Annotated in this window: 57 protein-coding genes, 2 tRNA genes and 1 pseudogene (2 of these 60 cut by a window edge); 25 read left to right on the plus strand and 35 right to left on the minus strand. The window is 56.5% G+C overall.

Annotated elements, in window-relative coordinates:
* Together SynROS8604_RS02260 and SynROS8604_RS02265 are read left to right on the plus strand one after the other, a co-directional pair.
* Positions 1-29, plus strand: the 3' end of a protein-coding gene (locus tag SynROS8604_RS02260) for a DUF3177 family protein (protein ID WP_186544997.1). It extends 583 nt beyond the left edge of the window; 29 of the gene's 612 nt are visible here — the last part of the coding sequence; its start codon lies beyond the left edge, outside the window; it ends in the stop codon at positions 27-29.
* On the plus strand, positions 19-336 hold the full coding sequence (locus SynROS8604_RS02265) for a hypothetical protein (protein WP_186524506.1): 318 nt from the start codon (positions 19-21) through the stop codon (positions 334-336). Before SynROS8604_RS02260 ends, SynROS8604_RS02265 begins: the two co-directional genes overlap by 11 nt.
* A gap of 3 nt (positions 337-339) precedes the next feature.
* Here the strand turns inward: SynROS8604_RS02265 and ileS are convergent, their stop codons facing one another.
* Positions 340-3,246, minus strand: coding sequence for an isoleucine--tRNA ligase (gene ileS / locus SynROS8604_RS02270; RefSeq protein WP_186544998.1), 2,907 nt, complete (start codon positions 3,244-3,246; stop codon positions 340-342).
* A gap of 25 nt (positions 3,247-3,271) precedes the next feature.
* Positions 3,272-4,063 carry a Ycf66 family protein gene (locus tag SynROS8604_RS02275; protein WP_186544999.1) on the minus strand — a complete coding sequence of 264 codons (792 nt, stop codon included), beginning with the start codon at positions 4,061-4,063 and terminating at the stop codon, positions 3,272-3,274.
* 58 nt (positions 4,064-4,121) lie between these two features.
* On the opposite strand from SynROS8604_RS02275, the gene SynROS8604_RS02280 reads away from it, so the two are divergent.
* Positions 4,122-4,203, plus strand: a tRNA-Leu gene (locus SynROS8604_RS02280).
* A 55-nt stretch (positions 4,204-4,258) separates the two neighbouring features.
* Positions 4,259-5,278: a beta-carotene hydroxylase gene (gene crtR, locus SynROS8604_RS02285; protein WP_186545000.1), complete on the plus strand. Its 1,020-nt coding sequence runs from the start codon at positions 4,259-4,261 to the stop codon at positions 5,276-5,278.
* A 45-nt stretch (positions 5,279-5,323) separates the two neighbouring features.
* Here the strand turns inward: crtR and gatC are convergent, their stop codons facing one another.
* From gatC to SynROS8604_RS02315, 6 genes are all read right to left on the minus strand, one after another.
* On the minus strand, positions 5,324-5,617 hold the full coding sequence (gene gatC / locus SynROS8604_RS02290) for an Asp-tRNA(Asn)/Glu-tRNA(Gln) amidotransferase subunit GatC (RefSeq protein ID WP_186545001.1): 294 nt from the start codon (positions 5,615-5,617) through the stop codon (positions 5,324-5,326).
* Positions 5,614-6,402: a creatininase family protein gene (locus SynROS8604_RS02295; protein ID WP_186545002.1), complete on the minus strand. Its 789-nt coding sequence runs from the start codon at positions 6,400-6,402 to the stop codon at positions 5,614-5,616. The genes gatC and SynROS8604_RS02295 overlap by 4 nt, the downstream gene beginning before the upstream one ends.
* Before the next feature lie 41 nt (positions 6,403-6,443).
* Positions 6,444-6,587 carry a hypothetical protein gene (locus SynROS8604_RS02300; protein ID WP_006853653.1) on the minus strand — a complete coding sequence of 48 codons (144 nt, stop codon included), beginning with the start codon at positions 6,585-6,587 and terminating at the stop codon, positions 6,444-6,446.
* Positions 6,588-6,674: 87 nt separating this feature from the next.
* Positions 6,675-7,406, minus strand: a complete 732-nt coding sequence (locus SynROS8604_RS02305; protein WP_186545003.1) for a queuosine precursor transporter — start codon at positions 7,404-7,406, stop codon at positions 6,675-6,677.
* A gap of 10 nt (positions 7,407-7,416) precedes the next feature.
* The gene (locus SynROS8604_RS02310) at positions 7,417-8,082 is read right to left on the minus strand and encodes a VanW family protein (protein WP_186545761.1); all 666 of its coding nucleotides are present in this window, start codon (positions 8,080-8,082) and stop codon (positions 7,417-7,419) included.
* A 37-nt stretch (positions 8,083-8,119) separates the two neighbouring features.
* Positions 8,120-8,380, minus strand: a complete 261-nt coding sequence (locus tag SynROS8604_RS02315; RefSeq protein ID WP_186545004.1) for a Nif11-like leader peptide family natural product precursor — start codon at positions 8,378-8,380, stop codon at positions 8,120-8,122.
* 105 nt (positions 8,381-8,485) lie between these two features.
* On the opposite strand from SynROS8604_RS02315, the gene SynROS8604_RS02320 reads away from it, so the two are divergent.
* Positions 8,486-9,109 carry a DNA-3-methyladenine glycosylase gene (locus tag SynROS8604_RS02320; RefSeq protein WP_370586577.1) on the plus strand — a complete coding sequence of 208 codons (624 nt, stop codon included), beginning with the start codon at positions 8,486-8,488 and terminating at the stop codon, positions 9,107-9,109.
* The gene (locus SynROS8604_RS02325; RefSeq protein WP_186545005.1) at positions 9,106-10,155 is read left to right on the plus strand and encodes an aspartate carbamoyltransferase catalytic subunit; all 1,050 of its coding nucleotides are present in this window, start codon (positions 9,106-9,108) and stop codon (positions 10,153-10,155) included. Before SynROS8604_RS02320 ends, SynROS8604_RS02325 begins: the two co-directional genes overlap by 4 nt.
* Here SynROS8604_RS02325 and SynROS8604_RS02330 read toward each other — a convergent pair.
* From SynROS8604_RS02330 to SynROS8604_RS02355, 6 genes are all read right to left on the minus strand, one after another.
* Positions 10,095-11,609: an NAD(P)/FAD-dependent oxidoreductase gene (locus tag SynROS8604_RS02330; RefSeq protein WP_186545006.1), complete on the minus strand. Its 1,515-nt coding sequence runs from the start codon at positions 11,607-11,609 to the stop codon at positions 10,095-10,097. The two genes, SynROS8604_RS02325 and SynROS8604_RS02330, sit on opposite strands and share 61 nt — an antisense overlap.
* Positions 11,610-11,679: 70 nt before the next feature.
* Entirely contained in the window at positions 11,680-12,021 is a 342-nt protein-coding gene (locus SynROS8604_RS02335; RefSeq protein WP_038013984.1) for a DUF565 domain-containing protein, read from the minus strand.
* Between the two features lie 184 nt (positions 12,022-12,205).
* Entirely contained in the window at positions 12,206-12,406 is a 201-nt protein-coding gene (locus SynROS8604_RS02340; protein ID WP_006853639.1) for a hypothetical protein, read from the minus strand.
* Between the two features lie 53 nt (positions 12,407-12,459).
* Positions 12,460-12,612, minus strand: a complete 153-nt coding sequence (locus SynROS8604_RS02345; RefSeq protein ID WP_222930142.1) for a hypothetical protein — start codon at positions 12,610-12,612, stop codon at positions 12,460-12,462.
* A 149-nt stretch (positions 12,613-12,761) separates the two neighbouring features.
* Positions 12,762-13,457: a putative 2OG-Fe(II) oxygenase gene (locus SynROS8604_RS02350; protein ID WP_186545008.1), complete on the minus strand. Its 696-nt coding sequence runs from the start codon at positions 13,455-13,457 to the stop codon at positions 12,762-12,764.
* Positions 13,458-13,946: 489 nt separating this feature from the next.
* Positions 13,947-14,019: transfer RNA gene (locus tag SynROS8604_RS02355), tRNA-Ala, on the minus strand.
* Between the two features lie 45 nt (positions 14,020-14,064).
* On the opposite strand from SynROS8604_RS02355, the gene SynROS8604_RS02360 reads away from it, so the two are divergent.
* The 7 genes from SynROS8604_RS02360 (at position 14,065) to SynROS8604_RS02390 (ending at position 21,048) form a co-directional block, all read left to right on the plus strand.
* A complete protein-coding gene (locus SynROS8604_RS02360; RefSeq protein ID WP_186545009.1) occupies positions 14,065-14,295 on the plus strand; it encodes a DUF2555 domain-containing protein in 231 nt (76 codons plus the stop codon).
* Positions 14,285-15,595 carry a bifunctional phosphopantothenoylcysteine decarboxylase/phosphopantothenate--cysteine ligase CoaBC gene (gene coaBC / locus SynROS8604_RS02365; RefSeq protein WP_186545010.1) on the plus strand — a complete coding sequence of 437 codons (1,311 nt, stop codon included), beginning with the start codon at positions 14,285-14,287 and terminating at the stop codon, positions 15,593-15,595. Before SynROS8604_RS02360 ends, coaBC begins: the two co-directional genes overlap by 11 nt.
* Positions 15,596-15,781: 186 nt before the next feature.
* Positions 15,782-16,603 carry a photosystem II manganese-stabilizing polypeptide gene (gene psbO, locus SynROS8604_RS02370; protein WP_006853634.1) on the plus strand — a complete coding sequence of 274 codons (822 nt, stop codon included), beginning with the start codon at positions 15,782-15,784 and terminating at the stop codon, positions 16,601-16,603.
* Positions 16,604-16,705: 102 nt separating this feature from the next.
* Positions 16,706-17,875, plus strand: coding sequence for a sulfate adenylyltransferase (gene sat, locus SynROS8604_RS02375; protein WP_186545011.1), 1,170 nt, complete (start codon positions 16,706-16,708; stop codon positions 17,873-17,875).
* Between the two features lie 46 nt (positions 17,876-17,921).
* Positions 17,922-19,775: an ATP-dependent zinc metalloprotease FtsH3 gene (gene ftsH3, locus SynROS8604_RS02380; RefSeq protein WP_186545012.1), complete on the plus strand. Its 1,854-nt coding sequence runs from the start codon at positions 17,922-17,924 to the stop codon at positions 19,773-19,775.
* Positions 19,750-20,400: a bifunctional 4-hydroxy-2-oxoglutarate aldolase/2-dehydro-3-deoxy-phosphogluconate aldolase gene (locus tag SynROS8604_RS02385; protein ID WP_186545013.1), complete on the plus strand. Its 651-nt coding sequence runs from the start codon at positions 19,750-19,752 to the stop codon at positions 20,398-20,400. The genes ftsH3 and SynROS8604_RS02385 overlap by 26 nt, the downstream gene beginning before the upstream one ends.
* 39 nt (positions 20,401-20,439) lie before the next feature.
* A complete protein-coding gene (locus SynROS8604_RS02390; RefSeq protein WP_115070509.1) occupies positions 20,440-21,048 on the plus strand; it encodes a hypothetical protein in 609 nt (202 codons plus the stop codon).
* Positions 21,049-21,062: 14 nt separating this feature from the next.
* On the opposite strand, the gene aroC is transcribed toward SynROS8604_RS02390, so the two are convergent.
* The 4 genes from aroC to SynROS8604_RS02410 all read right to left on the minus strand — a co-directional run bounded on the left by aroC (position 21,063) and on the right by SynROS8604_RS02410 (position 24,421).
* A complete protein-coding gene (aroC, locus tag SynROS8604_RS02395; protein ID WP_186545014.1) occupies positions 21,063-22,151 on the minus strand; it encodes a chorismate synthase in 1,089 nt (362 codons plus the stop codon).
* 81 nt (positions 22,152-22,232) lie between these two features.
* Positions 22,233-22,709 (minus strand): cupin domain-containing protein, encoded by a 477-nt coding sequence (locus tag SynROS8604_RS02400; protein ID WP_255445156.1) that lies wholly within the window; start codon positions 22,707-22,709, stop codon positions 22,233-22,235.
* Entirely contained in the window at positions 22,706-23,575 is an 870-nt protein-coding gene (locus SynROS8604_RS02405; RefSeq protein WP_186545016.1) for a methyltransferase domain-containing protein, read from the minus strand. The genes SynROS8604_RS02400 and SynROS8604_RS02405 overlap by 4 nt, the downstream gene beginning before the upstream one ends.
* Positions 23,576-23,578: 3 nt before the next feature.
* Entirely contained in the window at positions 23,579-24,421 is an 843-nt protein-coding gene (locus tag SynROS8604_RS02410; protein ID WP_006853626.1) for a class I SAM-dependent methyltransferase, read from the minus strand.
* Positions 24,422-24,696: 275 nt separating this feature from the next.
* Between SynROS8604_RS02410 and SynROS8604_RS02415 the strand changes: the two genes are divergently transcribed.
* From SynROS8604_RS02415 to SynROS8604_RS02425, 3 genes are read left to right on the plus strand one after another with little or no spacing between them, the layout of a single operon-like run.
* Positions 24,697-25,836, plus strand: coding sequence for a glycine betaine/L-proline ABC transporter ATP-binding protein (locus tag SynROS8604_RS02415; RefSeq protein WP_186545017.1), 1,140 nt, complete (start codon positions 24,697-24,699; stop codon positions 25,834-25,836).
* A gap of 35 nt (positions 25,837-25,871) precedes the next feature.
* The gene (locus tag SynROS8604_RS02420) at positions 25,872-26,759 is read left to right on the plus strand and encodes an ABC transporter permease (RefSeq protein WP_370586578.1); all 888 of its coding nucleotides are present in this window, start codon (positions 25,872-25,874) and stop codon (positions 26,757-26,759) included.
* A complete protein-coding gene (locus SynROS8604_RS02425) occupies positions 26,756-27,748 on the plus strand; it encodes a glycine betaine ABC transporter substrate-binding protein (RefSeq protein WP_255445157.1) in 993 nt (330 codons plus the stop codon). Before SynROS8604_RS02420 ends, SynROS8604_RS02425 begins: the two co-directional genes overlap by 4 nt.
* 16 nt (positions 27,749-27,764) lie before the next feature.
* On the opposite strand, the gene SynROS8604_RS02430 is transcribed toward SynROS8604_RS02425, so the two are convergent.
* Entirely contained in the window at positions 27,765-29,045 is a 1,281-nt protein-coding gene (locus tag SynROS8604_RS02430; RefSeq protein ID WP_186545020.1) for a glycosyl transferase, read from the minus strand.
* Between the two features lie 64 nt (positions 29,046-29,109).
* Between SynROS8604_RS02430 and SynROS8604_RS02435 the strand changes: the two genes are divergently transcribed.
* The 4 genes from SynROS8604_RS02435 (at position 29,110) to SynROS8604_RS02450 (ending at position 32,716) form a co-directional block, all read left to right on the plus strand.
* Positions 29,110-30,876, plus strand: a complete 1,767-nt coding sequence (locus tag SynROS8604_RS02435) for an alpha-amylase family glycosyl hydrolase (RefSeq protein WP_186545763.1) — start codon at positions 29,110-29,112, stop codon at positions 30,874-30,876.
* Positions 30,873-31,682: an HAD-IIB family hydrolase gene (locus SynROS8604_RS02440; RefSeq protein ID WP_186545021.1), complete on the plus strand. Its 810-nt coding sequence runs from the start codon at positions 30,873-30,875 to the stop codon at positions 31,680-31,682. The genes SynROS8604_RS02435 and SynROS8604_RS02440 overlap by 4 nt, the downstream gene beginning before the upstream one ends.
* A gap of 89 nt (positions 31,683-31,771) precedes the next feature.
* Positions 31,772-32,194 carry an OsmC family protein gene (locus SynROS8604_RS02445; protein WP_186545022.1) on the plus strand — a complete coding sequence of 141 codons (423 nt, stop codon included), beginning with the start codon at positions 31,772-31,774 and terminating at the stop codon, positions 32,192-32,194.
* A 36-nt stretch (positions 32,195-32,230) separates the two neighbouring features.
* Positions 32,231-32,716, plus strand: coding sequence for a hemagglutinin (locus SynROS8604_RS02450; protein WP_186545023.1), 486 nt, complete (start codon positions 32,231-32,233; stop codon positions 32,714-32,716).
* A 130-nt stretch (positions 32,717-32,846) separates the two neighbouring features.
* Here SynROS8604_RS02450 and psbA (SynROS8604_RS02455) read toward each other — a convergent pair whose 3' ends face one another.
* From psbA (SynROS8604_RS02455) to psbA (SynROS8604_RS02485), 7 genes are all read right to left on the minus strand, one after another.
* Positions 32,847-33,926, minus strand: a complete 1,080-nt coding sequence (psbA, locus tag SynROS8604_RS02455) for a photosystem II q(b) protein (RefSeq protein WP_006854385.1) — start codon at positions 33,924-33,926, stop codon at positions 32,847-32,849.
* A gap of 145 nt (positions 33,927-34,071) precedes the next feature.
* Positions 34,072-34,227 (minus strand): hypothetical protein, encoded by a 156-nt coding sequence (locus SynROS8604_RS02460; protein WP_186545024.1) that lies wholly within the window; start codon positions 34,225-34,227, stop codon positions 34,072-34,074.
* A 6-nt stretch (positions 34,228-34,233) separates the two neighbouring features.
* Positions 34,234-34,416, minus strand: coding sequence for a hypothetical protein (locus SynROS8604_RS02465; RefSeq protein ID WP_006855129.1), 183 nt, complete (start codon positions 34,414-34,416; stop codon positions 34,234-34,236).
* A 222-nt stretch (positions 34,417-34,638) separates the two neighbouring features.
* The gene (gene psbA, locus SynROS8604_RS02470) at positions 34,639-35,718 is read right to left on the minus strand and encodes a photosystem II q(b) protein (protein WP_006854385.1); all 1,080 of its coding nucleotides are present in this window, start codon (positions 35,716-35,718) and stop codon (positions 34,639-34,641) included.
* 145 nt (positions 35,719-35,863) lie between these two features.
* Positions 35,864-36,019 (minus strand): hypothetical protein, encoded by a 156-nt coding sequence (locus tag SynROS8604_RS02475; RefSeq protein ID WP_186545024.1) that lies wholly within the window; start codon positions 36,017-36,019, stop codon positions 35,864-35,866.
* Positions 36,020-36,025: 6 nt separating this feature from the next.
* A complete protein-coding gene (locus SynROS8604_RS02480; RefSeq protein WP_006855129.1) occupies positions 36,026-36,208 on the minus strand; it encodes a hypothetical protein in 183 nt (60 codons plus the stop codon).
* 222 nt (positions 36,209-36,430) lie between these two features.
* Entirely contained in the window at positions 36,431-37,510 is a 1,080-nt protein-coding gene (gene psbA, locus SynROS8604_RS02485) for a photosystem II q(b) protein (protein WP_006854385.1), read from the minus strand.
* Between the two features lie 163 nt (positions 37,511-37,673).
* Here psbA (SynROS8604_RS02485) and SynROS8604_RS02490 point away from each other — a divergent pair, with 163 nt between their 5' ends.
* Entirely contained in the window at positions 37,674-39,278 is a 1,605-nt protein-coding gene (locus SynROS8604_RS02490) for a photosystem II high light acclimation radical SAM protein (protein ID WP_186545025.1), read from the plus strand.
* A gap of 1 nt (position 39,279) precedes the next feature.
* Here SynROS8604_RS02490 and SynROS8604_RS02495 read toward each other — a convergent pair whose 3' ends face one another.
* The 3 genes from SynROS8604_RS02495 to SynROS8604_RS02505 are packed head-to-tail and all read right to left on the minus strand — an operon-like array spanning position 39,280 to position 41,674.
* Positions 39,280-40,095, minus strand: coding sequence for a CPBP family intramembrane glutamic endopeptidase (locus tag SynROS8604_RS02495; protein ID WP_186545026.1), 816 nt, complete (start codon positions 40,093-40,095; stop codon positions 39,280-39,282).
* A complete protein-coding gene (clpS, locus tag SynROS8604_RS02500; protein ID WP_006854765.1) occupies positions 40,095-40,406 on the minus strand; it encodes an ATP-dependent Clp protease adapter ClpS in 312 nt (103 codons plus the stop codon). The genes SynROS8604_RS02495 and clpS overlap by 1 nt, the downstream gene beginning before the upstream one ends.
* Before the next feature lie 41 nt (positions 40,407-40,447).
* Complete coding sequence (locus tag SynROS8604_RS02505; protein WP_186545027.1) at positions 40,448-41,674, minus strand: LL-diaminopimelate aminotransferase; 1,227 nt, start codon at positions 41,672-41,674, stop codon at positions 40,448-40,450.
* 165 nt (positions 41,675-41,839) lie between these two features.
* Here SynROS8604_RS02505 and SynROS8604_RS02510 point away from each other — a divergent pair, with 165 nt between their 5' ends.
* The 3 genes from SynROS8604_RS02510 (at position 41,840) to SynROS8604_RS02520 (ending at position 47,308) form a co-directional block, all read left to right on the plus strand.
* The gene (locus tag SynROS8604_RS02510) at positions 41,840-44,425 is read left to right on the plus strand and encodes a TIGR03960 family B12-binding radical SAM protein (RefSeq protein WP_255445271.1); all 2,586 of its coding nucleotides are present in this window, start codon (positions 41,840-41,842) and stop codon (positions 44,423-44,425) included.
* A gap of 261 nt (positions 44,426-44,686) precedes the next feature.
* Positions 44,687-46,696, plus strand: a complete 2,010-nt coding sequence (locus SynROS8604_RS02515) for an Rne/Rng family ribonuclease (RefSeq protein WP_186545028.1) — start codon at positions 44,687-44,689, stop codon at positions 46,694-46,696.
* Between the two features lie 18 nt (positions 46,697-46,714).
* On the plus strand, positions 46,715-47,308 hold the full coding sequence (locus SynROS8604_RS02520) for a ribonuclease HII (RefSeq protein WP_186545765.1): 594 nt from the start codon (positions 46,715-46,717) through the stop codon (positions 47,306-47,308).
* Here the strand turns inward: SynROS8604_RS02520 and SynROS8604_RS02525 are convergent.
* On the minus strand, positions 47,291-47,866 hold the full coding sequence (locus SynROS8604_RS02525; protein WP_186545029.1) for a DUF1997 domain-containing protein: 576 nt from the start codon (positions 47,864-47,866) through the stop codon (positions 47,291-47,293). The two genes, SynROS8604_RS02520 and SynROS8604_RS02525, sit on opposite strands and share 18 nt — an antisense overlap.
* 31 nt (positions 47,867-47,897) lie before the next feature.
* Between SynROS8604_RS02525 and pheA the strand changes: the two genes are divergently transcribed.
* Positions 47,898-48,737, plus strand: coding sequence for a prephenate dehydratase (pheA, locus tag SynROS8604_RS02530; protein ID WP_186545766.1), 840 nt, complete (start codon positions 47,898-47,900; stop codon positions 48,735-48,737).
* Positions 48,738-48,767: 30 nt separating this feature from the next.
* Here the strand turns inward: pheA and SynROS8604_RS02535 are convergent, their stop codons facing one another.
* From SynROS8604_RS02535 to fusA, 5 genes and pseudogenes are all read right to left on the minus strand, one after another.
* Positions 48,768-49,712, minus strand: coding sequence for a methyltransferase domain-containing protein (locus SynROS8604_RS02535; RefSeq protein WP_186545030.1), 945 nt, complete (start codon positions 49,710-49,712; stop codon positions 48,768-48,770).
* Positions 49,712-50,372, minus strand: a pseudogene (locus tag SynROS8604_RS02540) (LON peptidase substrate-binding domain-containing protein). The gene SynROS8604_RS02535 and the pseudogene SynROS8604_RS02540 overlap by 1 nt, the downstream one beginning before the upstream one ends.
* Positions 50,373-50,429: 57 nt before the next feature.
* A complete protein-coding gene (gene rpsJ / locus SynROS8604_RS02545; protein ID WP_006042265.1) occupies positions 50,430-50,750 on the minus strand; it encodes a 30S ribosomal protein S10 in 321 nt (106 codons plus the stop codon).
* Positions 50,751-50,903: 153 nt separating this feature from the next.
* Positions 50,904-52,103, minus strand: a complete 1,200-nt coding sequence (tuf, locus tag SynROS8604_RS02550; RefSeq protein WP_186545031.1) for an elongation factor Tu — start codon at positions 52,101-52,103, stop codon at positions 50,904-50,906.
* 41 nt (positions 52,104-52,144) lie between these two features.
* On the minus strand, positions 52,145-54,059 hold the 3' portion of the coding sequence (gene fusA, locus SynROS8604_RS02555; protein WP_186545032.1) for an elongation factor G. 161 nt of this gene lie beyond the right edge of the window; the window shows 1,915 of its 2,076 coding nt (coding positions 162-2,076); its start codon lies beyond the right edge, outside the window; the stop codon is at positions 52,145-52,147.

Raw genomic sequence — 54,059 nt, forward strand, 5'->3', positions numbered from 1 at the left:
GCCAGGGACGGGTGGCTGGTGAGTTCTGATTCGTTGTCGTTGCTGCCAGCCCTTGAAGCGATCAGTCGCGATCGCCCCGATCGAGTGTTGCGACTGCGAGGAACGGTGCAGTGTGCTGAAGGTGCGGAAGAAGCGCTGGAAGTGTTGATTTTTCGAGGTTTCAGCAGCTGCACCACCCATCCCACAGATTTCGATCCGGATCGAACCGTGCTTCCTGAGGGGGCGGTGATCCAAACCGCTGAATTGCTGCGCGGTCCACTGAACCCTCAGCAGGAGGAGCTGCTAATTGGGCCCCTACCTCCTGCGCAATTAAGCGAACCAGACCGCTGGATCTGATTCCTAGCGCCGTTCCAGCACGGACACGCAGCGACCGCACAAGCTGGGGTGATCGCTGTGCTGACCAATGTCACTTTCGTAGTGCCAGCAGCGCTCACACTTCTCCCCGCGAGACAGAGCTACTTCGATCACGGCGAGCTCGTTGTCATCACTGGCCAGCAATTCTGCCCAGGGCTCGCCTCCAATCTGCAACTGGGAGACGATGAGCCAATCGCGAAGGCCATCCACCTCTTGATCCCCCTTGCTTTGGAGCCAGTGGAGGGCGTCTTGCAGTGCGGGGGTGCGCGCTTCGAGGCGGACGGCCGCTTCCAGCGAGGCTCCCAGCTTGCGTTTGCTTCGGCATTCCTCCAACACCTTGTTCACCGCGGCACGCAGCTCGCGGAGCTCCCGCATCGGCGCTTGAAGGCTGTCATCGCGCCACTCCTCTGGAACGGAGGGCCAGCCACTTAGAAACACCGACTCAGTCCCGGTGGGATAGGGGATGTTCTGCCAGATGTCTTCCGCCATGTGGCAGAGCACGGGAGCGATGGCCGCGGCCAGACGTTCGATGATCAAAGCCATGACGGTTTGGCAGCTGCGGCGACGCTTGTCGTTGGGGGCGCTGACGTACAGCCGGTCTTTAGCAATGTCGAGATAGAAGTTCGAAAGATCGGCGACGCAGAAGTTCTGCAGAAGCTGGAAGAAGCGGAAAAATTCATAGGCTTCAAACGCTTCGCTGATCTGGTCGAGCACGGTTGCGGTGCGCTGCAACATCCAGCGATCGAGCAACGGCAAATCGCTGATGGCGATCGCATCGCGGCTTGGGACGAAGTCGTGCAGATTGCCGAGCAGGTAGCGCGAGGTGTTGCGCACTTTGCGGTAGACGTCTGACAGCTGCCGCAAGATGCCAGCACCGATCGGCACGTCGGCTGAATAATCCACAGAACTCACCCATAGGCGGAGCACATCGGCGCCGTAGGCGGGTTCTTGCTTTTGATTTTTGCCACCCTCGATGATCACCATCGGGTCCACAACATTGCCGAGGGATTTGCTCATCTTTCGGCCTTTCTCATCCAAGGCAAAGCCATGGGTGAGCACGGTCCGGTAGGGGGCCGTGCCGTTCACGGCCACCGACGTCAACAACGAGGACTGGAACCAGCCGCGATGCTGATCTGATCCCTCTAAGTACAGATCTGCGGGGTAGCTGAGACCGTCGCGTTGGCTCGATACGGAGGCCCAGCTGGAGCCGGAATCGAACCACACATCCATGGTGTCTGTGCCCTTACGCCAGAGATGCGCTTCTGCGCTGTGGCTGGAAGGGAGCAGATCAACCTCGTCTTTTTCCCACCAAATGTCGGCTCCGTGTTCTGCGATCAGCGCTTTGACATGGGCGATGGAGTCGGCATTGAGCAGAACATCGCCAGTTTCACGCTGGTAAAACACCGGAATGGGAACACCCCAGGTCCGTTGACGGGAAATGCACCAATCGCCCCGTTCGGACACCATCGATTCAATCCTGTTCCGGCCAGATGCCGGCAGCCATTGCACGCCATCGATGGCGGTTAGCGCCTCAGTGCGGAAGCCTTCCACAGAGGCAAACCACTGTTCCGTTGCTCTGAAGATCGTGGGCTTTTTCGTGCGCCAGTCGTAGGGATAGCGATGGCTGTAGTTCTCTTGAAGAAGCAGGGAACCGGAGTCCTCGAGCGCCGTGATGATCACGGCATTGGCATCCTTGAGCACGTTCAAGCCTTCGAAGGGGCCGGCCTCAGCGGTGAGGGTTCCGGCCTCATCCACTGGGCAGAGCACGGGTAGGCCATGCTTCCGCCCGGTGTTGAAGTCATCGACGCCATGGCCTGGGGCCGTGTGCACCAAACCCGTCCCCGATTCCGTGGTGATGTATTCCCCACCAACAACGATGGCGCTGCGGCGCTCGAGCAGGGGGTGGCTGTAGGTGATGCCAGCGAGATCGGCCCCCTTCACGGTGGCTTTGGCTTGAAGCGGGCGTTCAAGCTTGGTGGCGAGAGAATCGCAGAGTTCCGCGGCCACGATTAGGAGCCGTCCGTTGCCGTCATCCGCCAGGCAGTAGTCGAGGCGATCGTTGACCGACACCGCAAGGTTGGCGGGCAGGGTCCAGGGGGTGGTGGTCCAGATCGCCACCTGTAAGCCCTCACTTAGGGCGTTGCTCTCCGCGGGGACGTCCAATCCCTGCTCATTGAGCTTGCTGCGTAGGCCTTCGGGGAGATCCACCACAGGAAAGCCTACGTAGACGCTGGGACTGGTGTGTCCGTCGGGATATTCGAGTTCGGCTTCCGCCAGGGCTGTGCGTGAGCTGGGGCTCCAGTGCACGGGTTTGAGCCCTCGATAGATATGGCCCTTCAGCGCCATCGTCCCAAAGACGTCGATCTGAGCGGCTTCGTAGTCCTTATGCAGCGTGAGATATGGGTGTTCCCAGTCGGCCCAGATGCCCCAGCGCTTAAAGCCGGCCATTTGGCCGGCAACTTGCTTATGGGCGTAAGCCGCAGCTTTTTTGCGCAACTTGATCGGGGTGAGCGCTTGACGCTGCTCCTGGCTCATGGCCTGGAGCACTTTGAGCTCGATTGGGAGACCATGACAGTCCCAGCCAGGGACAAAACGCACCTTCCGGCCCTGCATCAGACGGTGCTTGTTGATGATGTCCTTGAGCACCTTGTTTAAGGCGTGGCCCATGTGCAGGGCGCCGTTGGCATAGGGCGGGCCGTCATGCAGGGTGAACACCGGACCGGGATTGTTGCGTCCCAACGCCAGGTCGATGCCTTTGTCTTTCCAGAAGGCTTGGAGTTCCGGTTCGCGGTGGATGGCATTGGCACGCATGCCAAAGCCCGTCTCCAGCAGGTTGAGGGTGTCTTTGTATGACGGGCGCTTATCAGCGTCCTGGCCTGTCTGCTGGGTCACGTTGGCGCTGTAGCAAAGAGAATTATCAGTCTTCGTCGGTGCGTGCTGTGTTGGAAGCTGAGTTGGAAGCGCTGTTAGAGGCAGTGTCCTTACTGCCGTCTTCGCTGCGATCCGTGCTCGCCTCAGCGCTGGTTCCGTTCAGGGCTTCATCTGGGGCTTCATCGCTGTTGGACGGTGGAGGTGCCTCCTGAGCTTCCAGGGATGGTTCTGGGCTGTCTGGGCGGACCCAGCGCTTCGGGCGTTTTGGCGTTGTGACTTGTGCTTCCGGTTTGACGGCGTCGTTGCTGTCGCCATCGCCACTGCTGTCGTCGTTGTTGTTGGCTTCTTTTTTTTCACCCGTTCCAGTTGTTTCCTTGATTTCGCCACCGGCAGGGGCGTCGAGGTCTGCCCCTGTGGATGACTCATCAGGGCGGACCCAGCGTTTGTTGGTTCCAGTTTTTGCGGCTGGTTTCAGGCTTTTGAGCGTGTCTGCCGTTGCGCTCACAAGGCTGGCCAAGACGGTGGTGAGTTGTTGCAGGCTGGTGGTCCAGCGTTCCCGGGAGCCAAGTCTTTGTCGTTCCTCATCACTGAGTTGTTGCCAGCGGGCCTGAGCGACTTCTGCTCCGAGGCGGCTGATCAGCAAGCCAGCGCAGGCCACTCCCAGCATGGGAGCGCCTCGTAGTCGATCACTGCTGGTCACGAGGACCAGGCCAAGCAGAAGAACGATGGCTCCCCAGGCGCCATCGCGGGGACGACTGAGTTCCGTGGCGAGCAGTGGCAGCAGCAGAACGGCGAGCCCCGCCAGCAAACAGAGATCTCCAGTAAGAGTGGCCAGCATCGATGGATGTGGGGACGACGTTGTCATCATTCTGGGTCGATGTTTAGGATTCGCTTCTGCCCATCTGGCGGAATTGGTAGACGCGCTGGTTTTAGGTACCAGTGACTTCGGTTGTGCGAGTTCAAGTCTCGCGGTGGGCATTCCTTTTCCTAGATTGGTGTTGCTTGTAGCAGCAGGCAACACAGGAATTTTTTGATGACTCAGGCACTCGCACAACCGGAGAGCTCGGGATCGACGCCCCGACTTCGGTCAGTGCCTAAGGAGTTTGTCGATCCACCGTCTGCATGGAACCCCACCGTTGGCCTGTTCTTGGGCGGGTACGGCTTGGCAGCTTTGACGACTTGGGGTTGGTTTGTGGGTGGTTGGCCGTTGCCCCTGCTGCTGATTGGCGGATTTTTAGCGCTCCATTTGGAGGGCACCGTCGTGCACGATGCCTGTCATAACGCGGCTCATCCAGTTCCTTGGGTGAACCAATTGATGGGGCACGGCTCAGCCTTGCTGTTGGGATTCAGTTTTCCTGTGTTTACACGGGTGCATCTACAACATCACTCACATGTGAATGATCCCAAGCATGATCCTGATCACATTGTGAGTACATTTGGCCCTCTCTGGTTAATTGCTCCCAGATTTTTCTATCACGAGTTTTTCTTCTTTCAACGAAAGCTCTGGAAGCGTTGGGAGTTGATGCAGTGGGGCTTTGAGCGCGCCATCTTCTTTACGATCATCGCTGCAGCGATTCGATTTGATTTTATAACTTTTATTTTTAATTGTTGGTTTGCTCCCGCGCTGATGGTGGGAGTCACGCTCGGTTTGTTTTTCGACTATTTGCCCCATCGTCCCTTCCTGTCGCGTAATCGTTGGCAGAACGCTCGTGTGTACCCGGGACGTACGATGAATTGGCTGATTATGGGCCAAAATTATCATTTAGTGCATCATCTTTGGCCTTCTATTCCCTGGTTTGAATACAAGCCTGCTTATGAGGCAACAAAGCCCCTTCTTGATGCAAAAAACTCTCCGCAAAGGTTAGGAATCTTTGAAACTCGGTCTGATGTCGTCAATTTCTTCTACGACATTTTGATCGGCGTGCGCAGTCACAAGCCGCGGGGAAGCAAGATGCGGCCGGTCGCCAAGCTTTTGCCCAGCAGGCGCTTGAAGAAAGCCTGGCTTTCGCTGTTGCGACGCACAGCCGTCACTCCGGCACGTATGCGTTTCTAGCTCGTAACGCGTGCGTGCCGCCTGTGCGGTTGCGGGTTGTGCTTTTTAGTCGGCGAGGATCTTGGGCACCCGGAAGAAGTCTCCTTCGCGCTGGGGGGCCTGGTCGAGCAGCTCTTGGCGCACATCTGTGTCCACAACGGTGTCTTCACGCGTTGCATTGACCACTTCCACAGCACGTGTAGTCGGTAAAACCCCCTCCGTGTCCACCGCTTGCAGCTGATCCACGTAATCGAGAATGCGCTCAAGCTGCCCCGTATAGGTGGCGATGGTGTCTTCAGGTAGGTCAAGGCGGGCAAGTTTGGCCACCTTGCGAACGTCGTCAGCGGTGATCTTGCTCATGCAGCGGAGAGAAAGGTTTCAAGATCTTCGCGCAGTGCCGAAACCGCCGTGGTCAGCAACTCTGCTCCATGTTCTGGTTTGGCGAGAAAGGGGTCAGAGCCCATGCGGCCATCGGGATAGCGGCGCCGAAAATCTGCTGGGCCGTGAATGGCTCCGCATGGTGCTGGTTCAGGTAGGGGCCTTTGCTTGGCCATAAGGCTGTCGTGAAGATGGAGGGTCACGGCGATTTCACTGGGAGTGGCATGTTGACCTTCGCGATTGCCATAGAGCTCTCGGGCCTGGCGCATCACAGGCCCTGCCATGAACCAGTTGGAGAGTCTGCAGCGCAATTTGGGTGCGACCGGTAGCCCTCTGCTGGCGGCCGTTCCATAGGCTTGGGCAAAGGCTGCTTTGGTGGTGGCCATGTTTCCTCCGTGGCCATTCACCACAAAGATTCGCTCGAACCCATGGGTGGCTAAGGACAGCACAAGGTCATGCATGACCGCCATTAGGGTGGCGGGCTGAAGACTCATCGTGCCCGCGAAGCCGAGATGGTGTTCGGCCATGCCATAGGCCTGAGCCGGGGTGACCAGCACTCCGCTGCGACGACCTAGCTCCAGCGCTACAGCTTCTGCTGTGAGAGCGTCAGTCCCAATCGCTCCAGTGGGTCCATGTTGCTCTGTGGAACCCAAGGGGATGATAATTCCTTTGCAGCCTTTCAAATAGGCCTCCACATCAGGCCAACTCTGGAGAGCCAAACGAATGGCTTCGGTGTTAGCTGCTGGGCCAGGCAGGGTGGCGTTCATGCCATCTCGATCAGTGGCTTGATGATCGCTCAGCTCGCGACTTAGTGCGCTGTGCCGTTGCCGTCGTACTTGTCGGTGTTGTAGTAGCCGCCTCTAGTACCGAAGTAAAAGGTGGCAATCACGAACAATCCGCTGCCAAAGACCAACACGGTCCCGAGATTGAAGCCGGAGAGGGCGGCGTCCATGGTTGGTAGGTCACTTCCCTAATCATGCCAACGTCTTGCCCGCTGAGTCGCCTTGGTGAGCTGATCGTCACCCAAGTAGCGCTGATTTCAGGGCATGATCTCCTTGCCATCTCCCTGAATATCCAACCAATCGCGCAACCAGGCGGTGAGCCAGATGAAGGGAAGGGTGTCAGCAAAAGCGGCAAGGGCTTTGAACAAATAGCCGCTGGCGATGAAAGCTCCCAGCTGAGGAAGAACGGCCTCTCCGGCGCGGATGGGCAACACATGCGCGGCGTAGTGGCTGATCAACACCACGGCACTGGTGTCCACCAATTGGCTCACCAAGGTGGAGCCGTTGTTGCGGAGCCAGAGGGCTTTGCCATTGGTGCGTTGTTTCCAAAAGTGGAACAAACGAACATCCACAAATTGGGCCGTGAGGTAAGCCGCCATCGACGCGCCGATGGAGCCAAAGGCCAGGCGTTGAATCTCGAAAAATGTGGATTCTGGAGCGCCATTCAGGCCTGGCATCAGGCCTCCAATCCACAGGATCAAAACCACCCATCCATTGAGCAAGAGGCCCACCCACACCACCTGAGTGGCCCTTTCCTCGCCCCACAATTCACTAATGAGATCGGTGCACAGAAAGGTCACGGGATAGGGGAGGGCGCCAACGGCCACCACGATCGGGAAGGACCCGATCTGCCCCAGAGCCAGAAACCTCGTTAGGCCAAGGATGTTGAGCATCCCCAGGGTGCCGAGAAAGAGCCCGGCCAGCACCAGAAACACCAGGTCTCGCCTGGCTTGGATTTGGCTTGTGGTGGTTGTGGGTGATGCCGACATGGATTCGTTGTTAACAGGGGTTGTAATCGCTGAAAGACAAATAATCCTGCCGCCAGTTTCGATCTGTTTGTTTTTTAGTCAAACGGCTTGTGCTGACACTCCAGCCTGGATGTTTTTGGCTTCCTGATGAAGGCTGACGTTCCAGCACAACGGATTGAACAATGGTTTGGATGGGTTTAGACCCAACTCCAATTAATTCACTATGAATGGAGTGATTCCTGAGAGTCAGTTTCAGTAGTAAGGGTTGTGCAAAAGGATTACGGATGACGAGGTCTTTGGTTGTGTAAGCGATCGCCGCATCTTCACCGAGCGCATAAAAGCGCTCTTCTCCGTAGGCATCGATGCTGTGATTGTGACGCTCAAGGATTGTGCAGCCACTGTGCAGAAACAGCTGATAGAGGTTGGTTGCGATCAGGCAAAGGCCCCCTCCGGCATCGGAGAGAACCTGCCCTTGCTTAAACACTGGTCCTGACCGATAGCCGTTTGCTTCTGATGGTTCGCCTAGGTGCTGAGAAAGGCTGAAGGCCTCCCCTGATTTCAAAAAGCGATTGTTAATTGCCTTGATGGCTAGGTGGAGATTGTGAAGGCGGTTGGTGCAGGTGATCTCATCCCCACGCGTTGGAATCGGCGTTGAGATTGTCTGCCAGCACGATGCTTTTAGTACGTGATTAAACAGTGAACAAGACCCTGAAAATCAGTGACTTAACTTTAAGTTATCCTAGCGTGGTTGTCCCAGTTCTTCGCCCATGCGGGTCGAATAAACTGCCAGCACCAGTCACATTTCCTACCGCCTCGTCTGAAAGCTCGGTAATCACGGATTGAGCTTTGTTGATGTCATCAGCAGAAATCATAAATCCCGCCTCTTTGGCAATGGCAATAACAGCATTGTCATCTGCAGCTGCTTTGTGCTTCTTCTGAAGACTGCTGTCGCCTTTGACCTTTTCGAGGAACGCTTTGAGTTGCTCTTCTGACATCAGGGAAAGAATGTAGATAATTCAATTGTCTCTTATTCAAGCAGCATTGTCAGACTTAGGTGAAGAAAGGTTGTCCCTCCAGCCACGCCTATAGCCACCCTGCGCATCGCCAAGGATTTCCCAGCTCTACCCAAATCCTTCTTCTGCCGTCCTGCAGAAGTTGTTGGACCTGAGTTGATTGGCTGTTTATTAGTGAAACGCCAACTTTCTGGGGAGTTGTTGTGGGGCGTGATTGTGGAGACGGAGGCGTATTCCCAGGATGAACCTGCCTGTCACGGCTACCGCCGCCGCTCACCGCAAAACGAAACGCTGTTTGGAGAGCCTGGGCGGTTTTATGTGTATGTGAGCTATGGCATCCACCACTGCGTGAATGTGGTGACGGGTCGCGCTGAATGGGCCAATGGGGTATTGCTTCGCGCTGTTGCCATGCCTGGCGAGCCTGAGCGGATAGCGGCAGGGCCTGGTTTGCTGTCTCGGCACTTTCAAATCAGCCGCCTTCATGACAACAGCTCCGCCTGTGGCGAGAATGAACTGTGGTTGGCCTCCAGGCCCTCCGTTCTCAACAGCCTTGAGCTTGTGACCACCACGCGGATCGGAATCACTCAGGCCCAGGATTTGCCCTGGCGTTGGTACTTGCGGGCCTCCCGCAGCGTGAGCCGGCGTGCCAAAGGTGATCGGATGCCTGCTATCAGTCAGGCCTTCATTCCAACCCTGGAGTGCAAGCGATGAGTGGTTGGTCGCACCGGCATGTGCTCGATTTGGCGGCGTTCTCGCGAGACGACTACGCCACCGTGCTCGAGCTTGCCCATCGTTTTCGCTCGATGCCGGTGACGGGCGCTCGCAAACTCCCGGCGTTGCAAGGGCGACTGGTTGCCACCTTGTTTTTTGAGCCCAGCACGCGCACGCGCAGCAGCTTTGAGCTTGCCGCGAAGCGCTTATCTGCTGATGTGCAGAGTTTTTCCCCGTCCAGCAGCTCTTTGAGCAAGGGCGAATCTTTGCTCGATACAGCGCGCACCTATGTCGCGATGGGGGCAGATGTGTTGGTGGTTCGCCATCGCTGCACCGATGTCCCCGCGCAGTTGGCCCATGAGCTTGATCAAGCAGGAGAGCGCACCGTTGTGCTGAATGGTGGGGATGGTCAGCACAGCCACCCCAGCCAGGGCTTGCTCGATCTCTATACACTCGCTCACCATTTTGATTCCCATCGCCCTCAACCCGAGGCCTTGCAGGGCAAGCGCATCGGGATTGTTGGCGATGTGTTGCATTCGCGCGTCGCGCGCTCCAACCTCTGGGCTCTCAGTGCCTGCGGCGCGGATGTGGTGCTGTGCGGGCCGCCCAGTCTTGTGCCCGATGCCTTCGCAGACTTCTTGGAAGCTCCGCCGCCTGGCCAAGCAGCTGATCCTCTCCCTCAGCGTGGAAGGCTGCAGATCAGCCGCAAGCTGGATGAATGCTTGTCGGGTGCGGACGCTGTGATGACGTTGCGTCTACAACAAGAACGCATGACCGATCATCTGCTCACGGATCTGGATCGCTATCACCGTGACTATGGGCTCACCCATGAGCGGTTGCGACGCTGCTCTTTTTCAGGCCCTGTACTGCATCCAGGCCCTGTGAATCGTGGGGTTGAAATGAGCGGTGCCCTTTTGGACGACCGCTCGATTTGCTTGGTGGAGGATCAAGTTCGCAATGGAATCCCGATCCGGATGGCGCTGCTTTATTTGATGGCGGCGTCTGATCCTGTGGCGGATTCATCGCGGGCTGCTTCGCCATCCTGAACACGCACACCAGACACGGACTTGGAGTAGTAATCCATGGCTGCTTTCAGTGCCGCATCTGGAGCGGCAATCGAGGGGCCACTGCCGCTGTTCATTGGGAACGGTGCGTCTGCAGAGTCGAGACCGATGTGCTGACATGGCATGCCTGTGAGCAGCATCGATGAACGTTGCTGCGACAGCACAGCGAACATCCACTTGATCAGCAAGGACCAGCGATTTTCCCGATCGGGCATGAAGGCCAGGTGTGCGGCGGCCCAAACCGCCCAACCTGGGCTCCCGCTGAATTTGAAGCCGTGGAGATCAGCAACGGCGGCAACACGATCCAGCACAGCCATGCTTCCGAAATCAAACCATTTGAAGTTCGGGCGCTGGCGTTCACCGATGATCGCGGCGATGTCCTTGCCGACGAAGCCCCCAGCTTGCGTTGCTGGGCCGGCCATGCCCGGTAGCGGATTGCCCGTGGAGGTGTGTTTGTAGCTGCAGAGATCGCCCACGACCCGAATCTCTGGATGGTCTTTCACGCTGAAGTCGGGTTCAACGATGACCCGACCGCCACGATCCAATGCACAATCGATCGAGGCGGCAAGGGTCTTGCCAAGGTGAGACGGGCGCACCCCGGCCGTCCAAATCACGGTTGCCGCTTGGATCGTTTGCTCCCCATCTGGAGTGCCAACGGTGACCTCTCCCGGCTGCATGCTCTGAACCCGCCCTTTGAAGAGGGTTTCTACCCCAAGAGATTCCAGTGTCTTTTGGGCAGAGGCCGATAGCGACTCAGGCATCGCCCTCAGCAAGCGATCGCCCGGGTCGATCACAATGATTCTTGAATCATCAGGATCGAGCTGTTTGAACTCACGGCGCATGGCATTGCGCATTAATTCGGAGGTGGCACCTGCCATTTCGCACCCCGTAGGGCCCCCTCCCACAATCACCACGGTTTGAAGAAATTTGCGCGCCGCTGGATCAGGTGTTTGCTCTGCCTGCTCCATGGCCATTAGCAAGCGACGACGAATCTCCTGGGCATGCTCAAGAATTTTCATCGGTGGCGCAAAGGTGCGCCATTCTTCATGGCCGAAATAGGTGCTGCCTGAGCCCGATGCCAGCACTAAATGGTCGTAGCTGATGACCTTTTCGCTGAAATTGATTTGTCGCTTCTTGGCATCTAATCCCTTCACTTCCCCGAGCAGGACCTGAACATTGCGCTGCTTGCCAACGAGCTGTCGTAGGGGTGTTGCCACATCTCCGGGAGCGACGAGCCCCGTTGCCACTTGATAGAGAAGCGGCTGGAACAGGTTGAAATTGCGCTTGTCGATCAAGGTGATGCGCACCTCTGCCTGGGCAAGTGCTTTGCAAGCGCGAACTCCAGCAAAGCCTCCTCCCACGATCACCACATGAGGGGCGTTGCGAAGACGTTCTTCTGGTGGTTCGAGCTCGAGGAAGAAATGCTCAGCAGTCATGGTCCACTCAACAGCAGAACTGTAGTCAGGCTATGAATGCCTATCAAAATTGTCTGGATTTGTACGTTCTTTAAAGCAACTTGAATCCTTCCAATAAAAGGCCGTACAGCAAGCCAATGCGTGCCATATCCAACAGATCACGTCCCAGATGTTTTTGTTGATCTCGCGCCCAATGCCGTCTGGTTCGGACCATCAGCTCCCAGATCGCCACAGTGATGAGAGCGGCCACTGGATCCATCAAGGCCAAAGCACCAGCAATGGCTCCAATGCTGTTACCTAAGGCAAAGCTGGCACCAAGAGCGATCAGCATCAACGATGCTCGCCGCCATGGATTTTCAGCCCACCGATCAAGCCTTGAAGTGGCTTCTCCGAAACTGATTTGAAGTCGAGTCTTTTGCAGTCGAGCGGTCATGAATGGAACCCCTCAAGCCTCATCATCACAGGTGTGCCACCAATTGATCCCCATCACCCGGCCGACAACCTGCCACGAACGAAAATACTCGATACTTATTAGTTTCCTGTATCAATTGCTGGTTTTTGAGCATTTCCTGTTGAATCAAGATTTGCTTCAAGTTGGCCACCCAGCAGGACCGCATTCAGTCGGAATCTGCTTTCGCTTTGCGAGATGATTTGCCCTCCAGTAGCTCAAGCAAGGCCTCCATCTGGGCCATGACCCCTCTTACCTCACCTGCTTCAGGGAGGAGTCCGTCCTCCATCACGCCTTGATGCATTTCGCGCAGCTCTTGGCGGATATAGCGCAGGTGGCTAACCACCTGTTCTCGTTTGGATTGCGACATCGTTTATAGGCTCAGCTCACATCCCTTTTACCGCATGGTCGTTCCGACTGGCGTCAGCGACGGCTCAGCCCACCAGCCAGGGCGATCAGGCCATAGGTGATCAAGGCACTGGGTCTGGCTAATATCGAGGCTAAAACAAGAACAAAAAGGCCTGCAAACAGGGGCAAATGTCTTGTGAATTGAGTGCTTGTCGGGACCATCAGCAAGACTCCAGCGCCGAGGGCTGGACGTCCTGTACGCCGACAGCCCTCACGATGAATGGATGCATGTCAAGGCCCCAGGCCATGGCTGTCCTTGGCATGGCTGACCCTGAAACTGGATTCAATTGTAAGGCAATTTTCTGAGAGGCTGTCTGTCAGAAGCCTCTCGCTCTTGGTCGCTGACTCGAAAGAGAAATGTTGGGATTCTGGTCAGGGGGCTGTGGATGCGAGGAAACGGGCTGAGCAACGACGTTAAAAGCGAGAGACCAGCGTTCTCCGCTCCCCCGGAAGGGCATGACGGAATGAGGTTGCCAGGCTGGAAAAATATAAAAATCGCCCGGTTTGGGAAGCACATACCTTGTCATTCCTGTGCGGAATGATTGAAGGTGATAGTCCTCCGGACCGTGAAAACACAGTTGCCCGTCAAAACTGCTTCCATTGATCTGTGGGGGGACTTTTAAAAAGACAACTCCCGAAAAACTTCCTCCATGGGTGTGCATGGGGTTGTAATCGCCCTCCATTTGGCAATTCAGCCAGATGTCAATCAGCCTTAGTTGGTAGCGACCTGGCACCCATGGGCCACGTCCCTGAGGTGGCTGCTTGTCAATCACGTGACGGATCCAGCGCTCGCAGCCTTCGAGCAGGACCGATTCACAAAGTTCCCTTACAGTGGGTTGTGTTGGATTCAGTTCTCGTTGTTGGTTGAGTTGACCAGCGAGCCGCGTCGAAGCGTCGGGATTCGCTTCTGGATTGTGGAGGACCTCCTCACAATGGAGGAGCAGTTGATTGCGTATTTTGAGTTCAAGCTCTCCTTGCACGATGGAGCGTGGAAAGAGGTCAATGACGTCCATGTTCTGATTGATTGATGAATCCTTTGAAGCTTTTTGATCTTGGATGGATCACCCTTGAGCTCAACATTGTTCTGAGTACTGCACCCTTGAAATGCAAAGATCCTTCTGTCTAAAAGGAACGTGGGTTTTGGGTTGTTTCTTTCGCTACAGCGGCTGGGGCGTTGTCGTCTCGCCAATGCATCGGCAATTATTCGTTTCCAGCGTTTGAGTCAAGCCCTCCTGTGCTCGAGCTTCTCTTTGCTTTCAAGCTTTGCTTTCGCCAAGGGGATGTTAAAGGGCTTGTATAATTCTCTTGTTTGATTGTTGTTGTTGATGGCCATCAAGGGTTGTCTTTAAAGTGACGTGACCAGTCTTTGCAAGTGAAAGCTGGGGAGGTGAAAAATCTTCGTTTTGAAACTATTCCCCGTGATGGTTTTATGGCGCACAAAGTTGACCTGAAAAAGCTCATTCTTTTTGCTTAAAGCTGAAAACGAAGCCTTTTCTCGACGATGGAGACTAGGGGATTCGAACCCCTGACCTCTGCGGTGCGATCGCAGCGCTCTACCAACTGAGCTAAGACCCCGTCGCTCGAAACTTAGCGTCAGCTCTAACGCTTGCCCGAGGCAGAATGGGGCCTTCGCTTCAGGGAACCAGCATGCCGATCACGCCGGAATCTCTGGACGCGTTTGATGACGACAAGGTGGCTTTGCTCGCGCAGCGCCTGGAAGACGACGATTACCCCACTCCTTTTGATGGCTTGAGTGATTGGCATCTGTTGCGTGCCTTGGCGATCCACCGACCGGAGCTCACCGGCCCATACGTTCACTTAGTTGATCAGGAACCATTCGATGAAGATTGAGGCCCCACGGCCTCTGGAGGGGCGTCGCCTCCTCGTCGCCGCATCGGGAAGCATCGCCGCGGTGAAGACGCCTCTTCTTGTGAGTGCCTTGGTGAAGGCGGGTGCCGAGGTGCGTTGCGTTATTACCCCAAGCGCCTCACGCCTTGTCAGCCCTGTGGCACTCGCAAGCCTGAGTCGACACCCCTGTTTGCAAGATCAGGACCAGTGGGCGCCATCGCAACCGCGGCCGTTGCATGTGGAGCTCGCGGAATGGGCGGATCTTGTGGTGGTGGCTCCCTTAAGCGCCACAAGTTTGGCCCGCTGGACTCAGGGACTTGGTGATGGATTGCTGGCCTCCTTGCTGTTGGCCTGCGAACGGCCTGTGGTGGCAGCCTCAGCCATGAATACAGGGATGTGGGGCAACCCTGCAGTCCGGCGCAATTGGGAGCTTTTGCAACGGGATGAACGGGTGCTCTGTCTCGGACCGGAGCCTGGTTTGTTGGCTTGTGATCGAATCGGAGAGGGGCGAATGGCTGATCCCGCTTTGATTCAATTGGCGGTTCTCCATGCGCTTCAGCAAGGGAGCCAGGAACGCCAGTTGAGGCGTGATTGGAGCGGTCGTTCCTTGCTCGTTACCGCTGGCCCAACGGTGGAAGCGCTCGATCCTGCCCGGATCATGAGCAACCGCAGCAGCGGGCGCATGGGCGTGATGCTCGCTCAAGCTGCCCGGTGGCGGGGCGCCAGGGTTGACTTGATTCACGGCCCCCTTCAGGTGTCAGACGCCTGGCTTGAAGGCTTGTCTTGCCACCCTGTGGAGTCGGCGCAAGCGATGGAGTCGGCACTGATTGATCTGCAGCCGGGTGTTGATGCGGTGGCGATGGCCGCGGCGGTGGCCGATCTGCGTCGTCGTGGTGGAACGCTGCCTCACAAACCGGCGAAGGCCGCCTTGGCCAGTGTTCTTGGGGCCGAGATGGAGCCTGTCCCCGATCTTTTGGCCGGTTTGGCTGAGCGCCGACCCCCTGGTCAAGTGCTCCTGGGATTTGCGGCTCTCACTGGGCAGGCTGATTCGCTTCTGGAACGCGCACGTCAAAAACGTCTTGCCAAACAATGCGACCTGTTGTTTGCCAACCCCATTGATCAGCCCCATCAAGGGTTTGGCTCTCACCTCAATGGTGGCTGGTTGCTCAGACGCGATGGCAGCCAAGAGCAGTGCTTGCCCCAATGCAAGCTCGAGCTCGCCAATCGCTTGCTGGATGAGATCTTCATGCAACTGCCTGGCCTTGATGCCCTTGATTCGCTGGGCGATGTCTCAAACGGGTAATTCTCTGAGAGTCGCCTCTGTCACTGTTTAATGGCGCCGTTGATCGGTTTCGTGACGCCCCCTTTGGGGCCCGCAACGCGAAGGCTTGTTGAGAGCTGCAAAAGGCTTGCCGGAACGCACGTTTTCGCCTTGTAAGATCGAAAAATCGGTGGATACCGTCCTCGTCCGGCTAATCAGTCTTCTTCTATGCGCATCCGTCCTCTGCTGGCCATGGTGCTAGCCCTCTGTCTCTTTGTTGTAACCGCCTGCAGTGGTGGTGCTGAGGCCATAGATCGATCCAACGTCACCTATGACGACATCCGCAATACGGGCAAGGCCAACGACTGCCCCAGCCTGCCTGACTCCGCCCGTGGCTCCATCAGCCTGACGGCTGGCTCGGCCTATGAACTGCGTGGGATCTGCATGCATCCCTCCCAGGTTTTCGTGAAAGGCGAACCAGCTAATAAGCGTCAAGAAGCCCAATTCGTTGAGGGCAAAATCCTCACCCGCTACACCTCAAGCTTGGATGAAGTCTTTGGTGATCTCATCGTTGGTGAGGACGGACTGAGCTTCAGCGAAAAAGGAGGGATCGATTTCCAGCCGATCACCGTCTTGGTTCCTGGTGGTGAGGAATTCCCCTTCACCTTTTCAAGCAAAAACCTTCAAGCCACTGCTGAAGGTTCTGCACTCACCACCAGTACCGACTTCAACGGCACCTACCGCACACCTAGCTACCGCACCAGTAATTTCATCGATCCCAAGGGTCGTGCGCTAACCACTGGTGTGGACTACCCCCAGGGCTTGATGGCATTGGGTGGTGACTATGAAGAGCTTGAAAGCGAAAACGTCAAGCGCTACATCGATGGCACTGGCATCATGAGCTTCTCAATCACCAAGGTGGACCCTGACACGGGTGAGTTCGGCGGTGTGTTCACAGCGATCCAACCCTCTGACTCCGATATGGGTGGCAGGGAGATCGTTGACGTGAAGATCAGCGGAGAGGTCTTCGGTCGTCTTGAGGAGGCTTGATCCTTCTGTTCAGACGCATTGATGCAAAAGGAGGGCTGAGGCCCTCCTTTTTTCTGTCTTCTGGGAGAATCTCGTCATCCCTGACCCAGACACGAATCGCCGATGACTGCCAGTTCCTCTTCCCCGCAGCGCTCCGGGGTGATTGCTCCTTACGGAGGCACCTTGGTGGATTTAATGGTGTCTGCCACGGAGCATGCCGCGCTGAAGGCCTCTGCCACCACAAGCATTGAATGTTCCGATCGCAATGCCTGTGATGTTGAGCTGCTTGTGGTGGGTGGATTCTCTCCAGAGCGAGGATTCATGCATCAGGCCGACTACGACTCCGTGGTGGCCGGGCACCGCACCACATCTGGATACCTGTTTGGCTTGCCGATCGTGATGGATACCGACCGTGAGGACGTGGCGGTTGGAGACAAGGTCTTGTTGACTTACAAAGGTCAGGACCTCGCTGTTCTCACAGTTGGCGATAGGTGGGAACCCGACAAGGTTGTTGAGGCCAAAGGTTGTTACGGCACCACCTCGCTAGAGCATCCGGCGGTGCGCATGATTGCCACAGAGCGCCGTCGTTACTACCTCGGTGGTTTGATTCAGGGCTTGCAGCTTCCGGAGCGTGTCTTCCCCTGCAAGACGCCTGCTGAGGTCCGAGCCGGGCTCCCTGACGGCGAAGACGTGGTGGCATTCCAGTGCCGCAATCCCATTCATCGCGCTCACTACGAGCTTTTTACCCGGGCCCTGCATGCTCAAAACGTCAGTGAGAACGCTGTCGTGTTGGTGCACCCCACCTGCGGCCCCACCCAGCAGGACGACATTCCTGGCTCCGTTCGCTTCCAGACCTATGAACGCCTGGCAGCAGAGGTGGATAACGCGCGCATTCGCTGGGCCTATCTGCCGTATGCCATGCACATGGCTGGTCCCCGCGAAGCCCTGCAGCACATGATCATCCGCCGGAACTACGGCTGCACGCACTTCATCATTGGCCGCGACATGGCTGGATGTAAGTCCTCTCTCTCAGGGGATGATTTTTACGGTCCCTATGACGCGCAAAATTTCGCCAAAGAGTGTGCTCCTGAATTGACGATGGAGACCGTTCCCTCCTTAAACCTCGTCTTTACCGACGAAGAGGGGTATGTCACTGCGGAACATGCGGAGGCCCGCGGTCTGCATGTCAAAAAGCTCAGCGGCACCCAATTCCGCAAGATGCTGCGCAGTGGTGAGGAGATCCCGGAGTGGTTTGCGTTCCGCAGCGTGGTTGAGGTCCTTCGGGCCTCCTGATTTTTTCGATTTCTATTAACATTCCTTCATCAAGAGGCGAAGAACCTTGAACAAGCGTTGGCGCAATGTGGGGCTTTACGTCCTGCTCGTGGTGGTAGTGATCGTTGTGGGTACGGCGTTCCTTGACCGTCCCGACCCTGCAACTGCAGCTCGTACGCTGCGGTACAGCGATTTTGTTGAGTCTGTTCAGGAGGATCAGGTCAGCAGAGTTTTGCTTTCTCCTGACCGTGGAACCGCTCAGATCGTTGAGACCGATGGCCGTCGTGCGGAGGTCAACCTCGCTCCAGACAAGGATCTGCTGAAGATGTTGACAGACCACAACGTTGACATTGCTGTGCAGCCATCTCGCCAGCCAGGCGCCTGGCAGCAAGCGGCGTCCAGCTTGATCTTCCCGTTGTTGCTTCTCGGAGGTCTTTTCTTCCTGTTCCGCCGTGCTCAGGGTGGTGGCGGCGGCGGCGGTAACCAAGCCATGAATTTCGGCAAGAGCAAGGCCCGCGTTCAAATGGAGCCCACCACCCAAATCACCTTTGGGGATGTGGCCGGAATTGAAGGCGCCAAGCTTGAACTCACCGAGGTGGTTGATTTCCTCAAGAATCCCGATCGCTTCACCGCTGTAGGCGCGAAAATCCCCAAGGGTTGCTTGCTTGTGGGCCCTCCGGGTACAGGTAAAACGCTGCTTGCTAAAGCCGTAGCTGGCGAAGCAGGAGTGCCCTTCTTCTCGATTTCCGGTTCTGAATTCGTTGAGATGTTCGTTGGTGTGGGTGCCAGCCGTGTTCGCGACTTGTTTGAACAGGCCAAAAAGAATGCACCCTGCATCGTGTTCATCGATGAGATCGATGCTGTAGGTCGTCAGCGTGGTGCCGGCCTTGGCGGCGGCAATGACGAGCGCGAACAAACCTTGAACCAGCTCCTCACCGAGATGGATGGTTTTGAAGGCAATACCGGCATCATCATCATTGCGGCCACCAACCGCCCAGACGTCCTGGATTCAGCCTTGATGCGTCCAGGTCGTTTCGACCGTCAGGTCACGGTTGATCGTCCTGATTACGCCGGTCGTCTTCAAATTCTTGGCGTTCACGCCCGCAGCAAAACCCTGTCGAAGGATGTGGACCTCGACAAGGTGGCTCGCCGGACCCCTGGTTACACAGGTGCCGACCTGGCCAATCTTTTGAATGAAGCGGCCATCCTGGCTGCCCGTCGCCAACTCACCGAGGTGAGCAACGACGAGATCAGTGATGCCATCGAGCGGATCATGGTGGGCCCCGAGAAAAAAGATCGGGTGATGAGCGAGCGACGCAAGCGTCTTGTGGCTTATCACGAGGCCGGTCACGCCCTGGTGGGTGCCCTGATGCCTGATTACGACGCCGTCCAGAAGATTTCGATCATTCCCCGCGGTAATGCGGGTGGTTTGACCTTCTTCACGCCTAGCGAAGAGCGGATGGAATCTGGCCTTTATTCACGCACCTATCTGCAGAACCAAATGGCTGTCGCGTTAGGCGGTCGGGTTGCAGAAGAGATCGTCTACGGAGAAGACGAGGTCACAACGGGTGCCTCCAACGATCTCCAGCAGGTGGCTTCAGTGGCCAGGCAGATGGTGACTCGTTTTGGAATGAGCGACAAGCTTGGCCCCGTAGCGCTTGGCCGTGCCCAAGGAGGCATGTTCTTGGGGCGTGACATCGCTGCTGAGCGAGATTTCTCAGAAGACACCGCAGCCACGATTGACTCCGAGGTGTCTGATCTTGTTGATGCGGCCTATCACCGTGCCACCAAGGTGCTGAACGACAACCGTTCCGTTCTGGATGAACTCGCTGAAATGCTCGTTGAAAGCGAAACTGTTGATTCCCAGGAACTTCAGGATCTCTTGATCCGACGCGATGTACGAATTGCTGAGTACGTCTGATCGTCAGCAGTGGTTGATGGCCTCTCTGCGCCGTCAGCCACTCATCATTGTTTTGCGGCCCAGGGAGAGTGATCTCCTTGGGCCGTTTTTGCAGTCATTGTTGTGTCAACGCCTGGATCAGTTGATCGATCTTGGTGTCCAGCACATCGAAATTGCCTGGGTGGATCACGCTCGCTGGAGTGCCCTGATCGCGGCGATTCGTCTTCGCCATCCCACCCTTCAGCTGGGAGTGGCGTCTGTGACGTCTCAACGGGGGCTCCAGGCCGTGATCGATCTCGATCTTCCCTATGCCATGTCTCCACTGTTGGATCAGGGCCTGGTCTCGATGGCTCATCAACACCACTGTTGTCTCGTCCCTGGTGTGATGACGCCAACCGAAATTCGGCAGGCATGGGTTCTTGGTTGCCATGTGGTGAAACTGTTTCCAGCGGTGGTGCTTGGCCTCGATTACTACAGGCAGATTTCGGCGCCGATGGGAGATCTGCCTTTCGTGATTGCCGCCGGTGGGTTGAGTGTGGCCGATTTGGATCCGTGGTTATCGGCTGGTTACGACGCGATTGCTCTCGGCCGTGCCGTCTTGAGCACAACGGACGCCATCGCCGAACTACGCGATTGGTTGATGTGAGTCTTGTCTGCTACAGATGGGATAGTGATTTGATTTCGGATGTCTCAGTTATCCATCAAGCTGAGCGACAAGGCGGATGCTCTGATCGCGCAATTGCAGAAAGAGATCTTCAATCGTCGCCGTAAAAAAGTCACGGCAGCTGGCGTTGTCGAGACGTTGGTTGAGAGTGGCGCGCGGTCTCAGTCCGACAAACGCTTTGCCACCTCTTGGGTCAATTTGATCGAAGACATTGAGAAGGCGGCCAAGCTGGCTACGGCGCACGGAAGCAAGCCCGCATCCCTAACGGATGAGGAATGGGTGATGGTGTTGAGTCATCGCAACCGCCAAGTCTCCAAACCGCGTCAAGCGAGCAAAACAGCGAAAACAAGCAAAGCTGCCAAGGCTGATAAGCCTGCTGCTGCCCGTACAACGACCTCTAGTAAAACCAAGCGAGCCTCTACGTCCACGCGGGTGGCGAAAGCTCGGGTGGCCAAGACATCGGAAACGTCTACCACCTCCTTGGCGTCCGTTGGCAAACCTCGTAAGGCGCGCCGTGCCCGTAAGTCGAGTGCTGAGTCCACGTCTGCTCGTTCCACGGCGGGTCGCATGGCCAAAGCGGCAGCACAGTTGGCGAGCAGCAATGGGATCCAGTCACCGGCCAGAAGCTGAAGCTGGGGGGCCGATCACCAAAGGCTGCACTGCCCTTGCTGTCTGAGCAGGTGATCGGCAAGCACCATGGACACCATGGCTTCCACCATCGGAACGGCTCTTGGCAAGACACAAGGGTCGTGGCGTCCTTTCGCTGAGAGCGTGGTGGCCTCCCCTGACGCGTTGATCGTCTGTTGCTCCTTGCGGATGGTGGCCGTTGGTTTGAAGGCCACGCGGATCACAATTGGTTCCCCATTGCTGATCCCTCCCTGAATGCCTCCGGAATAGTTGGTGGCCGTATGGAGGCTTCCATCCTGTGTGGGCAGGAAGGCATCGTTGTGGGCACTGCCCTTGAGGAGAGTTCCGGCAAAGCCCGATCCGATTTCAAAGCCCTTGGTGGCGGGCAGTGACATCACGGCTTTGGCTAGATCGGCTTCCAGCTTGTCGAACACGGGCATCCCCAGCCCTGTGCTCGCATGCCTCACCACGCACTCAATCACCCCGCCGCAGGAATCTCCCTCCTGGCCGATCGCTTCAATGCGTTGGATCATCTGTTCTGCCATCGCCGCATCAGGGCAGCGCACGATGTTGCTTTCCACTTGCTCAGGTGTAACGGCGCTGGGATCCACGCTCGCTTCGAGGTCGTGGATGCGCTTCACCCATGCGATGACTTCGGTGCCATTGGCTTTTCTGAGAAGTTGCCTGGCGATAGCCCCTGCCGCAACGCGTCCAATCGTTTCCCGCGCGGAAGCCCTGCCGCCGCCGCTGCGGGCCTGGATGCCGTACTTCGCATGGTATGTGGCATCGGCATGGGAGGGGCGAAAGGCCACTTCCATGTCTTTGTAGTCCTGAGGGCGTTGGTCCTTGTTGCGCACCACCATCGCGATCGGTGTGCCCAGGGTCACCCCATCGAGCAAGCCGCTGAGAATCTCCACTTGATCGGCTTCTTTCCTGGGGGTGGTGATCCGGCTTTGACCCGGTCGTCTGCGGTCGAGATCTGCCTGAATGGCTTCCAGGTCTAATTCCAGCCTGGGCGGGCAGCCATCCACGATCACGCCCACGCCTCCGCCGTGAGATTCCCCAAAGGTGCTGATGCGAAACAGTTTCCCGAAGCTGCTACCCATGCTGTCTCCCTGTTGGGATGAGCGTAATGAGTCGGGTTCACTGTTGAGCTCTTATGAGTTCTGCTGAGCTCTGCCGAGAGCTCAGATCAGCTCAGCAAGCGCCGCGGCTGGCCGTTCGCTTTCTGGAAGATCTCTGAGCATGGTGAAATCTTCAAAGCTGAATCCAGGCCCAACACAGCAACTCACCAGGCTGTAGGGGCCTTCGGCCTTGGCGGCCTGCCAGTGATCCGCAGGAATCACTTGAACAGGGTTGTGCATCGACAACACCTCTCGAGTGGCCTGATCGGCCTCTGGCTTGAGGCACCACAGACTCAGAGGTGCTCCTTGTAGGTGCGTCCAAACCTCATCGGCATGGCTCACCCTGTGCCAGCGACTGAGCGATCCCGCATCCAAGAGATACAAGATTGTGCTGATGGCACAGCGTTGCTGCTGATCCGATCGAACCACCGGCAGAGAGCTGCGATGCAGCTCGCGATACCAGCCGCCTTCTGGATGGGGTTGCAGTGTCCATTCCTCCACCAGCTTCTCGACGACTTCCGATGGGTTGCGTTCGTTCATGGCCAGCATTCTTCTGGTTTGCGATAGCGCATCAGGCCCCAGCAGAGCCTGCCGGCATTGCCTCCTTCAACCCAGTGCTGGAGACCCGCGTCCATTTTTGAGAGATAATTGGGGCTAATGCTCAGTTTCAACTCGTCATGGCGCCGTTGGAGCTCGTCTCGAACACGGCTGTAGTGACGGATCAGCATGGGGGTGCGGTCATCCCAAACATCGCGTTGGAGCCCAGCGTTGTTCGCCCAGTCTTTGTATCGCTCCGGAGATCCCAGATCGGAGAGATGAATCCGCTCAAGGATGGCGGAGAGTGATGAAGACGGAACTCCGTCGCTGGCCATCGGATCTGTCATCACCATCACGCCACCGGGCTTGAGCAGCCTTGCGGCCTCCTTCATCACCTGTTGCCGATCGCCCGAGTGGAGGATGGCATCCTGGCTCCAAACCACATCGGCGCAGGCATCCTCCAGAGGGACGGCCTCAAAAGAAGCGTCGTGCACCTGGATCTGACGGTCCAAGCCAGCTGCACGATTGAGTTCACGATGACGCGTGTTCTCAACGGCAGAGATATTGATGGCTTCCACCTTCACCAGGGGGTTTTGGCAGAGGTGGCGAGCGGCTCCGCCGTAGCCCGAGCCAAGGTCCACAACGCAAGAGCTCTCCATAGGGCTATCTGTTTGCGGCGCTTGGATCAGTGCTGCCAGTGCTTCCACCGTGCGACGACTCGCGCTGGCAATGGGTTCATTCACCGCGTTGTAAAGGCCGATATGAATATCTTCTCCGCCCCAAATTTCGGCGTAAAAGCGATCGGCATCGTTGCTGTCGTAATAACCGGCTGCAGTGGAAGCAGCCGTTGAAAAGGCAGAGTTGGTCATGCTTTAAATCGCAGTCATGTCGGTGTCAAAGCGGTATTCCTTTTCCGCAACATGCACATAGAAGTCAGGATCGTCATGCCCCTGTTGGTAGTCGCCAAAGGTATTGATTCGTTGAAATCCCACTTCACGCATGAGGCGCCTCACGTAGCCATGACGCAAAGGGAACATATTTAAGTGATAGGTACTCCCGTCGCTGAAGGCGTAGCGAAAGCGAGCGAGGCCGTCGTCGACATGCTCTGGCCCAACTTCAACATCTTTGCCGCAGTAAACATTGCTTTTGCCACTTTTGGAGTTTCCTTCCAGCAAGCGATCGTAATTTCTGTGATCCAAAATCAGTACACCGTTATGTTTCAGCACGGCGTAGTACTCCGCTAACGCTTTGCGTCGATCTTGCTCTCTGAACAGGTGGGTGAAGGAATTGCCTAAGCAGATCACTGCATCGAAAACACCATGCACATCGCGGTTAAGGAAGCGCCAGTCGGCATGCACGGTGCGCATTAATAAGTCGCGTTCACGGGCATTCTTAAATGCACGCGCCAGCATGTTTGGACTTCCGTCCACACTGACAACATCAAATCCTTCTCGTAATAAGCGAACAGAGTGAAATCCTGTTCCAGTTGCGACATCAAGGACGGATTTGGCTCCGTGCTGATGCAATAGCTTGATAAAGAAATCTCCCTCTGCTTTTTCGCGCGCCTCCCAATCAATTAATCGATCCCATCGGTCAACAAATTGTTCAATGTATTCTTGCTCATAGTGATCGGTTTCACGAACCCGTTCAGGTGAATCTCCGAACCGTTGGGCATCACTCTGTTCAATGGCAGAGGGGTTCGTGAACGATGACATAGATGTCTTCTTGTTAAGGAACTGGAGTTTCGAAGATCTGTTATCAGCGCATTGACAGATGCAGGCTCACTCCAAAAGCGTCCGAATTTTGGGTGGCTGTTTGATAGATCGTTTTTTAACGCTAACGCTCATGATCGAAACTGTCAGCAAAATCCACCTTTTTGACCTGTGTCAGCAAGCGGTGGATTCTGCTTTCTGTCGTTTTCGTGAAGGAATGCTTTGAGATGCGTATGTGGTAGCTAAGTTTTAATCCTTAATGTTGGGACGGATCCGATATGAGTTCGGAAATCTGTCTCGATTCTCTTTGGAAGATATATGGAGGATCTGCAGATTTAGCGATCAAGCAACTGCGTTCCGGAATAGATCCGATTGATTTGTATCAGCAAGCAGGTCTTCGTGCTGCTGTTCGTGATGTCTCATTAGAGATCCAAGCGGGGGAAATCTTTGTTGTGATGGGCCTCTCAGGGTCGGGCAAATCCACCTTGTTGCGCCTTCTCAATGGTTTGATCAAGCCCTGTTCGGGTGAGGTGAGCGTTCAGGGGCGGCAGCTGTCTTTGTTGAACCCCATGGAGCTCAACAAGCTTCGCCGTGAGCAGATGGGGATGGTGTTTCAGTCCTTTGCGCTCTTTCCGCATCGAACCGTGATCGATAACGCCGCTTTCGGTCTTGAGGTGGCCGGTGTGCCCCGGAAACAGCGCAGGGATCTCGCGCTTAAAGCTCTCGAGCGCGTCGGCCTCGGAGATGAATGTCGTAAATACCCGCATCAGCTGTCTGGGGGGATGCAGCAGCGGGTTGGTTTGGCGCGCGCCCTGGCACTCGATCCACCGATCTTGCTGATGGATGAGGCCTTCTCAGCGCTTGATCCCTTGATTCGCAGCGATATGCAGGAGTTGCTTTTGCAGTTGCAGGCTGAGCGCCAACGCACCATCGTTTTTATTTCCCATGACCTGGATGAGGCGATCCGTCTGGGCGATCGGATTGCCCTGATGAGGGACGGTCAAGTGCTCCAATGCGGAACAGCTCAGTCCCTGCTCCGTGATCCCGCGAGCGAGGCCGTTCGTCATTTCTTCCGTGATATCGATACTGCAGCGGTTTTGGACGTTGCTGCCATTGCGTCCCCGCCACGTTGCCTGGTCGTTCACGCTGTGGACGATCTCCCTGCGCTGGATCCGTCCATGGGCGATCCGCTGTATGTCATTGATGGGCGGCAGCAGTTGCTGGGTGTGCGCATCGGTTCTGAGGATTGGATCGGGGCCGATCAGCTGGTAACCCTGCGCGCCGGGATGCGGGTTCGTGAGGCCATCTCACCCGTGGCGACCCTTCCGTACCCACCGCCTGTTCTTGATGGGGAAGGTTGCTTTTTGGGTGTGATTACTCCCCGTCAGCTGTTGCAATCTCTGGAGGTCAACCTTTAGTGATTCACTCCTGGACGTTTGGCTTTCTTCCCTCTTTGGCTGCCGTGCATCAAGCTGGCGCCATCGGCTTAGCTGTTGATGGTGCGGTGCTGTGGTTGCTCACCCACGTACAAAGCCTCTTCGACGTCGTCAATGCTGGAGTCCTGTCGCTTGCTGTCTGGATTGAGCAAGTGCTCCGAGCACCTTCACCATGGAGTTTTGCTCTGATCGTGGCTGGTCTTGGCCTCTGGCGAGTGAGCGGTGGATTTGCGTTGTTCGCACTGCTCGGTTTGAACTTGGTCCTGGCGATGGGCCTTTGGGACCCGATGATCTCCACCCTTGCCCTCGTGTTGGCGGCGTCATTCCTGGCCTTGCTGCTTGGTCTGCCGATGGGGGTGTTGTCAGCTCGTTTGCCATGGGTTTGGCGGCTGCTTCGGCCTTGTTTAGACCTGATGCAGACCATGCCTGCTTTTGTTTACCTGATTCCAGCAGTGATGTTGTTCAGCACAGGCGCTGTTCCGGCGATCATCGCCACCTTGGTCTTTGCGATGCCTCCCGTGGTCCGTCTGACCCATCTCGGACTTCGTCAGGTCCCCTTGGATCTGATGGAGGCTGGGCGTGCCTTTGGCTGCAGTGAGTTGCAATTGCTCTGGAAGGTGCAGATGCCAAGTGCGTTGCCCACGGTGATGAGTGGGGTCAATCAAACGATCATGTTGGCTTTGTCGATGGTGGTGATTGCCTCAATGATTGGAGGTGGTGGCCTCGGCGACGTCGTGCTGCGCGGGATTCAGCAACTGGATGTGGGCCTTGGTTTTGAGGGTGGGATAGCGGTTGTGATTCTTGCGGTCATCCTCGATCGACTCAGTCAGAGCTTGATGCTGGAGGGTGAGAGAACGGTGGAAGCGCGCTCCCGCCGCTGGCGCTCGCTATGGAGAACACCATGACCGCTCCCCTTTGGCGCCGACGTGCTGTTTTGCTGTCCGGCCTTGGCTTAGCGGCGGCTTCCCTCTCCAGTCAGGTGCGCTTGAGCTGGCAGCGCCAGGCCGACTCGACAGCATCCACCACATCCTCAACCACGTCTTCCACGCAACAAGACTTGGCCTCACAAGCGGGCACTGGGACCTCTCCATCGAGTGTCACGGGGCCGTTGCGCTTGGGATGGTCTCCATGGGCTGATGCGGAAGTGATGAGTTTGATCGCTCAGCGAGTGATTCAACAGGCTTACAACCTTCCCGTGGAACGGGTCATGGCCGACATCGGCATTCAATACGCCTCTGTAGCGCGAGGAGATCTCGACCTGATGTTGATGGCCTGGTTGCCGTTAACGCACAAGGACTATTGGACTCGCGTGCGCGACCGGGTGCTTGATTTCGGCTCGATGTATTCCGGCCGTCTTGGTTGGGTGGTCCCTGATTATGTGGATGCCGCGGAGGTTCGCTCGATCACTGATTTGCGAAATCCTGAAGTGGCGGCGCGTTTCCAAAACACCGTTCAAGGCATTGATCCAGGTTCAGGCCTGAATCAGGCCTCTGAGCGAGCACTGCTTGATTACAACTTGACTGACATGCGTTTGGTTGCGTCCAGCAGCGCCGCCATGACGGCGGTTCTTGATAAGGCGATCCGTGAGCGTCGTTGGGTGATGGTCACGAGTTGGACTCCCCATTGGATGTTTGCTCGCTACAAGCTCCGCTTTTTGGAAGACCCTCAGCTCGTGTTTGGAGGTGTGGAGTGGATTCATGCTCTGGGCCGACAGGGCTTGGATCGCGACCATTCAGACCTGGCCGCCTTCCTATCGCGTTTTCAGATTCCTGATCGTGAACTGTCTGATTTGCTGCTCATGGCCAATGAGCGATCGGCACCCGAGGCGGTCGAGGATTACCTCGATCGCCATCCTGCCCGCATTCGCTACTGGACAACGGGGATGATCGGCTGACGCGCAGACGCTGGATTCAGGCTGCTGCTGCGGGACGTCTTGGTGGGCAGGCCATCAGGGGGCGATGGTGATGACGTCGTGGCGTTCTGTTAGAAGCTGCAGGAAGGGTTCGTTGCTGGCCTGCTTCGGCGAGGTCGGCTTGCAACCGTTCCGTGCAGCACAGCAACCTCGACCAGCTCGGTAGCTGATGGGCCACAGGTGCTGCCATCAACTCCTCAACTTTTGGACGTAACAACGTTGCGAAGCTCTGGACAGCAAGCTCTTCGCTGTGTCGGTTGTAAGGAAGACGATTGATGGCTGAATCCAGTCCAAACTGCTGGACACGGTCTTCGCCTACACGCCGGAACAGCACTTCGAGTGTGGGGATCTGGTCTGGAGACAACATCCGACCTTCATGCTCCATCAGTCCACGAAGCACCGTGGCAAAAATCTCACCGGCCATGCGCTGCAACCCCTCTGAGGGAGTATTGCCAAGGGTTTTGTGCTTGTGATCAAACAGTCCGAGATCCACTTGGGCGATGCGTCGAGGCGCCACATGGCGATACACCTCTGAAAGCAAGCCGATCTCGAGTCCCCAGTCGGAAGGAATGCGCAAATTCATGGCGAGATCCCTTGTGAACGCGAATTCGCCGGCTAAGGGGTAGCGAAATGATTGGAGATAGCGCAAATACGGCATGGGGCCAAAGATCTGCTCCAGGCTGGTGAGGAGTGGACCGACAAACAGGCGTGTCGCTCGTCCATGGAGCGATTGGGTCTCGAGAGAAAGGCGGCTGTAGAACGCTTTTACATAGGCCACACCGAGCGAGGGATCCAGCAACGGTCGCAGCATCCGTTCTGGGTAGGCCGGAGAAAAGGTGCGGATGTCGGCATCGAAGAGTCCAACAATCTCAGCGTTTCTGCATGCCACACCAAGCCCCTGCCATACAGCCCAGCCTTTCCCAGGTGGTCCGGTCACATTGAGGCCAAGGGTCTGCAGTGACTGAAGTGATTCGGCAACGGCGGGGCCATTCGTCCAGTGGACGCGCACAGGAAATGGCATGTCAGCAAAGAAAGCTTCCGCTGCGGCGACATCGTCGCTGGTCTCAGCGGATAAGGCGATCACGAGTTCCTGCAGTCCGCTTAGCTCCGAAAGAACCTCACGGATGAGCCTGAGCGCAGGACGGCTGAATTCCTCCATGAGGCACGGGATCAGCAAGGACGTGGGGCGTTGTCTCAGCTGACCTTGAAAGTCTGAGCGATCCAGCTTCCCGAGTCCGTAATCATGAATCGTGGCGATTAATCCCTGCTGAAAATCCATGCGGTGATCAATGCGACAACAATTTTCGGAGCTCTGTTCCATACCTGTTGCACTTGGCAAAGGCATGGTGTCGAAGCAATTAATGGCGCATGAGTGGTTGCCATCGCTTCTGACGGAACTCTATGAACACCATTCTTCGGAGGATCTCAATCGCTTGTCGTCGCAATTGCTGCATTCCGAGCGGTCCGCCTCAGCGATTCCCGTTTCAGAGACGGTGGATGCTGGGATTGCGGATGGAACGGCAACGGGCGCGCGTTGGGATTCCTCGAGTTGTGTGTTGATTGCCTATGCCGATTCGGTGATTGCCGATGACCAGCCAGGACTCCGTTGTTTACAGGCGCTTCTGCATCGCCACTTCCAAGGACTCTCATCGGTTGTGCACGTGCTGCCCTTTTTGTGTGCCACGAGTGATGGAGGCTTTGCCGTTGCCAGTCATGAGCAGATTGACCAACGCTTCGGTGATTGGAATGACCTGGCCGCGTTGGCTGAAGGTCGCCAGTTGATGGCTGATTTGGTTCTCAATCACATTTCCGCGTCCCACCCCTGGGTTCGGGCTTTTTTGAAGGGAGAACAACCTGGAGCGCGATGTGTGTTGGCTGCGGCTCCCAACCCTTGTTGGGACAACGTGGTGCGCCCCCGTAGTTCGGCTCTATTCACCACGCTGGCGACAGATCGTGGTCCAGAAATGGTCTGGACCACGTTTGGGCCCGACCAAGTGGATGTGAACTGGCGAGAGCCTGAAGTGTTGCTTGGATTCACCCGGCTGCTCGATCTTTTCTGCCGTTATGGCGTCCAATGGTTGCGCCTGGATGCTGTGGGGTTTGTTTGGAAACAGCCTTTTACGGATTGCATCCATCAGCCTCAGGCCCACCGCTTGGTTGAAGTGTTGCGCCTTCTCTTGGAATCGCGATGTCCGCAGGGGGTGGTGGTGACGGAAACGAATGTTCCCGAGCAGGAAAATCTCTCTTATCTGACCACTGGCGCTGAAGCGCACCTCGCCTACAACTTTCCCTTCCCCCCCCTTGTTCTCGAGGCCTGTCTCAGTCGTCGTGCGGATCTGCTGAATGCCTGGCTGGCGCGTTGGCCCCAGCTCCCTGAGGGGACAGGCCTGCTCAACTTCACGGCCTGTCATGACGGGATTGGTTTGCGGCCCCTCGAAGGATTAATGGAATCGGATCGATTGCTCCAGTTGTTGAAGCAATGCGAGCAGCGGGGTGGTTTGGTGAGTCACCGGCGATTGGCCGATGGGCTGGAGGTTCCCTATGAAATCAACATCAGCTGGTGGAGTGCCATGGCGGCTCCAGGGCGGGATCCATCGCACCATCAACGAGCACGATTTTTGTTGACGCAGTTGCTGCTGCTGACGGTTCCCGGCGTGCCCGCGTTCTACCTGCCGGCCTTACTGGCAACCCCCAATGACAACGCTCGCTTTCGCCTCAGCGGTCATCGCCGTGATCTCAACCGCCCTCAGTTTCAACGCGACCGTCTAGAGCGTTTGTTGGCTGATCCCGAAAGCGATACCAATCAGGTGGTGGCGTCGTTGCAACAAGCGATGGCGGTCCGTCGTGGGCAGGCGGCGTTAGATCCCTTTGCCCCGATGAAGGTCCTGAGTGAAGACCGCTCGGATGTGGTGATTCTGCAGAGGGGAGAAGGGGCAAGCATGCTGTTTGCGATTCACAATTTCAGTGATGTTCGCCTTAGCTTCCCTTTGAGCATGCTTGCTGAGTCCACAGGGTCTGTTTGGCATGACGTCTTGAATGGGCACTCTCTCGTTGCGGGCCAAACGGCTCTCGACCTTGAGCCGTTTGCAGTGCATTGGTTGATTCGATGAATAAAACAGAGTCTCTGTCTTCCACTCCCTGGTGGGTTGTCACCGATCTCGATGGGACCTTGATGGACCATGCCTACAACTGGGCGCCGGCACGGGAGGCAATTCGTGGCTTGCAGATGCAGGGAATTCCCGTGATTCCGTGTACGAGCAAAACAGCTGAGGAGGTGAAAAGTTTTAGGGCTGCAGCTGGTTTGAAGGACCCATTCATTGTTGAAAACGGAGGGGCCGTTCATGGGGAAACGAGCGATGGCGAGTCATGGGAGCTGGCGCTGGGATGCCCTATTGCTGAGCTTCGTCCGGTCTTGCGTGAGCTTGCCGAGTTGCTCAGTGAGCCGTTGCAACCCATCGATGCACTCTCAGATCAGGAGGCATTCGACCTGCTCGGTTTGCAGGGCGAAGCGCTGCAGTTGGCTTGCACGAGGCGTTGGAGTTTGCCATTTGTTCCTCCTTCCGCTTCTGCGCGGCAACGGTTGCCAGACCTTGCCAACCGGCTTGGTTTTGCAGTTGTTCAGGGCAATCGCATGAGTCATCTGCTCGGCGCAGAGGTCAGCAAGGGTCGAGCCCTCGAGGTTTTGAAGCAGCACAGGGGTGGCGCTCCCGTGCGGGTGCTCGCCCTGGGGGACTCACCCAACGACGAGCCCCTCCTTGAAGCGGGTGATCTTTCCGTTGTGGTGCCTGGTTCGAATGGCCCCCATCCGGTCTTTGCTGACGCCATCGCTCAAGGCCGCTATCAGTTGGCGCAGGCTTGCCATGCTCAGGGCTGGGCTCAGGCGGTTTTTCAGTACGTTCTCAATGAATCGTGCTGATCCTGAACACCTCACACGTTTCCTCAAAGACCGCGTGAATCTCTCTCCAAATCGGGAGCAGACTTGATCAGAGGAATGATCAGGGACTGATGACAGCGATTCAATGTCGATACACCGGTGATTTGCATTGCACCGCTCAGCACGGACCGTCAGGGTCCGTCTTGAACACAGATGCACCCACTGATCATGATGGTCTTGGCGAAAGCTTTTCGCCAACGGACCTGCTGGCGACAGCCCTTGGAACCTGCCTTTTGACCATCATGGGGATCACTGCACGGCGCCGCGGCTGGGACCTCGCCGATGCCTCAGTGATCGTTGAAAAAACAATGACAAGCGAGGGACCACGGCGCATTCAAAGGCTTGAAGCTCAGATCACTCTGCCTGTCTCCCTGAGTCAGCAACAGAAGGCCTTGTTGAAGCGCGTCGCAAATGATTGCCCCGTGAAACGAAATCTCGACTCTTCAATGACAATTGATTTGATCTGGAGCGATGCCAGTCCCACGGCCGATTAGTTGATTTAGCAACGCCAACGAGGCGAGGAGGTTTCGATGAGACTCCAATTCATCCCGATTCACGTCTTTCGCGAAACACCGGCTGTCACCTTTTTTGATGCCGGTGTGTCCGGAACCAACGGAACAGATGTTGTGGTTCACCGGGGTGCGGCCACGTCACCACCCGATGCCAATGGATTTGAGCAGTACTACGTCCATCAGCATCAGGTGGACCACAACTTGGTGCTCGAGGGACAACGCACCTTCATCCTCTTGAATCCTGCTTGGGACCAGTCCCATCACGTCATTCATTTGATTCGGGAGATGGGTGCGCTTCAGATACCGGTAGGCACCTATCACCGCTCAACGTCCGGTGAAACCGGGAGCATGGTGTTGAACCAATCGCTGCGTGATCCCGAATTTGATTTCAAAACTGAGTTCATTCCTGTGAGTTTGGAGGCTCGTGAAGACCTCCGTCAGGCAAAAGCGTCTATCCCATGGGTTTGGAGTTGGAAAGACGGCCACATTTGCCGCTCGCACTGAGGCGTCCTTGTTTGTTTGTTGTTGAGGACCCAGCAATCAACAATCAAACTTTCCAATGCCAACAAAAAAGCCCCCTCTTTGAGAGGGGGCTTCCTCGTTCAGTTGATCTGAACGTTGGATGGATTCCAGATCAACCGATTGCAGGTGCTTGGAGAGCCACAGGTGTGGACTCAGCAGCTGCCAGGTCGAGGGGGAAGTTATGAGCGTTGCGCTCGTGCATCACTTCCATACCAAGTCCAGCTCTGTTAAGAACATCGGCCCAGGTGTTCAGGACGCGGCCCTGACCATCAAGGATGGACTGGTTGAAGTTGAAGCCGTTCAGGTTGAAGGCCATGGTTGACACGCCAAGGGCGGTGAACCAGATGCCGACAACAGGCCAGGCAGCAAGGAAGAAGTGAAGGCTACGGCTGTTGTTGAAGGAGGCGTATTGGAAGATCAAGCGACCGAAATAGCCGTGAGCTGCAACGATGTTGTAGGTCTCTTCTTCTTGGCCGAACTTGTAGCCGTAGTTCTGGGACTCGGTCTCGGTTGTTTCACGAACCAAGGAAGAGGTCACCAGTGAGCCGTGCATGGCGGAGAACAGTGAACCACCGAAAACACCAGCCACACCAAGCATGTGGAAGGGGTGCATCAGGATGTTGTGCTCAGCCTGGAAGACCAACATGTAGTTGAAGGTTCCAGAGATGCCCAGGGGCATGGCGTCAGAGAACGAACCCTGACCGAAGGGATAGACCAGGAAGACTGCAGATGCAGCAGCAACAGGTGCGCTGTAGGCAACACAGATCCAAGGGCGCATGCCCAAGCGGTAGGAAAGTTCCCACTCACGTCCCATGTAGGCGTAGATGCCGATCAGGAAGTGGAACACAACCAGTTGGAAAGGACCGCCGTTGTAGAGCCACTCGTCGAGTGAAGCAGCTTCCCAGATGGGGTAGAAGTGCAAGCCGATGGCGTTGCTGGAAGGAACAACAGCACCAGAGATGATGTTGTTGCCATACATCAGAGAACCTGCAACAGGCTCGCGGATGCCGTCGATATCAACCGGAGGTGCGGCGATGAAAGCGACGATGAAGCAAGTGGTAGCGGCAAGCAGGGTGGGGATCATCAGAACACCGAACCAACCGACATAAAGACGGTTGTTGGTGGAGGTGACCCACTCACAGAACTGCTGCCAGCCGTTAGCGCCGGAGCGCTGCTGGATGGTGGTAGTCATGAGAACGGAAAAGAGCCTGTGGGACGAATCCCGGTGGCGAATAAAGAAGGTCGGTTAACCCGACAAAGGCAATGTAACGGAAGTTTGCGGAGCTGACACGGAATGGGCGCGGAGACTTTCTGATCCCTCCGATCAGCTCAGCTGATCACGCTTGCCCTGGAGTGGGTTGATGGCCTGAAGGCGATGCCTGAAGCCAAGACCTGAGGGGCAGGGCGATGCTGGAGTCCTTGGCAAGCGGCCATAAAAAAACACCACGCGCTGGTGGTGTGATCCTTGCCGATGGCAGCAAGGCGTTGAGCATCAGGGTTCAGATGGCTCCGGTGGCGGCCACCGGCTGCATCATGCCCCCATCGCCATTGCCGAAATCATCATCATCTGAGTTTTCGTTGGGTTGGCTCAGGGCATAGGCCCCAATAAAAATGCTTCCAACGATGCTGATAACAAGTTGGAACGGAAAGTTGATGCTTTCAGAGACGACGTATTCGCCCATCAATGAATCTCTGTTACTTTTCTAAATATAGTCGTGAAGCCTGGTTTTGTCAGCTGATTAGTCAGTTTTTTCAACTGGAATAGGAGAGATTTGGCGTCCTTGTTTGTTTGTTGTTGAGGACCCAGCAATCAACAATCAAACTTTCCAATGCCAACAAAAAAGCCCCCTCTTTGAGAGGGGGCTTCCTCGTTCAGTTGATCTGAACGTTGGGGAGATTCCAGATCAACCGATTGCAGGTGCTTGGAGAGCCACAGGTGTGGACTCAGCAGCTGCCAGGTCGAGGGGGAAGTTATGAGCGTTGCGCTCGTGCATCACTTCCATACCAAGTCCAGCTCTGTTAAGAACATCGGCCCAGGTGTTCAGGACGCGGCCCTGACCATCAAGGATGGACTGGTTGAAGTTGAAGCCGTTCAGGTTGAAGGCCATGGTTGACACGCCAAGGGCGGTGAACCAGATGCCGACAACAGGCCAGGCAGCAAGGAAGAAGTGAAGGCTACGGCTGTTGTTGAAGGAGGCGTATTGGAAGATCAAGCGACCGAAATAGCCGTGAGCTGCAACGATGTTGTAGGTCTCTTCTTCTTGGCCGAACTTGTAGCCGTAGTTCTGGGACTCGGTCTCGGTTGTTTCACGAACCAAGGAAGAGGTCACCAGTGAGCCGTGCATGGCGGAGAACAGTGAACCACCGAAAACACCAGCCACACCAAGCATGTGGAAGGGGTGCATCAGGATGTTGTGCTCAGCCTGGAAGACCAACATGTAGTTGAAGGTTCCAGAGATGCCCAGGGGCATGGCGTCAGAGAACGAACCCTGACCGAAGGGATAGACCAGGAAGACTGCAGATGCAGCAGCAACAGGTGCGCTGTAGGCAACACAGATCCAAGGGCGCATGCCCAAGCGGTAGGAAAGTTCCCACTCACGTCCCATGTAGGCGTAGATGCCGATCAGGAAGTGGAACACAACCAGTTGGAAAGGACCGCCGTTGTAGAGCCACTCGTCGAGTGAAGCAGCTTCCCAGATGGGGTAGAAGTGCAAGCCGATGGCGTTGCTGGAAGGAACAACAGCACCAGAGATGATGTTGTTGCCATACATCAGAGAACCTGCAACAGGCTCGCGGATGCCGTCGATATCAACCGGAGGTGCGGCGATGAAAGCGACGATGAAGCAAGTGGTAGCGGCAAGCAGGGTGGGGATCATCAGAACACCGAACCAACCGACATAAAGACGGTTGTTGGTGGAGGTGACCCACTCACAGAACTGCTGCCAGCCGTTAGCGCCGGAGCGCTGCTGGATGGTGGTAGTCATGAGAACGGAAAAGAGCCTGTGGGACGAATCCCGGTGGCGAATAAAGAAGGTCGGTTAACCCGACAAAGGCAATGTAACGGAAGTTTGCGGAGCTGACACGGAATGGGCGCGGAGACTTTCTGATCCCTCCGATCAGCTCAGCTGATCACGCTTGCCCTGGAGTGGGTTGATGGCCTGAAGGCGATGCCTGAAGCCAAGACCTGAGGGGCAGGGCGATGCTGGAGTCCTTGGCAAGCGGCCATAAAAAAACACCACGCGCTGGTGGTGTGATCCTTGCCGATGGCAGCAAGGCGTTGAGCATCAGGGTTCAGATGGCTCCGGTGGCGGCCACCGGCTGCATCATGCCCCCATCGCCATTGCCGAAATCATCATCATCTGAGTTTTCGTTGGGTTGGCTCAGGGCATAGGCCCCAATAAAAATGCTTCCAACGATGCTGATAACAAGTTGGAACGGAAAGTTGATGCTTTCAGAGACGACGTATTCGCCCATCAATGAATCTCTGTTACTTTTCTAAATATAGTCGTGAAGCCTGGTTTTGTCAGCTGATTAGTCAGTTTTTTCAACTGGAATAGGAGAGATTTGGCGTCCTTGTTTGTTTGTTGTTGAGGACCCAGCAATCAACAATCAAACTTTCCAATGCCAACAAAAAAGCCCCCTCTTTGAGAGGGGGCTTCCTCGTTCAGTTGATCTGAACGTTGGGGAGATTCCAGATCAACCGATTGCAGGTGCTTGGAGAGCCACAGGTGTGGACTCAGCAGCTGCCAGGTCGAGGGGGAAGTTATGAGCGTTGCGCTCGTGCATCACTTCCATACCAAGTCCAGCTCTGTTAAGAACATCGGCCCAGGTGTTCAGGACGCGGCCCTGACCATCAAGGATGGACTGGTTGAAGTTGAAGCCGTTCAGGTTGAAGGCCATGGTTGACACGCCAAGGGCGGTGAACCAGATGCCGACAACAGGCCAGGCAGCAAGGAAGAAGTGAAGGCTACGGCTGTTGTTGAAGGAGGCGTATTGGAAGATCAAGCGACCGAAATAGCCGTGAGCTGCAACGATGTTGTAGGTCTCTTCTTCTTGGCCGAACTTGTAGCCGTAGTTCTGGGACTCGGTCTCGGTTGTTTCACGAACCAAGGAAGAGGTCACCAGTGAGCCGTGCATGGCGGAGAACAGTGAACCACCGAAAACACCAGCCACACCAAGCATGTGGAAGGGGTGCATCAGGATGTTGTGCTCAGCCTGGAAGACCAACATGTAGTTGAAGGTTCCAGAGATGCCCAGGGGCATGGCGTCAGAGAACGAACCCTGACCGAAGGGATAGACCAGGAAGACTGCAGATGCAGCAGCAACAGGTGCGCTGTAGGCAACACAGATCCAAGGGCGCATGCCCAAGCGGTAGGAAAGTTCCCACTCACGACCCATGTAGGCGTAGATGCCGATCAGGAAGTGGAACACAACCAGTTGGAAAGGACCGCCGTTGTAGAGCCACTCGTCGAGTGAAGCAGCTTCCCAGATGGGGTAGAAGTGCAAGCCGATGGCGTTGCTGGAAGGAACAACAGCACCAGAGATGATGTTGTTGCCATACATCAGAGAACCTGCAACAGGCTCGCGGATGCCGTCGATATCAACCGGAGGTGCGGCGATGAAAGCGACGATGAAGCAAGTGGTAGCGGCAAGCAGGGTGGGGATCATCAGAACACCGAACCAACCGACATAAAGACGGTTGTTGGTGGAGGTGACCCACTCACAGAACTGCTGCCAGCCGTTAGCGCCGGAGCGCTGCTGGATGGTGGTAGTCATGAGAACGGAAAAGAAGGTCTCTCAAGGAGACGGTTACGGAAGGGCAGGACGCCCTGCCTGTTCAATTGTAAAGCAAGTTTGCGGTTTGTAACCGCTTCTTGATGAAGCAATCCTGAAGCCCGGGGTCGGGCGTTGCAGCGGATGCAGTTGTTAGCGTCCGCTGATGAGCAACGCAGCACCGATCGCGACGTCAAGGGCAGCAGGTGAAAGGGTCCTGTTTGTGCGCTTGCCATGCAATCCAATCTTTCCGATCGGCCCGATTTATCTGGCCGATCACTTGCACAAGTGTTTTCCGGAATTGCCCCAGCGCATTCTTGATCTGGCGGCCCTTCCGGTTCTTGATGTTGAAGGTGTTCTGCTCAACGTGGTGGATCAGTTTCGGCCCACGTTGTTGGTCTTCTCTTGGAGAGACATTCAGATCTATGCGCCTGTGGATGGCCGAGGCGGGAATCCACTTCAAAATTCCTTTGAAGTGTTTTATGCACGCAACCCTCTGAAGCGAGTCAAGGGGGCCTTGGGTGGATTGCGCTTGATGACCAGTCATTACGGCGAACTTCATCGCAATCAAAAATTGGTGCGTCGTGGTTTGAAACGGGCGCGTCGCCATCGTCCAGAAGCGCGTGCCGTTTTAGGTGGTGGTGCCGTCAGTGTTTTTTACGAACAGCTGGGCCGGTCCTTGCCGAAGGGAACCATCATTTCCATCGGGGAGGGTGAGCCACTTCTGGAAAAGCTGTTGGCTCAGCAACCGCTTGATGGAGAGAGATGTTTTGTTGTGGGAGAGGCGCCTCGCCGGGGTTTGATTCATGAGCAACCCGAGAGCAGGCCAAAGACAGCGTGTGATTACAACTACATCGCTTCGATTTGGCCGCAGCTGGATTGGTACTTAGAAGGTGGAGACTTTTACGTTGGTGTTCAGACCAAGCGAGGGTGCCCTCACAACTGTTGCTATTGCGTCTACACCGTTGTGGAAGGCAAGCAGGTAAGGGTCAATCCTGTGCAGGAAGTTGTCGCTGAAATGCGTCAGCTTTATGACCGTGGGGTGCGGGGCTTCTGGTTTACCGATGCGCAGTTCATCCCCGCTCGGAAATACATCGAGGATGCAAAGGAGCTGTTGCGTGCGATCAAAGCGGAAGGTCTAACGGGGATTCGTTGGGCGGCCTACATCCGTGCCGACAACTTGGATCCTGAGTTGGCCCAGTTGATGGTTGAGACCGGCATGAGTTATTTCGAAATTGGCATTACTTCAGGTTCCCAGGAGCTTGTGCGCAAGATGCGTATGGGGTACAACCTGCGCACTGTTTTGGAAAGTTGCCGGATGCTTGCCGACGCGGGCTTCCGTGATCACGTGTCGGTGAATTACTCCTTCAATGTGATCGATGAAAGGCCTGAAACGATTCGGCAAACCGTGGCGTATCACCGGGAACTCGAAACGATTTTTGGTGAAGATCTGGTTGAACCTGCCATCTTCTTCATCGGCTTACAGCCGCATACTCACCTCGAGCAATACGGCTTTGATCAAGGCTTGATCAAGCCTGGCTACAACCCGATGAGCATGATTCCCTGGACGGCGCGCAAACTCCTTTGGAATCCTGAGCCGATGGGCAGCACGTTTGGTCGGGTTTGCCTTGAAGCGTTTGATCGCGATCCCAGTCATTTCGGTAAAACGGTGATGGGGCTTCTCGAACGCGACTACGGCACAGCTCCGCTTGAAGAAGCCCTGCGTGCTCCCGTTGAAGGCCGCAAGGCTTTGGCGACGGCGACCCGCTAGCTCAGCGCCACCAGCGGCGGCGCACCAGGATTAATCCCGCCAGCCCGACCCAGCCCAGGAGGCCTCCGATCGGGTTGGGATTGGCCCCGCCAGGACCCAAGAGCCAAACCGGCCCTGTCGCCGGCACGCTGATCAGGCCGGATTGCAGGGCAAACCAGCCCCCAACCAGTCCGCCGTGAAGTCCAACCGATCCCCAGAGCGCACCATGATCGGCCCGCCGTTGCAGCGCTAGGGCCAGCCCCAAGAGCGTCAGCCCTACCAGCAGACCAATCGCTTCGATCGCGGGCAGCTGGTACCAGGGATGCACCAGAGCAAAGAAGGCAGCCTGCAAGCAAATGGCCTGTTGACGGCCTGCCATCAGCTCCAATTCACCCCAGAGCCAACCACGAAAGAGCAGTTCCTCAGCGAATCCCAATCCAAGCAGCAGGGCGATGGCGTTAAGGAGTTGTCCGGCTGAAAGTTGCCCCTGCCATTGGCTTTGGCCACTGAGCAGTAGGACCACAACCACGCCAAAAAGAAGTGCAGCTGCCTTTAAGAATCCGCGAAGGAAGGCGCGTAGCCCCGCAGCGGCAGGGACGACAACCCCCAGCTTTTGCCAAGGATGTTCGACGCCCCAGCTGCGTCGCAATCGCCAAGGCAGGGTGAGCAACAGCAGCAGCAACGCCACCACCACTCCAGCCAGGTTCACCTGGTCCGGGCGCCATTGGGGGAAGATCAGCGCTAGAGGTCGTGCGCTCAGCCAACCCAGCCCGTAGAGCACCGGTACATAGAAGAGCGTTCCCCACCAGTGCAACGTTGATCTGGGGGGGGGCTGCATCAATCTTCTGGTTCGATGGTGCTGGTGAGGCCCTTGTTCTTCAAGGTTTCGCAGTAGAACTCTGCGGGCTCAATGTCGCAAACGATCACCAGACCGACCCCCGTGTTGTGGGTTTCCAGCATCACGGCCATCGCGTCCTGTTCACTGAGCTGGGGAACCACCTGCTGAAGCGTGACGACGACGTACTCCATGCTGTTAACAGGGTCGTTATGAAGCAAAACCTTGTAGCGGGGCGATGTCTTACGCACCCGCTCGGTTTGCTTATCAAGAACCGCAGCCCCACCGGGGCTACGGCTGGGTGTATCCACCATTGCCACTGATTCCCACTCCTTCCAATCTAGGAGTGATGAGGTCATAGGTTGCGGATGCGGGTCATCGCTTCGTCCACGTTGCTGCGGCTGTTGAAGGCGGAAAGGCGGAAATAGCCCTCTCCTGCAGCCCCGAAGCCACTGCCGGGAGTTCCCACCACGTTGGCCTTCTGAAGGAGGTGATCGAAGAAGCTCCAGGAGTCCATTCCGGAAGGGGTTTTCAGCCACACATAGGGCGCGTGCTGTCCTCCATGCACTTCGATGCCTGCGGCACTGAGCTCGCCCCGGATGATGGCAGCGTTCTCCATGTAAAAGCTCACAAGCGCCTTCACCTCCTGTTTCCCTGCGTCGGAATACACCGCTTCCGCACCGCGTTGAATGATGTAGCTCACACCGTTGAACTTGGTGCTCTGCCGACGGTTCCAAAGCCCCCAAAGCTCCACCTCTGAACCATCGTCGGCTTGGCCTTTGAGCCCTTTGGGAACAACGGTTAGGGCGCAACGGGTGCCTGTAAATCCGGCGTTTTTGGAGAAGGAGCGGAATTCGATCGCACACTCGCGAGCGCCCTCGATCTCATAGATGGAATGGGGTAGCTCGGGATCCTGAATGAAGGCTTCATAAGCGGCATCAAACAGAATCAAGGCTTTGTTGGCACGGGCGTAGTCCACCCACGCTTTGAGTTGAGCCTTCGTCGCGACAGCGCCCGTGGGGTTGTTGGGATAACAGAGATAGATCAGGTCCACAGGTTCACTGGGAATCTGCGCTGCAAAGCCGTTGTCGGCAGTGATCGGCAGGTAGGTGAGGCCGCCATAACGGCCGTCATCGCCTGCTTCGCCTGTGCGACCAGCCATCACATTGCTATCGACGTAGACCGGATACACCGGATCGGTGACTGCAATGCGGTTACCACTCCCGAGGATGTCGAGGATATTGCTGCTGTCGCATTTGGAGCCATCCGACACAAAGATCTCCTCTGCGCTGATCTCACAGCCCCTGGCTTGGAAGTCATCGCGGGCAATCGCCTCACGAAGCCAGGCATAACCCTGTTCTGGTCCATAGCCGTGGAACCCTTCCGCCGTCCCCATCTCGTCGATGGCTGATTTCATGGCGTTGCGACAGGCCAACGGTAGGGGCTCTGTGACGTCTCCGATGCCGAGACGAATCAGCTGGGCCCCGGGGTTGGCGCTGCTAAAGGCCTTCACCCTGCGGCCAATCTCCGGGAACAGATAACCCGCTTTGAGTTTCAGGTAATTGCCGTTGACCTTGACCACGAATGACTGGGGTTGCTGCGGGCATCCTGCTACATACGATGAAAGAAGCAGGGCCTGGTGGTCGTGATTGTCGCCCCGTCCCACTCGAAGCAGGATCCGGATCCCCACGCTGTCGTGGCGTTTGACCAGCTTGTGGATGCCTCAATCAATCGCCCCGCCCGCTACATGGGCCATGAGTTGGGGGTGGAGCCACGGGATTGGGAGGCGGCGCGGGTTCGCTGGGCTCTGACCTACCCCGAGATTTACGAGGTGGGCTCCAGCAACCTCGGCCACATCATTCTCTATTCCATCCTCAATGCTGTTCCCGGTCAGCTCTGTGATCGGGCCTATCTCCCGGAGGCTGATCTATCCGAGAGGCTGAAAGAGCGGAATCAAGCGCTGTTTGCGGTGGAGAGCAGGAGGCCGCTCCCCGCCTTCGACATTCTTGGCTTCAGCCTCAGTTACGAGCTGGGTGCGACCAACATTCTCGCCATGTTGGATTTGGCGAAAGTGCCGCTTTATGCGGCAGAGCGAGGCGACTTGCCCCTCTCTCACCCTGAGTCCCCGCCTCTGATTTTTGCTGGCGGTCCCACCGCCACCAGCAACCCTGAGCCCTATGCAGCTTTTTTCGACTTCATTGCTTTAGGGGACGGGGAGGAACTTCTCCCTGAGATTGGATTGGTGGTGGCCGAAGCCATAGCGGCGGGTTGGTCGCGAACGGACTTGCTCCGTGATCTGGCTCTTGTCCCAGGGGTTTATGTGCCCTCGCTCTATGGACTGGATCCGCAAGGGATCAGCGTGGCGCCGCTGGAGCCTGGTCTCCCGGCGCGCCCGTTGAGGCGCGTGGCCACTCCCATGCCACATTACGCGATGGGACTCGTTCCCCATGTCGAAACCGTGCATGACCGATTAACGGTGGAAATTCGGCGTGGCTGCACCCGCGGCTGTCGTTTTTGCCAACCGGGAATGCTGACGAGGCCAGCAAGAGACGTGGAGCCTGAGGCCGTCATTGAGGCGATTGAAACGGGAATGCAGCGAACGGGTTACAGCGACTTTTCGTTGCTGTCGTTGAGCTGCAGCGATTATTTGGCGTTGCCCGCTGTGGGCGTCGAGCTTCGTAACCGTCTCGCCGATCGCAATGTCACGCTTCAGTTGCCGAGTCAGCGGGTGGACCGGTTTGATGACGATATCGCTCACATTCTTGGGGGTTCCAGGCAGTCAGGGCTCACGTTTGCACCGGAAGCCGGCACCCAGCGGCTGAGAGACATTGTGAACAAAGGCCTGACGGATACCGACCTTGTGGATGGAATCCGCACGGCCATGCAGAACGGCTTCCGAAAGGTGAAGCTCTATTTCATGATCGGGCTGCCTGGTGAGACCGATGCCGATGTGCTCGGCATCGCCGAGACCTGTCGGATGTTGCTCGATCGCTGCCGCGATTTGGGTCGCCTCAATCTCAACATCACCATCAGTAATTTCACCCCAAAACCGCATACGCCGTTTCAGTGGCACAGCGTTTCGACGGCAGAGTTTTTAAGGCGTCAGCAGTTGCTTCGGGAGGCCGGGAAGCGCCTCCGTGGTGTCCGCTTCAACTTCACGGATGTGAGGCTCTCGGCCATGGAGGACTTCGTCGGTCGTGGGGATCGGAGCCTGGCGCCTGTCATCGAAGCGGCATGGCGTGCGGGGGCAGGGATGGATGCCTGGTTCGAGGCCCTCGATCGCACCTATGAGGCTTGGACGGGCGCGATTGCCGCAGCAGGCCTTGAAGGTCGCTACCGGGCTCTTGAGCTCGGCGGCTGGGGACGGGCGAATGCGCTCAGCGAGGAGGGGTTGGATGCCTTTTGTGCTCAGCCGCTGCCTTGGGATCACATCGATACCGGGATTGAGAAGCGCTGGTTGGCTGAAGACCTCAAGCGAGCGCTCGACGCGGCTGTGGTTCCGGATTGTTCGTTTGATGGATGCAGCAGTTGTGGGGTCTGTGGCCCTGACCTAGGCCACAACGTGGTGATTCCTGCTCCTGAGATCCCGGTTCAGAAGCCAAGGCAAGCTCCACCGAGTGATCGGGTCTGCCGGATCAGGTTTCGTTTCAGCAAAACAGGCGCGATGGCCCTGCTCAGCCATCTGGATTTGGTGCGCTTGTTTGAGCGTGCGCTTCGACGGGCTGAATTGCCGGTGAGTTTCACCGGTGGCTTTCACCCCCTTCCCCGGCTTCAGCTCGCCTTGGCGCTGCCACTAGGCGTGCAAGGGGAGGGGGAATGGATGGATTTGGAATTCATCGAACAGGTGGAGGCGCTTCAGGTTTTGAAGCGTTGGCAGCAGACCCTTCCGCCAGGTCTTGAGTTGATGGAGGCCCATGAAGTGCCCGTGTCTGGCCAGAGCCTCTCGCAGCAACTGGAAGCAGCCCGATGGAGCTTTGAGCTGAAACCTCAAGCGGGCGACCCTTCGATTTCGTTGGCGCGCTGGAAGCAGGGCGTGGATGATTTGTTGTCGCGTGACACGCTTGTTTGGCATGACACCGATAAAAAAGGTCGTCCTCGTCAGCGCGATTGCAGACCTGCTTTAGAGAGGCTTGAGATTGTTGCCCCAGGCAATGGAGGCTTGGTTGATGGAGGGTTGGCTGATGGGGTGACGCTTGCCTTCTTCGCCCATATCGATAACCAAGGACGGAGCCTGAAGCCCGCTCAGTTGCAGCACTGGTTGTCTGAAGCCTTGGAGCAGTCTTTACATCTTCACAATGTTCGGCGCCTCGAGTTACGGCTTGTGCGGTGCTAAATTGATAACAAGACGACAATCCACGGGCCTGCGCCACGGTTTCGTCCCGACCTTCTTGCTCCCACATCTTGCGGAATAAGAGGCCAGAGCCTCCCGTTTCAAACAATTCTCAGGCATTGCAGTCGAGCTCCAAATCAAAGGAGTTATTCACTCCGAATGTTTAGGCCGAATCGGTCACCTGAATTCATTCCAATCCCGTGCGACATGCCGGCTGGCTGTTGATCGGGTTCCAATCCTGACGGGCGTCGTCAGTCATTGTTTATGCCCCAACAAATTGTTATTGCTGAGCAACTGCGCATTGCCGCAGTTCTCACAGATGAGTGTGTTGATGAATTAATCGTTGCCCAAGGGCGTTACCAGATCGGTGATGTCTATTTGGGCACCGTTGAAAATGTTCTTCCAGGGATTGATGCTGCTTTCGTCAATATTGGGGAAAGCGAAAAAAATGGCTTCATTCATGTCACCGACTTAGGCCCTTTGCGCCTTAAAAAAGGTGCCGCCGGCATTACAGAACTGCTCGAACCACGCCAAAAAGTGCTGGTTCAGGTGATGAAGGAGCCCACGGGCACCAAAGGTCCACGCTTGACAGGCAATCTGGCGCTGCCAGGTCGGTACCTGGTGCTTCAACCCAGTGGTCAGGGAGTCAATATCTCCAGGCGCATCGGTTCAGAAGGAGAGCGGAACAGGTTGCGTGCGCTTGGTGTGTTGGTGAAGCCCCCAGGTGCGGGGCTGCTGATTCGTACGGAAGCCGATGGAATCAGCGAAGAATTGCTGATTGACGACCTCGAATCGCTGTTACGTCAATGGGAGGCGATCCAAAAAGCGGCTGAGACGGCGTCCCCTCCGGTGCTTCTCAACCGCGATGAGGATTTTATTCATCGCATTCTTCGCGATCACACCGGCTTGGATTTGGAGCGTGTGGTGGTGGAGTCTTCCGCTGCTGTGGAGCGGGTGCGCTCGTTCCTCGGAGAGGAGGGAAGTCATGTCGTGGTGGAGGCCCACCCCGAGCCCTCTGAGCTGCTCGAGCACTACAAAGTCAATGGCGCCATTCGTGATGCCCTCAAGCCAAGGGTTGATCTCCCCTCTGGTGGCTACGTGATCATCGAGCCCACCGAGGCGCTCACGGTGATTGATGTGAACTCTGGTTCGTTTACCCGCTCGGCGAATGCCAGGGAAACGGTGCTCTGGACCAACTGCGAGGCGGCCATTGAGATCGCGCGGCAGTTGCGTTTGCGCAACATCGGTGGGGTGATCATCGTCGACTTCATCGACATGGACTCCCGTCGTGATCAGTTGCAGTTGTTGGAGCATTTCACCAGCGCGATTCGTGATGATGCCGCTCGCCCTCAAATTGCCCAGCTCACAGAACTCGGTCTTGTGGAGCTGACGCGCAAGCGTCAGGGCCAAAATATTTATGAGCTGTTCGGGCGAGCCTGCCCCAGCTGCGGGGGGCTTGGCCATGTTGCCGTGCTTCCTGGAAAGGATCTGATGCAGCCTCTCGCCACCGCCACGGGGATGGTGCGCTCTGCAGCGTCAGCGCGTGCTGAAGTCCCTCAGTCTGGAGAGGCCTCGAATGCCCGACGTCGTCGCGGTGGCCGAGGGAAGGTTGTGGCGGCTTCTGGTCCTGTCGATAGCAGCGATGCGCCTTTGGATGAGGTGGAGATTGCAAGCGCTGCATCGACGCCTGCTGCCATTGAGCCCGCAAGCGTGAGCCGACGTCAGGATCCTGAGCTGGTTGCGGTTCCTATGGATGAAGAGGAAGAGCAGGTCTACGGATGGCTCGGCCTGAATCCCGGCTTACTGCTGGAGTCTCAGCCCGAGCTGGACAACCTGATGGTGCGCATCGTTCGTCCCGGCGAAGACGCAGAGCAGGTGCTTGAGCAGGCTCGACAGCAAATGTTGGCGAACGCAGGTCGCCGCCGCCGCCGTGGGCCGAGGGGAAATGGTCGTAGCGCAAGTCCTGGCACGGGCCGTCCCGTTGCTTCAGTTGCTGGAGACGATTCAGCACCCACAACCGTCGTCACTCCCCTAGAGCCGGACGACCATTCACAACCGTTGCTTGTGGAGATCACGCCTTTGATTGAGACCCCACGACTGGAGATCTCAACTGAGCCGGAAGCTGTCTCCGTTGTGGAATCTGTCTCTGTATCCATTTCTGAACCGGTCGCTAGCTCTGAGCCGGAGGTCAGAGCTGAGCCCGCAGACTCCTCTGATTCAAGGCCTGGTCGCCGTCGTCGTCGTTCGTCTGCATCGACTTCCGATATCGACTAACGGGTGGTGTCAGGTTCGATGGTCGACGGCGATGGCCTGGGCATCGCTGGGGTGGATGAAGTGGGTCGAGGCTGCTTGTTTGGGCCCGTCTTCGCGGCGGCCGTTGTGTTGAGCGATCAAGCCGCAGCGCATTTGCAAGCGGCTGGCCTCACCGATAGCAAGGCATTAACACCGCGTCGTCGCGCCGCACTCGTTCCTCTGATTGAGGAGCATGCCCACGCTTGGGGATTGGGTCAAAGCTCTGCTCGGGCGATTGATCACTACGGCATTCGCACCGCGACGGAGCAGGCCATGTTGTGTGCTCTGCAGCGACTGCCCAGCCCGCCCCAGCTGGTCCTTGTGGATGGAGTGCTCCCGTTGCGTTTGTGGGCGGGCTCTCAACGCACCATCGTGCGTGGGGACAGCAGTCATGCAGCCATAGCTGCTGCGAGTGTGTTGGCAAAAGAGGCTCGCGACGCTTTGCTTCGGCGCCTGTCCCATCGATTTCCAGGGTATGGACTGGAGCGACATGCCGGATATGGAACGGCTCAACATCGAGCAGCGCTGCTGGCGGGTGGCCCAACCCCCCTGCATCGGCACTCGTTCTTGAGGAAGCTATTCGCTACCGGGTAGGGCGGACTCACTGGCGGGAGGGCTGTCCAAATCCTTGGCCCAAGACTGAAAATCAGCCACCAACTGACGACCTACTCGGCCTTTGATCGTGAGCAGAATTCCATTCAAGATGGACTCCCCGGTGCTCTCCAACACGCGCTTGGGAATAAGGCGTAGCAGGGGAGGCTGGCTGACTTCCACGCTCAACATGGCCTCCCCTTGCAGTCCCCTTGGAGTGGCTTCGAGCAAGGCTTCAAGGCTCAGTTGAAAATCATCCACTAATCCCAAACCCTCGAGGTCCGCATCAAGAGCTCGGATCCGCAGTTGTCCGCTCACTTCATCGACTTCTAGCGACACCACTGGTTTGACATGCAGTTGGAACACATTGAGTGTTGTCACGGTGTAGCGATAGTGCCCCGGTGCCAAGGCGGTGAGCTGGCTGGGGTCGAGCAACGCTTTGACAACGCGGTCGTGCTCATGCAAATAAGCCCGCAGACGTTCTGACTCATCTGCGATGGGTAGATCGAGATGCTGACTGGCTCGAAAGGCCAGGGGCATGACCGTGTCCTGACGCGGCATGATCCTATCGATCGATGTGTGTCTTGATCCGATGCCGATGCGTGTGGCTTTTCTCGGGCCGGAAGGGACCTATGGGGAGCGGGCTGCTCGCAGCCTCATGAAACTTGAGGCGATCGAGAATCCAGAACTGGTGGCATGTTCGGGGCTTCGGTCCGTGGTGGAGCATGTTGCCGATGGTCGCTGCGAATCGGCCGTCGTGCCTGTGGAGAACTCCGTTGAGGGGGGGGTTACGGCAAGCCTTGACGCTCTCTGGTCTTATTCGAACTTGAGAATTCGTCGCGCTGTTGTCCTGCCGATTCGTCATGCGCTGCTGAGCAGCGGCTCTCTTGAGGGAATTTCGGAGGTCTTGTCCCATCCCCAAGCTTTAGCCCAATGCAGCGGCTGGTTGGCGCGTCACCTACCGCAGGCTGTGCAGCTTCCAGCCAGCTCCACCGCTGAAGCGGCCAGGATGGTGCGAGGCAGTCACTTCCGAGCAGCCATTGCCGATCGCTCCTTAGCGGGGCAGCAGGGACTCCAGGAGTTGGCCTATCCAGTGAATGATGTCCCCGGCAACCGCACTCGCTTCTTGTTGCTTCAGAACGGTGAGGTGAGTTGCGAGGGAGATATTGCCAGTCTTGCCTTTTCACTGCATCAAAATGCTCCTGGGGCGTTGATTGAGGCCTTGGAAGCAATCGCCCAGCTCGGACTGAACATGAGCCGAATTGAATCGCGTCCCTCGAAGCGTGAGCTTGGTGAATATGTGTTTTTTGTGGATGTGGAGCTGCCGGGGCAAAAAACGGCTGAGTACCTCGACAAGCTGACCACAAGCCTTCAGCCGCTGTGTGAACACCTTCTCCAATTCGGGGCTTATCCCAGTTCCGTGTTGGAGTGATCTCAACAGCTTGCGTTCAAAAGCTTGCTCTCAAGCGTGATCAGTTTTAAACACACCGAATTGCATCATTCCTCGGGCAAAAGCCCAACGCATTAAGAGCAGCGTTGGTGTTTCGCGTAGGCCCTGCAGAACGGCCTTAGGGCCAAGGCGGAGAATCGCATTGGGCCTGCGAATCCCCTCAAGGATGGAGTCACTCCAAGAGGGCAAGGTGGCGTCTGTCCAATCGTCGGTGCTGATCGTGCCGCGTTGATGGGGGCTGATTTCAAGGTTCTGACGAAAACCGCGGATGCTGGCGAATTCAGGATGCGCCCACTGCGTGAGCAGTTGATGCATCACCCAGCGTTCGCGTCGGTCAAGGGCACCATCCACTGGATCGCGACGGTTCCAGTCGGCTACGGCCAGGCGACCGCCAGGTTTCAGGACGCGTAGGAGTTCGTCGGCGAACCTCTGCTTGTCGGGCATGTGAGGACCGGCCTCGACACTCCAAACGGCGTCAAACGTTTGATCCTCAAGCTGCAGGTTGAGGGCATCCATGACGGCGAAGCGACAGGACAATGTGTCGGGGGTGAGCTGGGTGGCTCGGTTGATCTGAGCCGGGCTGATGCTGATCCCCAAGACATCTAAACCGTAGTCACGGGAAAGGATCCTGGCGCTTCCTCCGATACCGCAACCCACATCCAAGACGCGGGATCCCGGGGGTAATTGATCGAAGCCACTCCATCGGACCAACTCATGAACGAAGTCGGCTTTGGCCTGCCTGAAGTCTCGAGGCTTTGCTGGGGTTCCGTAGTGCCCAAGATGAACATGCTCACCCCACAGCGATTCCAGTAACTGGTCATCGGTCCAAGCGTCGTAGGCGGCGGCAACGCTCTCACTGGAGTGATAGGCGCGGTTGCGTCGATTCCAAAGCTGGTAGGCGCAACCCAAGAGCAGCAAAGCGGCTGCTGTTGGTATGAGGACTGTCGTTGAAGGCATTAACCATTGCTCGGATCGGTCTCTGACAGGGTGTCGCGTAAAACTGTGCGGGCAGCGAGCTGACGTCGGGTCTCGTCCAACATTTCGAACTCCTGCTCCAGGCGCGCGCGTGCTGGTGAGCTCTAAGAGATCCTGTTGTTGGTCGGCGACTGGACCCCCTAGGTGTGCTCCAATCCAAAACGAGAGCTCGCGTGGAAGGTCTGGAAGGTCGTCAGGGAGTGAAGATTTGGAGTCGGTCAGTTTGCCCGTCAGTTCGACCACATCTTTCAACGCTTGCGTCACGGTCGCCGCTAAAGACTCCAATTCGCTGGTGTTGTCGACCGGCTCGTCTTCGATCCAGCTGACCATTGCTGAGCGAAAGGGGGTCTCCCTGGTGACGTTGAGGACGCGAAAACGCTGTTGTCCAAGGGTCACAATGTTGCTGCGGCCATCGTCTCCGGATTGATGCTGAATCACCTCAGCGCAACAGCCAACAGCGGCCATTGTTTGTTGATTTGGATCCCAACGCACGACTCCAAATCGACGATCCGTTTCCAGGACGCTCTGCAACATCATTCGGTAACGCGACTCGAAGATATGCAGCGGCAGAACGTCGCTTGGGAAAAGAACCACATCCGGCAGAGGAAACAGAGGGAGTTCTCTGACGGACAGATCAACCACGCAGGATTTAAGCGAAGACCGAAATACTAGGCAGCTGATCGTGGTATGGGGCCTCGATCAGAGCTTGACCTCGATGTCGACTCCACTGGGGAGGTCGAGCTTCATGAGCGCGTCGATGGTCTTCGCAGAAGGGCTGTAAATATCGATGATGCGTCGATGGGTCCGCGTTTCAAAGTGCTCGCGTGAATCCTTATCCACGTGGGGTGAGCGCAGAACGCAATAAATTTTCCGCTTCGTTGGCAGTGGAATCGGGCCAATGGCCGTTGCTGCCGTGTTGTCGGCAGTCTCAATAATTTTGTCGCAGGAGAGATCCAGCATGCGGCGATCAAACGCCTTGAGGCGAATGCGAATCTTTTGCTGAGCGATTGCGGTGGACATGGAAGCGCGAGAAAGTCCCTAAAAGAGACGGAGAGGATGGATTTTCGAGGTTCGGACAGCAAGAGCTCCAGAGGTTGGAGCTCTTGCACTCAAGAACTGTAAGGGACGGCCTCAACGCAGTCAGGCTGTCCCTTACAGGGATTGAGCATTAGGTCATTCGACGATCTTGGAGACCACGCCAGCACCGATGGTGCGACCACCTTCGCGGATCGCGAAGCGCATGCCCAATTCCATGGCAACGGGGCAGATCAACTCACCAGTCATCTGGATGTTGTCACCAGGCATCACCATTTCAACGTTGGAGCCATCTTCCGCTGTGAATGCGGTGATCTGGCCGGTCACGTCCGTGGTACGGATATAGAACTGCGGGCGGTAGCCAGCAAAGAAAGGAGTGTGGCGACCACCTTCTTCTTTCTTGAGAACGTAAACCTGGCCCTCAAACTTGGTGTGAGGAGTGATCGAGCCGGGCTTCACAAGCACCATGCCGCGCTCGATGTCTTCCTTCTGAATGCCGCGAAGCAGAAGCCCCACGTTGTCGCCGGCCATGCCCTCATCGAGCAATTTGCGGAACATCTCCACACCAGTAACGGTGGTTTTGCGGGGCTCTCGAATGCCCACGACTTCGACTTCTTCGCCAACTTTGACGATGCCGCGTTCGATACGACCCGTTGCGACGGTGCCGCGTCCAGTGATGGAGAACACATCTTCGATGGCCATCAGGAATGGCTTATCGACTTCACGCTCGGGTTCGGGGATGCTTGCATCCACCGCTGCCATCAACTCTTCAATTTTGGCTTCCCATTCTGCTTCGCCTTCAATGGCTTTCAGGCCAGAGACTTGAACAACAGGGATGTCGTCGCCAGGGAAGTCGTAGCTGGACAGCAACTCGCGGATCTCGAGTTCAACGAGTTCGATGATTTCCTCGTCGTCGACCATGTCGCACTTGTTCAGTGCAACAACCAAGGCGGGAACGCCAACTTGCTTGGCGAGAAGGATGTGCTCCTTGGTTTGGGCCATAGGACCGTCGGTGGCTGCGCACACAAGGATGGCGCCATCCATCTGAGCAGCACCCGTAATCATGTTCTTCACGTAGTCCGCGTGACCAGGGCAGTCAACGTGGGCGTAGTGGCGGGTATCGGTTTCGTACTCAACGTGAGCAGTATTGATGGTGATGCCACGCTCGCGCTCCTCAGGAGCACCATCAATGTCGGCATAGTTTTGAATCTCAGCCTGACCTTTCTTGGCGAGCACATTTGTGATCGCAGCGGTGAGGGTGGTTTTGCCGTGGTCAACGTGGCCAATGGTACCGATGTTGACGTGGGGCTTGTTCCTTTCGAACTTCTCGCGAGCCATTTTGGTAAAGAATCTAGGGTTGAATTAAGGAAGTGTAGAGATCAGGAATTGCCCTGATTCTTGGAGATGATGGCCTCAGCGACATTGCGAGGAACATCCTCGTAATGACTGAACTCCATCGAGAAAATACCCCGACCCTGGGTCATGGATCGGAGTTCGGTGGCATAGCCGAACATCTCGGCCAAGGGCACCTTGGAAGAGACTTTAGACGTTCCGTCGTCGACGGATTGGCCCTCCACCTGTCCCCTGCGGGAGGACAGGTCGCCGATGACCGAACCGAGGAAATCCTCGGGGACTTCGACTTCGACCTTCATCATCGGCTCAAGAAGCACAGGGTTGCACTTCTTGACCGCATCCTTGAAGGCCATAGAGCCAGCAATCTTAAATGCCATCTCCGACGAGTCCACATCGTGGTACGAACCATCAATAATCGTGCATTTGACATCAATCAGGGGATAACCAGCAATCACGCCTGACTCGCAGGTCTCCTTCATGCCTTGCTCTGCTGGCTTGATGTACTCCTTGGGTACGGTGCCACCAACAACTTTGTTGATGAATTCAAATCCTGATTCAGGTTCGCCGGGCTCCATTTCGATGACAACGTGACCGTATTGGCCCTTACCACCGGTTTGACGGGAGAACTTCCCTTCCCCTTTCGATGAACCACGAATGGTTTCTCGATAAGACACCTGAGGAGCGCCGATATTGGCTTCCACCTTGAATTCGCGAAGCATGCGATCCACCAGGATTTCGAGGTGGAGTTCGCCCATGCCCGCAATCACGGTTTGACCTGTTTCCTGATCGGTACGAACGCGGAAAGTGGGGTCTTCTTCGGCCAATGAAACCAAGGCTTTGGAGAGTTTCTCCATGTCGCCTTTGGTTTTGGGCTCCACCGCAACGGAGATCACGGGCTCAGGAACGAACAGCGTTTCCAGAACAATCGGATCGTCTGTTGCGCAGAGGGTGTCTCCAGTGGTTGTGTTCTTGAGGCCCAGAACGGCGCCAAGATCGCCAGCACGCAAGGCATCAACTTCTTCGCGGTCATCGGCTTTAAGCACGACGAGGCGGGAAATTCGTTCCTTGGTGTCTTTGGTGGAATTCAACACGTAGCTTCCTTTCTCAAGGACGCCTGAGTACATCCGCACAAAGGTGAGTTTCCCGTAGGGATCAGCCATCACCTTGAAGGCCAAAGCGCTGAAGGGTGCGTTGTCGTCAGACGGACGAACGGCTTCCTTCCCATTGGGGAGAAGGCCTTGAATGGGTGGCACATCGATCGGTGCTGGCAGGTAATCGATAACAGCATCGAGAACCAGTTGCACGCCTTTGTTTTTAAAGGCTGAGCCACAAAGAACAGGAACCAATCCGTGCTTAAGAACGCCAGTACGAATCCCTTGCTTGAGTTCGGAATTGGAAAGTTCACCTGATTCGAGGAACTTTTCGATCAGTTCTTCATCGGTTTCGGCAACAGTTTCCATCAGAACATTGCGCCAATTGTCTATCTCCTCTTTCATGTTGGCCGGAACATCGGTGATTTCGATGTCTTGGCCTAAGTCATCCTTATAGATATGCGCCTTGTTTTCAACGAGGTCGATGATTCCGCTGAGCTCGCCTTCGGCTCCGATTGGAAGCTGAATAGGAACCGCATTGGCTTTGAGGCGATCCTTGATTTGGCCGTGGACCTTCAAGAAGTCGGCACCCGTGCGGTCCATCTTGTTGACGAACACCATGCGCGGCACGGAATAACGGTCGGCTTGGCGCCACACCGTTTCCGATTGCGGTTGGACCCCGCCAACGGCGCAAAAGACTGCGATAACACCATCGAGAACGCGCATGGAGCGTTCCACTTCGATGGTGAAGTCAACGTGTCCAGGGGTATCAATAATATTGATCCGGTGATCATTCCAGCTGGTGGAAATAGCAGCGGCAGTAATAGTGATCCCACGCTCACGCTCCTGG

The organism is Synechococcus sp. ROS8604 (assembly GCF_014279655.1).
Lineage (GTDB): Bacteria > Cyanobacteriota > Cyanobacteriia > PCC-6307 > Cyanobiaceae > Synechococcus_C.

What these genes read in the sequence shown, in the direction of transcription:
- SynROS8604_RS02415 (WP_186545017.1), top strand. Translation starts at nt 24,697, where the DNA reads ATGAGTTCGGAAATCTGTCTCGATTCTCTTTGGAAGATATATGGAGGA.
- SynROS8604_RS02400 (WP_255445156.1), bottom strand. Translation starts at nt 22,709, where the DNA reads ATGAACGAACGCAACCCATCGGAAGTCGTCGAGAAGCTGGTGGAGGAA.
- SynROS8604_RS02410 (WP_006853626.1), bottom strand. Translation starts at nt 24,421, where the DNA reads ATGTCATCGTTCACGAACCCCTCTGCCATTGAACAGAGTGATGCCCAA.
- SynROS8604_RS02385 (WP_186545013.1), top strand. Translation starts at nt 19,750, where the DNA reads ATGTACGAATTGCTGAGTACGTCTGATCGTCAGCAGTGGTTGATGGCC.
- SynROS8604_RS02340 (WP_006853639.1), bottom strand. Translation starts at nt 12,406, where the DNA reads ATGTCGCAATCCAAACGAGAACAGGTGGTTAGCCACCTGCGCTATATC.
- SynROS8604_RS02525 (WP_186545029.1), bottom strand. Translation starts at nt 47,866, where the DNA reads ATGCCGCGTCAGGACACGGTCATGCCCCTGGCCTTTCGAGCCAGTCAG.
- gatC (WP_186545001.1), bottom strand. Translation starts at nt 5,617, where the DNA reads ATGAGCAAGATCACCGCTGACGACGTTCGCAAGGTGGCCAAACTTGCC.
- tuf (WP_186545031.1), bottom strand. Translation starts at nt 52,103, where the DNA reads ATGGCTCGCGAGAAGTTCGAAAGGAACAAGCCCCACGTCAACATCGGT.
- rpsJ (WP_006042265.1), bottom strand. Translation starts at nt 50,750, where the DNA reads ATGTCCACCGCAATCGCTCAGCAAAAGATTCGCATTCGCCTCAAGGCG.
- psbA (WP_006854385.1), bottom strand. Translation starts at nt 37,510, where the DNA reads ATGACTACCACCATCCAGCAGCGCTCCGGCGCTAACGGCTGGCAGCAG.
- SynROS8604_RS02315 (WP_186545004.1), bottom strand. Translation starts at nt 8,380, where the DNA reads ATGTCAGAAGAGCAACTCAAAGCGTTCCTCGAAAAGGTCAAAGGCGAC.
- SynROS8604_RS02495 (WP_186545026.1), bottom strand. Translation starts at nt 40,095, where the DNA reads ATGCAGCCCCCCCCCAGATCAACGTTGCACTGGTGGGGAACGCTCTTC.
- SynROS8604_RS02475 (WP_186545024.1), bottom strand. Translation starts at nt 36,019, where the DNA reads ATGCTCAACGCCTTGCTGCCATCGGCAAGGATCACACCACCAGCGCGT.
- SynROS8604_RS02515 (WP_186545028.1), top strand. Translation starts at nt 44,687, where the DNA reads ATGCCCCAACAAATTGTTATTGCTGAGCAACTGCGCATTGCCGCAGTT.
- clpS (WP_006854765.1), bottom strand. Translation starts at nt 40,406, where the DNA reads ATGGTGGATACACCCAGCCGTAGCCCCGGTGGGGCTGCGGTTCTTGAT.
- SynROS8604_RS02350 (WP_186545008.1), bottom strand. Translation starts at nt 13,457, where the DNA reads ATGGACGTCATTGACCTCTTTCCACGCTCCATCGTGCAAGGAGAGCTT.
- SynROS8604_RS02465 (WP_006855129.1), bottom strand. Translation starts at nt 34,416, where the DNA reads ATGGGCGAATACGTCGTCTCTGAAAGCATCAACTTTCCGTTCCAACTT.
- SynROS8604_RS02435 (WP_186545763.1), top strand. Translation starts at nt 29,110, where the DNA reads ATGGTGTCGAAGCAATTAATGGCGCATGAGTGGTTGCCATCGCTTCTG.
- pheA (WP_186545766.1), top strand. Translation starts at nt 47,898, where the DNA reads ATGCCGATGCGTGTGGCTTTTCTCGGGCCGGAAGGGACCTATGGGGAG.
- psbA (WP_006854385.1), bottom strand. Translation starts at nt 33,926, where the DNA reads ATGACTACCACCATCCAGCAGCGCTCCGGCGCTAACGGCTGGCAGCAG.
- SynROS8604_RS02480 (WP_006855129.1), bottom strand. Translation starts at nt 36,208, where the DNA reads ATGGGCGAATACGTCGTCTCTGAAAGCATCAACTTTCCGTTCCAACTT.
- SynROS8604_RS02300 (WP_006853653.1), bottom strand. Translation starts at nt 6,587, where the DNA reads ATGGACGCCGCCCTCTCCGGCTTCAATCTCGGGACCGTGTTGGTCTTT.
- SynROS8604_RS02490 (WP_186545025.1), top strand. Translation starts at nt 37,674, where the DNA reads ATGAGCAACGCAGCACCGATCGCGACGTCAAGGGCAGCAGGTGAAAGG.
- SynROS8604_RS02460 (WP_186545024.1), bottom strand. Translation starts at nt 34,227, where the DNA reads ATGCTCAACGCCTTGCTGCCATCGGCAAGGATCACACCACCAGCGCGT.
- SynROS8604_RS02325 (WP_186545005.1), top strand. Translation starts at nt 9,106, where the DNA reads ATGAGTGGTTGGTCGCACCGGCATGTGCTCGATTTGGCGGCGTTCTCG.
- SynROS8604_RS02360 (WP_186545009.1), top strand. Translation starts at nt 14,065, where the DNA reads ATGGGGCCTTCGCTTCAGGGAACCAGCATGCCGATCACGCCGGAATCT.
- aroC (WP_186545014.1), bottom strand. Translation starts at nt 22,151, where the DNA reads ATGGGTAGCAGCTTCGGGAAACTGTTTCGCATCAGCACCTTTGGGGAA.
- SynROS8604_RS02450 (WP_186545023.1), top strand. Translation starts at nt 32,231, where the DNA reads ATGAGACTCCAATTCATCCCGATTCACGTCTTTCGCGAAACACCGGCT.
- SynROS8604_RS02445 (WP_186545022.1), top strand. Translation starts at nt 31,772, where the DNA reads ATGACAGCGATTCAATGTCGATACACCGGTGATTTGCATTGCACCGCT.
- SynROS8604_RS02510 (WP_255445271.1), top strand. Translation starts at nt 41,840, where the DNA reads ATGGGCCATGAGTTGGGGGTGGAGCCACGGGATTGGGAGGCGGCGCGG.
- SynROS8604_RS02330 (WP_186545006.1), bottom strand. Translation starts at nt 11,609, where the DNA reads ATGACTGCTGAGCATTTCTTCCTCGAGCTCGAACCACCAGAAGAACGT.
- psbO (WP_006853634.1), top strand. Translation starts at nt 15,782, where the DNA reads ATGCGCATCCGTCCTCTGCTGGCCATGGTGCTAGCCCTCTGTCTCTTT.
- SynROS8604_RS02520 (WP_186545765.1), top strand. Translation starts at nt 46,715, where the DNA reads ATGGTCGACGGCGATGGCCTGGGCATCGCTGGGGTGGATGAAGTGGGT.
- SynROS8604_RS02440 (WP_186545021.1), top strand. Translation starts at nt 30,873, where the DNA reads ATGAATAAAACAGAGTCTCTGTCTTCCACTCCCTGGTGGGTTGTCACC.
- crtR (WP_186545000.1), top strand. Translation starts at nt 4,259, where the DNA reads ATGACTCAGGCACTCGCACAACCGGAGAGCTCGGGATCGACGCCCCGA.
- coaBC (WP_186545010.1), top strand. Translation starts at nt 14,285, where the DNA reads ATGAAGATTGAGGCCCCACGGCCTCTGGAGGGGCGTCGCCTCCTCGTC.
- psbA (WP_006854385.1), bottom strand. Translation starts at nt 35,718, where the DNA reads ATGACTACCACCATCCAGCAGCGCTCCGGCGCTAACGGCTGGCAGCAG.
- SynROS8604_RS02275 (WP_186544999.1), bottom strand. Translation starts at nt 4,063, where the DNA reads ATGCTGGCCACTCTTACTGGAGATCTCTGTTTGCTGGCGGGGCTCGCC.
- sat (WP_186545011.1), top strand. Translation starts at nt 16,706, where the DNA reads ATGACTGCCAGTTCCTCTTCCCCGCAGCGCTCCGGGGTGATTGCTCCT.
- SynROS8604_RS02430 (WP_186545020.1), bottom strand. Translation starts at nt 29,045, where the DNA reads ATGGATTTTCAGCAGGGATTAATCGCCACGATTCATGATTACGGACTC.
- SynROS8604_RS02535 (WP_186545030.1), bottom strand. Translation starts at nt 49,712, where the DNA reads ATGCCTTCAACGACAGTCCTCATACCAACAGCAGCCGCTTTGCTGCTC.
- SynROS8604_RS02390 (WP_115070509.1), top strand. Translation starts at nt 20,440, where the DNA reads ATGTCTCAGTTATCCATCAAGCTGAGCGACAAGGCGGATGCTCTGATC.
- SynROS8604_RS02305 (WP_186545003.1), bottom strand. Translation starts at nt 7,406, where the DNA reads ATGTCGGCATCACCCACAACCACCACAAGCCAAATCCAAGCCAGGCGA.
- SynROS8604_RS02295 (WP_186545002.1), bottom strand. Translation starts at nt 6,402, where the DNA reads ATGAACGCCACCCTGCCTGGCCCAGCAGCTAACACCGAAGCCATTCGT.
- SynROS8604_RS02335 (WP_038013984.1), bottom strand. Translation starts at nt 12,021, where the DNA reads ATGACCGCTCGACTGCAAAAGACTCGACTTCAAATCAGTTTCGGAGAA.
- SynROS8604_RS02425 (WP_255445157.1), top strand. Translation starts at nt 26,756, where the DNA reads ATGACCGCTCCCCTTTGGCGCCGACGTGCTGTTTTGCTGTCCGGCCTT.
- SynROS8604_RS02405 (WP_186545016.1), bottom strand. Translation starts at nt 23,575, where the DNA reads ATGACCAACTCTGCCTTTTCAACGGCTGCTTCCACTGCAGCCGGTTAT.